54 protein-coding genes (2 of these 54 cut by a window edge) are annotated in these 57,671 nt (G+C 39.5%); 26 read left to right on the plus strand and 28 right to left on the minus strand.

Translation table 11 applies throughout. The features are described from left to right. The 7 genes from ACG9ZL_RS12300 to ACG9ZL_RS12330 form a co-directional block, all read right to left on the minus strand. Positions 1–2,189: the 5' portion of a penicillin acylase family protein gene (locus ACG9ZL_RS12300; RefSeq protein ID WP_419360186.1), read on the minus strand. It extends 301 nt beyond the left edge of the window; 2,189 of the gene's 2,490 nt are visible here — the first part of the coding sequence; it begins with the start codon at positions 2,187–2,189; its stop codon lies beyond the left edge, outside the window. Between the two features lie 274 nt (positions 2,190–2,463). Then, positions 2,464–3,261 (minus strand): 3-oxoadipate enol-lactonase, encoded by a 798-nt coding sequence (pcaD, locus tag ACG9ZL_RS12305; RefSeq protein ID WP_096733775.1) that lies wholly within the window; start codon positions 3,259–3,261, stop codon positions 2,464–2,466. A 10-nt stretch (positions 3,262–3,271) separates the two neighbouring features. Beyond that, positions 3,272–4,486: a 3-oxoadipyl-CoA thiolase gene (pcaF, locus tag ACG9ZL_RS12310; RefSeq protein ID WP_419360189.1), complete on the minus strand. Its 1,215-nt coding sequence runs from the start codon at positions 4,484–4,486 to the stop codon at positions 3,272–3,274. 139 nt (positions 4,487–4,625) lie between these two features. Next, positions 4,626–5,273: a 3-oxoacid CoA-transferase subunit B gene (locus ACG9ZL_RS12315; protein WP_336954095.1), complete on the minus strand. Its 648-nt coding sequence runs from the start codon at positions 5,271–5,273 to the stop codon at positions 4,626–4,628. Between the two features lie 2 nt (positions 5,274–5,275). Then, entirely contained in the window at positions 5,276–5,959 is a 684-nt protein-coding gene (locus tag ACG9ZL_RS12320; protein ID WP_244015616.1) for a 3-oxoacid CoA-transferase subunit A, read from the minus strand. Positions 5,960–6,095: 136 nt separating this feature from the next. Next, positions 6,096–6,386, minus strand: coding sequence for a muconolactone Delta-isomerase (gene catC / locus ACG9ZL_RS12325; RefSeq protein WP_004820442.1), 291 nt, complete (start codon positions 6,384–6,386; stop codon positions 6,096–6,098). A 14-nt stretch (positions 6,387–6,400) separates the two neighbouring features. Then, the gene (locus ACG9ZL_RS12330) at positions 6,401–7,510 is read right to left on the minus strand and encodes a muconate/chloromuconate family cycloisomerase (RefSeq protein WP_419360190.1); all 1,110 of its coding nucleotides are present in this window, start codon (positions 7,508–7,510) and stop codon (positions 6,401–6,403) included. Between the two features lie 118 nt (positions 7,511–7,628). On the opposite strand from ACG9ZL_RS12330, the gene catM reads away from it, so the two are divergent. Continuing rightward, positions 7,629–8,546, plus strand: coding sequence for a cis,cis-muconate-binding transcription regulator CatM (gene catM, locus ACG9ZL_RS12335; protein WP_004721564.1), 918 nt, complete (start codon positions 7,629–7,631; stop codon positions 8,544–8,546). A gap of 167 nt (positions 8,547–8,713) precedes the next feature. Here the strand turns inward: catM and ACG9ZL_RS12340 are convergent, their stop codons facing one another. The 3 genes from ACG9ZL_RS12340 to catA form a co-directional block, all read right to left on the minus strand. Beyond that, entirely contained in the window at positions 8,714–10,276 is a 1,563-nt protein-coding gene (locus ACG9ZL_RS12340) for a dynamin family protein (protein WP_336954090.1), read from the minus strand. Next, on the minus strand, positions 10,276–11,532 hold the full coding sequence (locus ACG9ZL_RS12345; RefSeq protein ID WP_419360193.1) for a GTPase: 1,257 nt from the start codon (positions 11,530–11,532) through the stop codon (positions 10,276–10,278). Before ACG9ZL_RS12345 ends, ACG9ZL_RS12340 begins: the two co-directional genes overlap by 1 nt. A gap of 85 nt (positions 11,533–11,617) precedes the next feature. Beyond that, a complete protein-coding gene (gene catA, locus ACG9ZL_RS12350) occupies positions 11,618–12,562 on the minus strand; it encodes a catechol 1,2-dioxygenase (protein ID WP_336954088.1) in 945 nt (314 codons plus the stop codon). A 550-nt stretch (positions 12,563–13,112) separates the two neighbouring features. On the opposite strand from catA, the gene ACG9ZL_RS12355 reads away from it, so the two are divergent. Next, a complete protein-coding gene (locus ACG9ZL_RS12355) occupies positions 13,113–14,378 on the plus strand; it encodes an OprD family outer membrane porin (protein ID WP_419360195.1) in 1,266 nt (421 codons plus the stop codon). Between the two features lie 586 nt (positions 14,379–14,964). Here ACG9ZL_RS12355 and ACG9ZL_RS12360 read toward each other — a convergent pair. From ACG9ZL_RS12360 to ACG9ZL_RS12370, 3 genes are read right to left on the minus strand one after another with little or no spacing between them, the layout of a single operon-like run. Beyond that, complete coding sequence (locus ACG9ZL_RS12360; protein ID WP_004721553.1) at positions 14,965–15,087, minus strand: DUF2474 family protein; 123 nt, start codon at positions 15,085–15,087, stop codon at positions 14,965–14,967. A 14-nt stretch (positions 15,088–15,101) separates the two neighbouring features. Continuing rightward, entirely contained in the window at positions 15,102–16,106 is a 1,005-nt protein-coding gene (gene cydB, locus ACG9ZL_RS12365) for a cytochrome d ubiquinol oxidase subunit II (RefSeq protein WP_419360196.1), read from the minus strand. Beyond that, the gene (locus tag ACG9ZL_RS12370; protein WP_419360197.1) at positions 16,099–17,556 is read right to left on the minus strand and encodes a cytochrome ubiquinol oxidase subunit I; all 1,458 of its coding nucleotides are present in this window, start codon (positions 17,554–17,556) and stop codon (positions 16,099–16,101) included. Before ACG9ZL_RS12370 ends, cydB begins: the two co-directional genes overlap by 8 nt. Positions 17,557–17,966: 410 nt before the next feature. Between ACG9ZL_RS12370 and ACG9ZL_RS12375 the strand changes: the two genes are divergently transcribed. From ACG9ZL_RS12375 to ACG9ZL_RS12385, 3 genes are all read left to right on the plus strand, one after another. Further along, positions 17,967–18,359 carry a CidA/LrgA family protein gene (locus ACG9ZL_RS12375; RefSeq protein WP_419360282.1) on the plus strand — a complete coding sequence of 131 codons (393 nt, stop codon included), beginning with the start codon at positions 17,967–17,969 and terminating at the stop codon, positions 18,357–18,359. Continuing rightward, complete coding sequence (locus tag ACG9ZL_RS12380) at positions 18,356–19,051, plus strand: LrgB family protein (protein WP_419360198.1); 696 nt, start codon at positions 18,356–18,358, stop codon at positions 19,049–19,051. The genes ACG9ZL_RS12375 and ACG9ZL_RS12380 overlap by 4 nt, the downstream gene beginning before the upstream one ends. Before the next feature lie 255 nt (positions 19,052–19,306). Beyond that, entirely contained in the window at positions 19,307–21,103 is a 1,797-nt protein-coding gene (locus ACG9ZL_RS12385; RefSeq protein WP_419360200.1) for a sigma-54-dependent Fis family transcriptional regulator, read from the plus strand. A 67-nt stretch (positions 21,104–21,170) separates the two neighbouring features. Here ACG9ZL_RS12385 and ACG9ZL_RS12390 read toward each other — a convergent pair whose 3' ends face one another. From ACG9ZL_RS12390 to ACG9ZL_RS12410, 5 genes are all read right to left on the minus strand, one after another. Continuing rightward, positions 21,171–21,524 (minus strand): hypothetical protein, encoded by a 354-nt coding sequence (locus tag ACG9ZL_RS12390; RefSeq protein ID WP_419329211.1) that lies wholly within the window; start codon positions 21,522–21,524, stop codon positions 21,171–21,173. Positions 21,525–21,961: 437 nt separating this feature from the next. After that, entirely contained in the window at positions 21,962–22,306 is a 345-nt protein-coding gene (locus ACG9ZL_RS12395; protein WP_419329210.1) for a hypothetical protein, read from the minus strand. Continuing rightward, positions 22,307–23,056: a hypothetical protein gene (locus tag ACG9ZL_RS12400; RefSeq protein WP_419329209.1), complete on the minus strand. Its 750-nt coding sequence runs from the start codon at positions 23,054–23,056 to the stop codon at positions 22,307–22,309. Further along, a complete protein-coding gene (locus ACG9ZL_RS12405) occupies positions 23,050–23,568 on the minus strand; it encodes a PAAR domain-containing protein (protein ID WP_419360202.1) in 519 nt (172 codons plus the stop codon). Before ACG9ZL_RS12405 ends, ACG9ZL_RS12400 begins: the two co-directional genes overlap by 7 nt. Next, a complete protein-coding gene (locus ACG9ZL_RS12410; RefSeq protein WP_419329207.1) occupies positions 23,561–23,875 on the minus strand; it encodes a hypothetical protein in 315 nt (104 codons plus the stop codon). Before ACG9ZL_RS12410 ends, ACG9ZL_RS12405 begins: the two co-directional genes overlap by 8 nt. Before the next feature lie 640 nt (positions 23,876–24,515). On the opposite strand from ACG9ZL_RS12410, the gene ACG9ZL_RS12415 reads away from it, so the two are divergent. The 3 genes from ACG9ZL_RS12415 to ACG9ZL_RS12425 all read left to right on the plus strand — a co-directional run bounded on the left by ACG9ZL_RS12415 (position 24,516) and on the right by ACG9ZL_RS12425 (position 28,096). Then, a complete protein-coding gene (locus tag ACG9ZL_RS12415) occupies positions 24,516–25,397 on the plus strand; it encodes a transporter (protein ID WP_336954167.1) in 882 nt (293 codons plus the stop codon). A 95-nt stretch (positions 25,398–25,492) separates the two neighbouring features. Next, positions 25,493–26,947, plus strand: a complete 1,455-nt coding sequence (locus tag ACG9ZL_RS12420) for a benzaldehyde dehydrogenase (protein ID WP_336954078.1) — start codon at positions 25,493–25,495, stop codon at positions 26,945–26,947. Positions 26,948–26,980: 33 nt separating this feature from the next. After that, the gene (locus ACG9ZL_RS12425) at positions 26,981–28,096 is read left to right on the plus strand and encodes an NAD(P)-dependent alcohol dehydrogenase (protein WP_419360204.1); all 1,116 of its coding nucleotides are present in this window, start codon (positions 26,981–26,983) and stop codon (positions 28,094–28,096) included. Positions 28,097–28,166: 70 nt separating this feature from the next. On the opposite strand, the gene tatC (ACG9ZL_RS12430) is transcribed toward ACG9ZL_RS12425, so the two are convergent. The 7 genes from tatC (ACG9ZL_RS12430) to ACG9ZL_RS12460 form a co-directional block, all read right to left on the minus strand. Further along, positions 28,167–28,952 (minus strand): twin-arginine translocase subunit TatC, encoded by a 786-nt coding sequence (tatC, locus tag ACG9ZL_RS12430; RefSeq protein ID WP_419360206.1) that lies wholly within the window; start codon positions 28,950–28,952, stop codon positions 28,167–28,169. After that, complete coding sequence (gene tatB, locus ACG9ZL_RS12435) at positions 28,949–29,434, minus strand: Sec-independent protein translocase protein TatB (protein ID WP_419360208.1); 486 nt, start codon at positions 29,432–29,434, stop codon at positions 28,949–28,951. The genes tatC (ACG9ZL_RS12430) and tatB (ACG9ZL_RS12435) overlap by 4 nt, the downstream gene beginning before the upstream one ends. Positions 29,435–29,452: 18 nt before the next feature. Continuing rightward, positions 29,453–29,671, minus strand: coding sequence for a Sec-independent protein translocase subunit TatA (tatA, locus tag ACG9ZL_RS12440; RefSeq protein WP_419360210.1), 219 nt, complete (start codon positions 29,669–29,671; stop codon positions 29,453–29,455). A 353-nt stretch (positions 29,672–30,024) separates the two neighbouring features. After that, positions 30,025–30,150, minus strand: a complete 126-nt coding sequence (locus ACG9ZL_RS12445) for a hypothetical protein (RefSeq protein WP_419360211.1) — start codon at positions 30,148–30,150, stop codon at positions 30,025–30,027. Positions 30,151–30,172: 22 nt separating this feature from the next. Beyond that, positions 30,173–30,934, minus strand: a complete 762-nt coding sequence (locus ACG9ZL_RS12450) for an SDR family NAD(P)-dependent oxidoreductase (RefSeq protein WP_419360213.1) — start codon at positions 30,932–30,934, stop codon at positions 30,173–30,175. Positions 30,935–30,960: 26 nt separating this feature from the next. Then, on the minus strand, positions 30,961–31,914 hold the full coding sequence (locus ACG9ZL_RS12455; protein ID WP_419360215.1) for a C-terminal binding protein: 954 nt from the start codon (positions 31,912–31,914) through the stop codon (positions 30,961–30,963). Further along, a complete protein-coding gene (locus ACG9ZL_RS12460) occupies positions 31,914–33,059 on the minus strand; it encodes a fumarylacetoacetate hydrolase family protein (RefSeq protein ID WP_419360217.1) in 1,146 nt (381 codons plus the stop codon). Before ACG9ZL_RS12460 ends, ACG9ZL_RS12455 begins: the two co-directional genes overlap by 1 nt. Positions 33,060–33,350: 291 nt before the next feature. Between ACG9ZL_RS12460 and ACG9ZL_RS12465 the strand changes: the two genes are divergently transcribed. From ACG9ZL_RS12465 to ACG9ZL_RS12520, 12 genes are all read left to right on the plus strand, one after another. Beyond that, the gene (locus ACG9ZL_RS12465) at positions 33,351–34,835 is read left to right on the plus strand and encodes an aldehyde dehydrogenase family protein (RefSeq protein WP_419360219.1); all 1,485 of its coding nucleotides are present in this window, start codon (positions 33,351–33,353) and stop codon (positions 34,833–34,835) included. Between the two features lie 3 nt (positions 34,836–34,838). Beyond that, positions 34,839–36,356 (plus strand): xylulokinase, encoded by a 1,518-nt coding sequence (gene xylB / locus ACG9ZL_RS12470; protein WP_419360221.1) that lies wholly within the window; start codon positions 34,839–34,841, stop codon positions 36,354–36,356. 16 nt (positions 36,357–36,372) lie between these two features. Continuing rightward, positions 36,373–37,020 (plus strand): HAD family hydrolase, encoded by a 648-nt coding sequence (locus tag ACG9ZL_RS12475; RefSeq protein WP_419360223.1) that lies wholly within the window; start codon positions 36,373–36,375, stop codon positions 37,018–37,020. A 39-nt stretch (positions 37,021–37,059) separates the two neighbouring features. Then, positions 37,060–37,899, plus strand: coding sequence for a MurR/RpiR family transcriptional regulator (locus tag ACG9ZL_RS12480; protein WP_419360225.1), 840 nt, complete (start codon positions 37,060–37,062; stop codon positions 37,897–37,899). A 46-nt stretch (positions 37,900–37,945) separates the two neighbouring features. Then, entirely contained in the window at positions 37,946–38,659 is a 714-nt protein-coding gene (gene rpiA, locus ACG9ZL_RS12485; RefSeq protein ID WP_419360227.1) for a ribose 5-phosphate isomerase A, read from the plus strand. Between the two features lie 241 nt (positions 38,660–38,900). Then, a complete protein-coding gene (locus ACG9ZL_RS12490; RefSeq protein WP_419360229.1) occupies positions 38,901–40,010 on the plus strand; it encodes a sugar ABC transporter substrate-binding protein in 1,110 nt (369 codons plus the stop codon). A gap of 46 nt (positions 40,011–40,056) precedes the next feature. Beyond that, on the plus strand, positions 40,057–41,586 hold the full coding sequence (locus tag ACG9ZL_RS12495) for a sugar ABC transporter ATP-binding protein (protein WP_419360231.1): 1,530 nt from the start codon (positions 40,057–40,059) through the stop codon (positions 41,584–41,586). A gap of 49 nt (positions 41,587–41,635) precedes the next feature. Beyond that, on the plus strand, positions 41,636–42,634 hold the full coding sequence (locus tag ACG9ZL_RS12500) for an ABC transporter permease (RefSeq protein WP_419360233.1): 999 nt from the start codon (positions 41,636–41,638) through the stop codon (positions 42,632–42,634). 31 nt (positions 42,635–42,665) lie between these two features. Next, complete coding sequence (locus ACG9ZL_RS12505; protein WP_419360234.1) at positions 42,666–44,180, plus strand: aldehyde dehydrogenase (NADP(+)); 1,515 nt, start codon at positions 42,666–42,668, stop codon at positions 44,178–44,180. Positions 44,181–44,367: 187 nt separating this feature from the next. Beyond that, a complete protein-coding gene (locus ACG9ZL_RS12510) occupies positions 44,368–45,549 on the plus strand; it encodes a maltoporin (RefSeq protein WP_419360236.1) in 1,182 nt (393 codons plus the stop codon). Between the two features lie 179 nt (positions 45,550–45,728). Further along, entirely contained in the window at positions 45,729–46,769 is a 1,041-nt protein-coding gene (locus ACG9ZL_RS12515) for an NAD(P)-dependent alcohol dehydrogenase (RefSeq protein ID WP_419360237.1), read from the plus strand. 534 nt (positions 46,770–47,303) lie between these two features. Next, complete coding sequence (locus ACG9ZL_RS12520; RefSeq protein WP_419360238.1) at positions 47,304–48,929, plus strand: hypothetical protein; 1,626 nt, start codon at positions 47,304–47,306, stop codon at positions 48,927–48,929. Positions 48,930–49,169: 240 nt separating this feature from the next. Here ACG9ZL_RS12520 and ACG9ZL_RS12525 read toward each other — a convergent pair whose 3' ends face one another. Further along, on the minus strand, positions 49,170–49,298 hold the full coding sequence (locus tag ACG9ZL_RS12525; RefSeq protein WP_419360240.1) for a hypothetical protein: 129 nt from the start codon (positions 49,296–49,298) through the stop codon (positions 49,170–49,172). Positions 49,299–49,930: 632 nt separating this feature from the next. Here ACG9ZL_RS12525 and ACG9ZL_RS12530 point away from each other — a divergent pair. The 5 genes from ACG9ZL_RS12530 to tatC (ACG9ZL_RS12550) all read left to right on the plus strand — a co-directional run bounded on the left by ACG9ZL_RS12530 (position 49,931) and on the right by tatC (ACG9ZL_RS12550) (position 53,872). Beyond that, positions 49,931–50,179, plus strand: a complete 249-nt coding sequence (locus ACG9ZL_RS12530) for a lipase secretion chaperone (protein WP_419360242.1) — start codon at positions 49,931–49,933, stop codon at positions 50,177–50,179. A gap of 106 nt (positions 50,180–50,285) precedes the next feature. Beyond that, entirely contained in the window at positions 50,286–52,049 is a 1,764-nt protein-coding gene (locus tag ACG9ZL_RS12535; RefSeq protein WP_419360244.1) for an alkaline phosphatase D family protein, read from the plus strand. 292 nt (positions 52,050–52,341) lie between these two features. Further along, positions 52,342–52,566, plus strand: coding sequence for a Sec-independent protein translocase subunit TatA (gene tatA / locus ACG9ZL_RS12540; RefSeq protein ID WP_419360246.1), 225 nt, complete (start codon positions 52,342–52,344; stop codon positions 52,564–52,566). A gap of 17 nt (positions 52,567–52,583) precedes the next feature. After that, complete coding sequence (gene tatB, locus ACG9ZL_RS12545; RefSeq protein ID WP_419360247.1) at positions 52,584–53,102, plus strand: Sec-independent protein translocase protein TatB; 519 nt, start codon at positions 52,584–52,586, stop codon at positions 53,100–53,102. Further along, the gene (gene tatC, locus ACG9ZL_RS12550) at positions 53,099–53,872 is read left to right on the plus strand and encodes a twin-arginine translocase subunit TatC (RefSeq protein ID WP_151957909.1); all 774 of its coding nucleotides are present in this window, start codon (positions 53,099–53,101) and stop codon (positions 53,870–53,872) included. The genes tatB (ACG9ZL_RS12545) and tatC (ACG9ZL_RS12550) overlap by 4 nt, the downstream gene beginning before the upstream one ends. Positions 53,873–53,999: 127 nt before the next feature. Here the strand turns inward: tatC (ACG9ZL_RS12550) and ACG9ZL_RS12555 are convergent, their stop codons facing one another. Together ACG9ZL_RS12555 and ACG9ZL_RS12560 are read right to left on the minus strand one after the other, a co-directional pair. Next, positions 54,000–55,004, minus strand: coding sequence for a formylglycine-generating enzyme family protein (locus tag ACG9ZL_RS12555; RefSeq protein WP_419360249.1), 1,005 nt, complete (start codon positions 55,002–55,004; stop codon positions 54,000–54,002). Beyond that, entirely contained in the window at positions 55,001–56,683 is a 1,683-nt protein-coding gene (locus ACG9ZL_RS12560) for an arylsulfatase (RefSeq protein WP_419360251.1), read from the minus strand. Before ACG9ZL_RS12560 ends, ACG9ZL_RS12555 begins: the two co-directional genes overlap by 4 nt. A gap of 684 nt (positions 56,684–57,367) precedes the next feature. Here ACG9ZL_RS12560 and ACG9ZL_RS12565 point away from each other — a divergent pair. After that, positions 57,368–57,671, plus strand: partial view of a hypothetical protein gene (locus ACG9ZL_RS12565; protein ID WP_419360252.1) — the 5' portion only. The gene runs 26 nt beyond the window's last position; only the first 304 of its 330 coding nucleotides appear in the window; the start codon lies at positions 57,368–57,370; its stop codon lies off the right edge, out of view.

Genomic DNA, 57,671 nt, shown 5'->3' on the forward strand with positions numbered 1-57,671 from the left:
ATTGTGGCAACAGGAATTTTCCAATCATTGGGTTGATCTGAATGATATTGTTTTGAAAGCTGAATTAAGGTGTTTTCCAAGGCAGTTAACACCACATCATCTGCTGATTGTCCTTTTAAGAAATCAACGGTTTGAGCAACACTGGCTTGTTTGCCTTGCAGCGCATTCCAGATCAGTTTAGATGCATTCGCAGGTTGTGTACTCCGTGGGTCATTATTTACTGGGTAAAGGGTATCTGTGTAACGTGCATAAATATTTTCAGATAAATTTGGTTTAAGCACCAATTCAATCATTTGATTGAGCCATGTACGCATAATGACAGGTGCTGCGCCTTGATAGAATTTAGCCTCACTGTCAGGACGAAGTTTGAAGTCCCAACTCGCCAATATTGGTGCAACTTTCTTTGCCAGAGGTGATGCGTTCGGGCTTTGCGCAGCTTTGACCATATAGGGAATAAAATAACGCGCATTCAGATCCGACCAAGCGCCTATTTTATTGATATCCCAAATGTCTTGTTGGCTTAATTTTGCTTTACTTTCTAGGGGTTCAATCAGTTCATTGACACGGTCAACATGAGAGAAGTTGGAGGAATCGGAACGTAAATCCGCATAAGCTTTATTGTTCCAACTGCTAATATAGCCTTTTTCAGGGTTATAGGCTTTGGGATTATGTGATAAATCATAGAAACCCTGCCATTCCATTGAGCCATCACCTTGAGCAGGCAGTTGAATATGCTGGTTTTCAGGGCGGATCGGTAAACGACCCAATGCAGCGACACCAATATTATTTTGGGTATCGGCATAAAACCACGTAATCGAAGCCGCGACACGTTTGGCTTGATCTAGGAATTCTTGCCAGTTGCTCGCTTTTGCTGCATTGGCCCAGCCCAGTAATGTTTCAATCTCTACACCTTCCCAGCTACGTTTTTGTGCATAGGCGGTATGATTTTTTTCATCCCATGTGCTGACAAAGCCTTGTTTACTTTGATACACATCTAAAACGTGGTCTGGCTGATTACGGATTTTAATTTTGATCTGTTGATGTTCAAAGGGAATATAACTGCCTTGATAACGATACTGTTTTGGATTGCTCGGATTTAAGCTGAGTTGATAGACGTCATTGGTATCAAGCGAACCGACAGTTGAACCCCAAGCAATTTTTCCATTGGTTCCAAATAGAATTGCAGGTAGACCGACAGGGGTAATCCCTGTGAGATTATAGCCCGCACCATGTAACCCAACCGCATAAGTAATGGCAGGCGTGTACCAGCCTTGTTGAGGGCCATTATATAAAACCGTTTGGCCTTCTACCGTTTTATCTCCTTTGACCACCCAAGCATTACTGGCTGTAGGGACGCCATCAACCACACTTTTACCCAATGCAATACGCGCTTGAGCTAAATAGTTTTTGGCTGCTTGGTCTGAGATAGGGGCTATACCTTTTAACATGTGTTGTTGACGTGCTAAAACTTGTGGTTTTGCTTTAGATTGAATAATTGTAGGAGCACTCGGATCATCTAACCAACGTAATTGCTGATAAACTTTTAATCCTGTTTCTGGACCTTTTTCTTTTTGTAGTTGAGTCAGTAAATCTAAATTTGAGACTTCTGAACTGGCTGAAAAAAAGCGATTGAGAATTAAGCCGACCCAGACCATTGCAATATCTTCTGGCTGCCATGTCGATGGTTTAAAGTCATAATCAATAAATTCTTTAGGCATCAGCGCTGGATTGGCCAAAACCTCTTGGACACGCTTATTAAAACCAGCAGCATAACCATCGAAAATGGCACGATCTTCAGGAGAAAGTCGGGCAATTTGTTGTTTAATCTGTTCAGGATTAAAACGACTATGGGTTGCAATATCATACTGTAGATAGTCAGGGCCGAGCACTTCAGCAACAGTGCCTAAACCTGTACGTTTTGACATTTCCATTTGAAATAAACGATCAGTTGCGACTGCATAGGCATAACCATAAAAAAGACCATAAGTATCCTTGGCATAGACATGCGGTGTGCCAAAATTGTCACGTTGAATCGTGACCTGTTTTTGCACTGGGTTTGATTCTAAACGAGAGGATGAACTACATCCTGCAAGCAATAAACAACTTAAAACACCTAATTTGATTAAGTGGTGTTTATCGCTCAGTTGATTATTTGAGGGGCTTTTTTTCAATTGAAATATCCTTTTCATTATTGTTGAGAAATAGAGTGTTGGGAAATAAATGCTTTTAGATGTTTTCTAAAAACAGTAGATTTATCGATATACAGGTCCTGAATAAATAAAATGATTGTTATTTTTATATGTAATTTTCTATTACTTTGTGGGTATATATTTATACTTTTAAATAAATAGACTTAATTTTATCTCATCATTTTATTTTAAATATACTTTCTCAAGTCTTGATGAAATGCCAAAAAATAAAGGGATATGTTCTATCCCTTTATGCTGCGTCAAAAATTAAGTGTCAAAGCTCAGTCGTAAGAATTTCAGAGAGAAATTTTTCAAGTGCAGCATTGAATGCTTCAGGACATTCAATATTTGAAATATGCGATGCTTGAATTTCCACAAGTTGGGATTGCGGAATGTGCTGTTGCATAAATTGCCCATCTGCAACTGTAGTTACAGGGTCTTGCGTTCCTGCAATGACCAAAACTGGAATCGTGATATCTTTGAGTTGATTGCGGACATCCGCTTTAGCCAAAGCCTCACAACAATTGGCATAACCTATTGCGCTGCCAGCACTTAAGTCGTTACACAGATTATTAACAATTGCAGGATGACTTTGAATAAAGGGATCTGTAAACCAACGTGATGCAGCGGTTGCTGCGATGCTGGTTAAACCTTGTTCTCGGACAAGTTGGGCACGATCTAGCCATGCTTGTTCTTGTCCAATTTTTGCTGCGGTATTACTGATAACAACAGCATTAAATCGTTGTGGATAATGGATGGCTAACCATTGACCTGTTAACCCCCCCATAGAAATGCCACAGAAACTGGCTTTTTCAATATTTAAATGATCCAGTAATCGAATCACATCTTCAGCCAATTGGGGCAAGGTATAAGGACCTTGTGGCGCAGATGAAGAACCATGTCCACGGGTGTCATAGCAAATGACAAAAAAACGTTCTTTAAAATAATTGAACTGCTTTTGCCACATGCCATAGTTGGTCCCTAAGGAATTTGAAAAGACCAGTGCAGGGGAATTAGGGTTTCCAAAACTTTGATAATTAATCTGTGCATCCGCTGATTGAAAAGTTGGCATTGCTCGTTCCTTAATTTTGATCAACACGTTGAATAATGAGTGCAATCCCTTGCCCGACACCGATACACATTGAACATAGGGCATATTTACCTTTGATCTGTTCAAGTTGATTTAAGGCAGTGGTCACCAGTCTGGCACCTGATGCACCCAAAGGATGACCTAAAGCAATCGCGCCACCATTGGGATTGACACGTGCATCATCATCTGCCAAACCTAAATCACGGGTGACAGCCAAAGCTTGGGCAGCAAAGGCTTCATTTAGCTCAATCACATCCATTTGCGCTAAACTAAGATCGGCTTGTTTAAGCAGTTTCTTGATTGCAGGCGCGGGTGCAAAGCCCATAATTCTTGGTTCAACCCCCACAGTGGTTGCTGCAATAATTTTCCCACGTGGTTTTAATTGGTATTTTTCTACAGCTTCATCTGAAGCAATCAATAAGGCCGCTGCACCATCATTAATTCCCGATGCATTACCCGCCGTGACCGTGCCATCAGCTTTTACCACACCTTTAAGTTTTGTCAGTGCGGCTAAAGTCGTTGATGCACGTGGATGTTCATCGGTATCCACAAGCACAGCATCACCTTTACGCTGGGGAATAGTGACGGGCACAATCTCATTTTTGAAAAAACCTTGAGCTTGTGCTGCCGCAGTACGTTGTTGGCTGTTTAGCGCAAACTGATCTTGATCCGCACGGTTAATATTGAATTGCTCTGCCACGTTTTCAGCGGTTTGTGGCATGCTGTCCACACCATACATTTCTTTGAGTTTTGGATTGATAAAGCGCCAGCCCATAGTGGTGTCTTCAATCTTTTGACTACGTCCAAAAGCACTATCCGACTTACCCATCACATAGGGCGCACGGCTCATGCTTTCTACGCCACCGGCAATGATTAAATCAGCTTCATTGGCTTTAATGGCGCGAGCTGCCATGGCAATCGCATCCAGTGATGATCCACATAAACGGTTCACTGTAGTGGCTGGCACTTGATAAGGTAAGCCTGCCAATAATGCTGACATACGCCCGACATTACGGTTGTCTTCACCGGCCTGATTGGCACAGCCATAAATCACATCATCGACTTGTTGCCAATCTACTGTTGGATTACGTTGTATCAATGCTTGAATTGGAATAGCACCGAGATCATCTGCACGTATTGGCGCAAGACCACCGGCATAACGACCAAATGGGGTACGGATGGCATCTATGATGTAAGCGTTTTTCATGTTGTTTATATCCTTAAATAATCTCCCTTGCGCTGCTACTACCGCAGCTCACCTCTTTGTAAAAGAAGAAGTTCCCCCTCTTTCATAAAGAGGGGTTAGGGGAGATTTAATCATTCCGCAAGGGAGGGATTTATTATCCCTATGTCGCATCAATCAATTGAGCACCCGTCAAAGCCTGTAATTCTTCAAAGCTCAGACCTGCAACTTTTTCAAGCACTTTTAAACCCTCTGGGGTCACATCAATCACGCATAAGTCAGTATAGATACGATCAACACAATGCTTACCTGTCACAGGATAGCTCAGTTCTTCAACAATCTTAGGTTCACCTTGCTTGGTTACATGGTCTGTGGTGATAAAGACTTTCTTGGCCCCTACAGCCAAATCCATTGCACCACCCACCGCAGGAATCGCATCCGCCGCACCGGTATGCCAATTGGCAAGGTCGCCATTGGCCGCCACTTGGAATGCACCCAATACAGCAATATCCAAATGTCCACCACGCATCATGGCAAAAGAATCACCGTGATGGAAAAACGAGCCACCCGTTAGCATGGTGACATATTCTTTGCCTGCGTTAATCAGCTCAGGATCTTCTTCACCTTTGGCGGGTGGAGGACCAAAAGCCAATAAACCATTTTCAGAATGCAGGAATACATCTTTGTCTGTTGGCAAGTATTTTGAAATCTTGGTCGGTAAACCAATACCTAAATTGACATATGCACCATCGGGAATATCTTGGGCAACACGTTCAGCAATTTGGTCACGGCTTAGTTTTTGGTAGCTCATTGTTATTCTCCATTACCATTGGCTGCATCAACTGCAACCACATGCTGAACAAAAATTCCTGGGGTAATAATATGCTCAGGATCGAGCTGACCCAGTTCAACCACCTCTGAAACCTGTGCAATGGTGACATCTGCAGCCATCGCCATAATTGGACCAAAGTTACGTGCTGATTTGTTATAAACCAAGTTGCCCCAACGGTCGCCTTGATGTGCTTTAATCAGTGCAAAGTCTGCTTTAATCGGATATTCAAGCACGTAGTCTTTGCCATCGATATGTCGGGTTTCTTTACCATCTGCCAATAATGTACCAAAGCCTGTTGGGGTAAATACGGCACCTAAACCCATCCCTGCGGCTTGAATACGACAGGCGAGATTACCTTGAGGAACCAGTTCCAGTTCGATCTTGCCCGCATGATAGAGTTCATCGAATACCCAAGAGTCAGACTGACGGGGGAAAGAACAGATGATTTTACGGACTGCACCTGATTTAAGCAGTTTCGCCAGACCGTAATCGCCATTGCCTGCATTGTTATTGACAATCACCAGATCTTTAACACCAAGTTCAATCAGCCCATCGATCAGCTCTGCGGGTTGTCCTGCTGTTCCAAAGCCACCAATCATAATGGTTGCACCATCTTTGATTTGGGATAGAACCTCAGTCAACGAGAGCTTACTTTTATCAATCATAAGACGAACCTTTTATCCATGTTTTTAAATTTCTATACATGCCGTATTAGCAAAGATAGACATGTATAGAAACTTAAAAAACTGTGAGAAAGAACTTATCTCACAGTTGTTTGGTCAATGAATTTACACCTGCTGCTTAATGGTCATCTTCTCGAATTGAAGACGGATGACGGTTTAAAGCAGTCACTTCGATATTCATATAAGGATATAAAGGCAATCCCTGTAAAATATTGTGGAGTTCTTCATTACTCTCTACATCAAAAATACTGGTGTTTGAGTATTGGCCTGTAATACGCCAGATATGACGCCATTTCCCTTGACGTTGTAAATCTTGTGAATAAGCCTTTTCAATTGCTTTAATTTCATTGGCTTTTTCGACGGGCATATCGAGGGGGATGTGTACATCCATTCGTACTTGGAAAAGCATGTCAGCTCCTTGAATTATTGACGACGTAGGTTGTCGATTTTGTCTTCATCTAGTTCAATGCCGAGGCCCGGACCAGTTGGAATTTTGAGCTCAAAATTGCCATATTGAAGCGGTGTTTTTAAAATCTCTTCGGTCAGTAGCAGTGGGCCAAATAATTCAGTTCCCGCTGCGAGATTGCTAAATGTAGCGAAGGCATGTGCTGAGGCAATTGTTCCAACAGGACCTTCAAGCATAGTGCCACCATAAAGATCAATACCTGCCAGATTGGCGATTTTGCCAACTTCGCATGCTTCAATCAGACCACCAGATTGCGCAACTTTTACCGCAAAAACTGAGGCTGCATTGTTTTTTGCCAAGTTATAAGCACTTTGTGGACCAGTTAACGACTCATCTGCCATGATCGCGATATCAAACTTACGGCTAAGACGTTGCATAGCATCAATATTATGAATTGCACAAGGCTGTTCAATCAGGTCAACGCCACCATCTTGAAGCATTTGAATCCCTTTAATTGCATTCAGTTCAGACCAAGCACGGTTAACGTCTACACGAATTGAGATGTCTGCACCCAAGGCTTTTTTGATTGCCAATACATGCTCAACATCTTGTTCAACAGGACGTGAACCGATTTTTAACTTAAAGACATTGTGGCGTTTTAACGCAATCATTTTTTCTGCTTCGGCAATGTCTTTTTCGGTATTGCCCGACGCCAAAACCCAAAGCACAGGAATACTGTCACGTAAGCGACCGCCTAGAATCTCACTCAGAGGTTGACCTAAACGTTGCGCTTGAATATCTAATAATGCAGTTTGAACAGCACATTTCGCAAAACGATTACCGTTGATATTACGATGGATCACTTGCATTGTTTGGGCAATATTGGCACCAGACAGTGTTTTTAACAATGGCGCAAAATAGGTTTCAATATTGGTTTTTACACTTTCAGGGCTTTCTTCGCCATAACCTAAACCGCCAATTGTGGTCGCTTCACCCCAGCCAATTAAACCATCTTCAGTCGTGATTTTAATCAGGACCAAGGTTTGGGTTTGCATTGTCGCAACGGCCATCTTGTGAGGACGTATCGTTGGAATTTCGATTAACAGCGTTTCTATGGACTTGTACATCGTAGTTATTTCTTAAGTATCAATCTATTTATATACCCTAATTTAATGTAATATCTTTAACTAGGCCGATTTTGGTATTTTTAGATACTTAAAAGGTATATAAAAGGGATTTATAGAGATGGAATTAAGATATCTTCGTTATTTCGTTACGGTGGTCGAAGAGCAGAGTATTACCAAAGCTGCAGAGAAACTATGTATTGCTCAACCGCCATTGAGCCGTCAGATTCAAAAGTTAGAAGAAGAACTCGGTATTCTTTTATTTGAGCGTGGCACACGTCCAGTAAGAACAACAGAAGCAGGGCAATTCTTTTACCAACATGCGGTACAAATTTTGACTCATACTGCGCAAGCTACCTCTATGGCGAAGCGTATTAGTTCAATGAATACAATTGTCCGTATTGGTTATGTCAGTTCATTGCTGTATGCGTTATTGCCTCAGGTAATTTATTTATTTCGTCAAAATAACCCTGATATTCAGGTTGAGCTGATTGAACACAGTACCAAGGATCAAATCGAAGCACTCAAACTCGGTAAAATAGATTTAGGCTTTGGTCGTTTAAGAATTAGTGATCCATCGATTAAGCGCATTTTATTATACAAAGAGAAATTAAAATTAGCCGCGCATAAAAATCATCATTTAACCAGTTATATTGATAAGGGTATTTATTTATCGCAAATTATCAATGAACCTATTTTTTCTTATCCAGCCACACAAAAACCTAATTTTTCAACCTTGATTCAATCCATTTTTACCGAATTAGGCTTGGTACCGAAAGATATGGTTGAAGTTCGAGAAATCCATATGGCTTTGGGCTTGGTTTCATCTGGGGAGGGGATATGCATTATTCCTGAAAGTGCCAGTGAAATAGGCATGAAAAATCTGGTCTATATTCCGATTTTGGATATAGAGGCCTATAGTCCTATTTCATTAGCTGTGAGAAATATGGATCAAAGCCCTTATTTACCCAAGATTTTAGAGTGTATTCGACAGGTCTTTGAAGAAGAAGGGATTCCACTTCAACTGGATGGGGATTAATCGAGTATATGTTTGAACTGAGATCAATATAAAATCCCTTCATCCTCGCCTTCTCCCAACGGGAGAAGGGACTTTCAATATCAATATAATTCACTCAACATGATCATTTTTTTGATTTATGAATGAGATCTATTGAGTTAATGATTTTAAAATGACATTTTCGGTGTTTATCCTTGCATTCTTAATGAATTCGCAATGTATTGCAGTTCCTGTTCGTCATTGATTAAGCCTTGCTGGATGGTGGCAATTTGCTCTTGAAGATTGCTTAGCAGTTCTTGGCATTGTGCGATAACTTCATCGCTATATAGATCAAGCTTTTGCCACAAACTATGTGAGATCTCGCTATATAAACGGTCATGGCCAATGGCTAAGATCTCGGTTGCATCATCGGCATAAATCACTTCATAAGCCAGATGCTCAGCAAACTGTAACGGACTGAGAGGGGGATATTGCAGTTGATAATCCGATAAAGTATTAGCAATATGTTGTGATAGAAGCTGTTGAGCCTGTTGGGTCAGTTCACTATACAATTCATCCAATGCTTGCTGTTCGGAATGTTGCTCTAATAAGCTTGGCAGAGATGCAATCATACTGCGCCATGTTTGCGTAATGATTTGTTGTTTATGTTGTGCTAAAGCGCTCACGGCATTGCTTAGCTGCTGTTGTAATTGATGTAGTTGTGGCACAACCTCAAGTTGTAAGGGGGCTAGAATTTGCTCTTGTAAATGATGTAACAAGGCTTCCGCTGGTTTACGCTGTTTATAAGCCAGAGCAGGTTGGATTAAATGTAGAAGTGCGTCAAATAAACGATTAAAACCTGCATTTTGCATGGCCTGATCATTGAAATCCGCATTTTTCAACATCTGAGAGGAGGTTGAAATTGGTGATTGTAACAGTACAGGATCAACTTGCATTGCGATCAGTTGGTCAATAGCACGAGTATAAACATCGGTTTCTTGCAGATAACGTTGGTCAGACGTTTTATTGCATAGAATCTGGCAAATATTACCATCGACTTCATCTTCTTCAAAATAATCACTGCGTGTAAGCACTGGCAATAACGGTTTATGTCTACGTAATTCCTGCCCCAAAGCCGCTAACTCTTTGACCTGACCGGGTGAGGAGGAACTACTGAGCCAAAGGACACCATCTGCACTATCCATAAAGCGTTGAGTTAATGCGGCATTTTCAGGCGTAACTGAATGGAGTCCTGGAGTATCCAGCAAAATGAGATTGTCCGCTAAGCAAACACCTTGTAAGCGTGTGGTGGTTTCTGTGGCACCTTCTTTAAAACGCTCCTGACTTTTAATAATTTCACCTGAGTCGAAATAAAAATATTCAATGCTTTCCTGACGCCTATGAAAACACTCTGCCAATACGTTGCAGAATGAACTTTTACCAGCATTGAATTTTCCGAAAATCAGCAAAATAATCTTGTCGTCAAAATGATCTGCGATGGATTGGGCGGCATGTAGTGTCTCTAATTGTGTTTCCCAATGGCTGAGATAACTTTCAAGCTGCGAATTGAGTGTTGCAATGTCTTGGGCAATCTGACTATGTGATGTCAGTCCAATCGGATTGATACGTTGTTTATTGAGATTGATTGCCAGTTGCTGATGCCAAGTGTGCATCTTATTTAAATGTAGCATGATGTCGGATTCCTGCTGATCAAAAGCTTGGGTGCTCGCAATCAGTGTCTGAATCGAATCATGGGAATCATGGACGGTCATTATACCAGCTCCAAAGTGGTTGATGCCTGCTGGGCTTGTATGATGAGCTGCTGTTGCTGCTGAAAGTTAAGTAATTGTTGTTGCAACTCCATTCGATCAGAAGACAATTCAAAATAATGGGCAAATTCACTACGTAAACGTTCACGACCTGATTCTTCGACAAAAATAAGATTGAGATCTTTACGCAGTTTGACCGAGACCCCCATCACCGCAACCATGACCGTATCTAGACTACGGACATTACTTTTTTGCGTATCTGGTAAACCAATCACACCATAGCGCACCAAATGGCTATTGATCTCGATACAGGCACGAGAATAAGCCACTTGAATACGGTTACGATCACGTTTGCCTGCGGTCACTTTATACATATTGGCAAAAGAATCTGGTTCTAGCGAATTATCCTGCCCAGAGATCTGTAAGACCGGCTGTAAATCTTGACGCACTTTATCTAATATTTGATTGAGATCACGCTCAAAATTTTGGCGTTGTTGCTGTAAGCTTGCTGTCAGTTGCTGAATGTTACTTTGAATGTTTTCTAGCTGCTGGGATAAGCGCATTTTTAGATCAACAATGATCTGCTTTTTTTCAAATTGACGTATTGCGGGGACTTGCTCAAGCATCTGATGAAGTATGTGTTGTAGTTCGGGGATACCACTGCGTTGTACCAGTATAGGTTTGGAATTTTCGATCCCTTGACGGTGCCGTGTAGCTGATACAGGTAGTACAGTTGCAGTTGGTGCTTGATTTTGAATGCTATCGATAATCTGCGCTAAAACGGTTTGATCTGGAATTTGGTCAATTTGGGTAAGCAACAGTAAGCTTTGACGTTGAGTTTGCTTTGCATCTTGCTCGAATTGCTGGAATAAATGTAATTCATAAGGATCAAACTCACCCTCACGTACTGAATGGACCATTAGGCGAATATCGGCTTTATTCCACATTGCATCTTGAGCAAGTTGATCATCGATTGTAGCCACATCAGCATCTAAACCTGGTGCATCTAACCAACGGATATGATGTTGCAGATGTTCGGAGAGAGCTACCGTTTCTCGTTTATCCACTACTGAGAAAATATCTTGACCAATAAGCTCATTTAACAGTCGGCTTTTACCATGATTATATTTACCAATCACTGTCACTGTCGGAAATTGGCCTGCCTGTAGAATGGCTCGTAGCCGAGCCAATGGTATCGTGTATTCAGGAAGTGCGGCTAAAACATGATTAGTCGCTGCATCAAAAGTATGAATATCCATTTAAATATCTTTTCCATAAAGTAAAACAGGCTAAACCGTTACAGCTAGCCTGATTTCAAGATTCACAATATGACTTTTAGCTGTATTAAGCTTGTAGGCGAGGGCGGTCAACCACATTGTTATCAACACCATCTACGAGGTGACTGAGTTTGAGGTCAAATACCATTTCAGCAAATGGGCCTTCAACGCCGTTGGCTTGAATCGTTGCTGCATCAGTATGTTCGATTGCGTCAATCACAAGACCTTCACGTGTTGCATAGGCGAAGTCATCATAAGTGTATGGGTCACCAGCTACGTTAATTTGCGTAGTTAATTTGCGATGGCCTTCTGCTGTTACAAAGAAATGAATATGTGCAGGGCGATTACCATGGCGGCCTAACTGATTCAATAATTGTTGAGTTGGGCCATCTGGTGGACAGCCATAACCTGCAGGCAGAATGGTTTGTACACGATATTGACCTTGAGCATCTGTCATAATGGTGCGACGCATGTTAAAAGGCTGTTGTTCGCCAGTTGGATCAAAGTGGGAATAGAAACCTTTGGTATTGGCATGCCAGATCTCTACTTGTGCATTTGGCAGTGGTTGGCCATCTGCCGCGTAAATCGTACCGTGTAAAATCAGGGTATGACCATTTGGATCACTGCCATCATCCATACGGGCAAAACCTTGGGCAACAGGGGCACCTGCGACATAAAGTGGGCCTTCAATGGTACGCGGGGTTGGGTTCTCAATACCCAAAGCAGCATCAATTGCATCCATACGCATATCAAGGAAGTGGTCAAAGCCTAAACCAGGAGAAAGTAAGCCTGCTTCATGGCTGGTGCCTAATTGGTTTAAATATGCAACTGCAGCCCAATATTCATCAGAAGAAATTTCTAAATCTTCAATGGTCTTAAATAAGTCAGAAACCACCCGATGAACGATTTGCTTAGTGCGAGGATTTCCACCTTCTTGCTCAAGTCCGCTGAGTAGATTAATGAAATTCTGTACTTCTTCCGTCTCGAAAATTCTAATATTATTGGCTGTCATGGCTATCTCCTTAATCTTGCCATAATGCTGGATCACGTTATCACTTTTAAGAGATGTTATGAGTTGAGCCAGCATCACTCCTGATATTGCTTCGTTGATGAATCCTTCTATATACCTTAATTGAATGTTATAGCCTTATCTAGACTGAATTCGGTATCTTTAAATACTTAAAAGGTATATTTATCTCAGCAAAGGGGAAAATTGTTATGATGAAATTACCTGTTGATAATGGTAATCTCAATACGCAGTTGATTAATTAATAAATTATTATAATTCAATTTCTTAATAGATGTTTACTACGTGGAAATCATTAATCTATTTTAAAATATCATTGCTATGATGTAAAAGGTATAAATATATACCGCTTTGTACATGGAAAATTACATTAATAATTCCGATAATTGATCGTGGTGATGAATTCCCTTAACCATATCGGTTTGAATTTATTTGTATTTTAAGGGAGTACAAAAGTCTTTGTCTTGAGGATAAGACAAAGATCACCTTAGAACTTACACAACAAGAATTTCAAATATTCAGGAAAGGATTTCCCATGTTAAAGCCAGATTTGCTTTATAGAACTCAACGAGTTGCACTTTATACATTGTTTGGATGTTTGAGTATAGATACTGCTTATGCTGAGTTTTTAGAAGAGAGTAAAACCAGTATTTATTTACGTAATTTCTATATTGAGCGCGACTTCGAAGATACCACGAATGATCTGGGGAGTTGGTCGCAGGCTGCATCTGGACGTTTTGAGTCGGGTTATAGCGACACACCCTTGCAAGTGGGTTTAGATTTTGGTTTCCAATATGCATTACGTTTAAATGACCGTTATGATGAGCGCTTAGATACCGTTTTTAAATATGATCAAGACGAAGCTCAACAGGCACGAGATTATTTAAAATTAGGTGCAACCTTAAAAGTTAAATACCAAAATACAGAACTTAAAGTCGGTGAGCTTTTCCCAAAAACACCGGTTTTATTTATTGATGATTCTCGGCAATTGGTGACGACTTATGCAGGAGCAATGTTAGACAGTCAAGACATTCAAAATTTAAAACTTTCCGCAGGCCGTTTTACCCATGTGAATGCCCGAGATGATGATGAATATAGAAAGTTCACTTTAGGTAACTCAACAGATCCCAATAAAAGAAGTGATGGTTTAAATTTTATAGGCTTAGACTATAAATTTACGCCGAGCTTGTCGGGTTCATATTGGTTTGGTCAGTTGGAAGATATTTATCAACAACACTATTTCAACGCGGTTTATACAGAAAAAGTCAATGAGACCAAGCTAAAAGTAGATGCGCGCTATTTTAATTATAAAGAGGATGGTGATGCTTATTTTGGAAACATCGATGTTCAATCTCTAGGATTACAAGCGAGTGTGCAACATGGCCCAAATACATTTTTAGCTGGTATACAAAAACAAATGGGTGAGGACAATATTCCTCTTTTAAATGGTTATGTTCCGCAAGGATATTTACAGACTTGGTCTGCAATTGCTTTTTATAAAGCAAAAGAGTTCACTTGGCATGCCTTATATAGTTATGACTTTAAAGATCATGGTCTACCGGGCTTAAAGTTAACTTTGCGTTATTTAAATGGTAGTGACATTTATCGGGCTGGTTTTAAGGATAATAAAGAAACCGAGAAAAATTTGATTGTAAACTATACTGTTCCAGAAGGATGGTTAAAAGGTCTTGGGGTAGAGTGGCGCTATATTGATGCTGATATTAAATATGGTGTTGGAAATATGCCAGGCAAGGATTTTGTGGAAAATCGTTTTATCACAACCTATACCTTTAAATTCTAATTTTTGCTTAATCCGATAAATCGAGTGATGCCCCTATTAAAAATAAGGGACATCATCTTTAGCAGTCAGGATATTTAAGAGTCCAAGTATAGTTAACCTGTAAAAACTGAGACACAAGAATATAATTTCTCTTAATTAATATTTTTAATTAAATCAATTATATGGAGAAAATAAGTTGTTTGATTCTAAAAAGCTTGCAATGCCACACCTTACATTCAAAGTTTAAATATCTTTGCGTAGGCGATGCCTCTCTTTTTAGAGATAAAAAGGGACAAAAATCTTCCGTTTAACAGGGCTCTTGCGCTGCAAACAAAGCAGTGCTTTATTTTTGCTCATATACCCCCGCTCAACTGCGACATCCTTGTCGCCCCACGGTAGGATAAGTATCTATGCTTCAAAAGCACAAAAAGTGAATTGATAACCAGCAGTTTCTAAAAGTTTATACAAATACTTAAGTTTCATTTCTGATCAATGACTTGATGCAAATCAGTTGTATAAATATTTAGGTGGTTTGACTATAAATAAGGATAAGCATAGTTAAATGCTTATCTTTTCTTCGCTAGTCAGATCATCAATAGGTATATGCCTAATAGGCAAAACTAAGCATTAATCTAAACAAACCCGCAATTAAAGCCAATGCTGCAAAACCGAAACACCACAACAAAATAAACCATGTTGCTGGGTTGAGTTGTTTGATGTATTTGTTCATCTAAAACTCCTTGATCAATGATAGCCTTCATCACCAATACGGACTTTGTCTCGGAAAACCCAATAAGACAAGAAGGTATAAGCGATAATAATTGGGATCAGAATTGCCGCACCGACCAAGGTAAATTTAAGACTTGATTCTGGTGCAGCGGCTTGCCAAATTGAAACTGAAGGTGGAATGATGTTTGGCCATAAACTAATTACAAATCCAGTAAATGCCAGAAAAACCAATGCCAGCGTATAAACAAAAGGTTTGATCTCATGTCGTTGCTTACAGGCATGTAAAATTAAACCAGAAAAGAGTACAACTAAAATAGGCACAGGGCTGAAATAGATAAGGTTTGGTGATGCAAACCAGCGCTGGGCAATTTCAGGATGTGTGATCGGGGTATAGATACTGACGGCAGCAAAAATAATCATTAACGTGATTAACAGCTTTGGCATTAGCGTATACATGATGTCTTGTAAACGCGCTTCCGTTTTTAAAATCAACCAGCCACAACCTAAAGTGGCATACATGACCACAACACCTAAACCAGTGAAAAGTGAAAAAGGGGTAAACCAATCCCATACACCGCCACTATAAATACCCGCAGTGGTTTGAATACCTTGGATATATGCACCAAGGATAACCCCTTGGAAAAAGCTAGATAAGATTGATCCCCAAATAAAGGCTTGATCCCATAAGTATTTGGTTCGAGTTGCTTTAAAGCGGAACTCGAAGGCAACACCACGGAAAATCAATGCGACCACCATAAAGATAATGGGAAGGTATAACGCAGAGAGTACTGTAGAATAGACCAGTGGAAAGGCTGCAAACAATCCCGCACCACCAAGTACCATCCATGTTTCGTTACCATCCCAGACAGGGGCGACCGTATTCATCATGACATCACGTTCTTGCGGGTCTGGAATAAATGGAAAGAGAATTCCAATGCCTAAATCAAAGCCATCCATCACCACATAAATCAGTACGCCTAAACCAATAATGCCGACCCATATTAAAGCGAGATCAATCATGATGTTTCTCCTTATTTTGATCTAGCGGCGCTTGTTGTCCATCTATTGGATCATCCACAGCACTGAGTGGTCGTAATGGGGTTTTAAAATGCCCTAAACCGGTTATTTCAGGATCTAAACGCGTTAAAAACTCGGGTCCAGATTTCATGAGTCTGAACATATAATAAATCCCTGCACCAAATACCACGGTATAGACCAGTACAAAAATGATCAGGCTCAGCCCCACTTGGTCAGCTGTTACAGTATGTGATAAAGCATCTTTGGTACGTAATACGCCATAAACCACCCAGGGCTGTCTTCCCACTTCCGTAGTAACCCAACCTGCGAGTAAAGCGATATAACCCGTTGGACCCATCACAATGGCGAATTTATGAAACCATGTAGACTCGTATAGCCGATTCTTTTTGCGTAGCCATAAGGCTGTTAAGGATAGCAATACCATTAACATGCCAAGACCTACCATGACACGGAAACTCCAAAATACGATAGCTACATTTGGGCGATCTTCAGCTGAAAAATCCTTTAATCCAGTAACTTCGCCATCTAATGAGTGGGTTAGAATCAAACTGCCTAAATAGGGAATACCAAATTCAGTCGTATTTTTTTCTTGTTGCATGTCTGGTGTTGCAAACAGCAGAAGTGGCATCGCGTGATCACGGTTGGTTTCCCAGTGTCCTTCAATTGCTGCCAATTTCGCAGGTTGGTGTTTTAAGGTGTTTAAACCATGGTTGTCGCCAATAACCACTTGTAAACAAGAGGTTACCAGCACCATCCATAAACCCATAGAAAATGATTTTTTAATTAATTCATCACGGCGTCCTTTAAGCAGATGCCAGCCAGCTGTGCCTACAACCAATAATGAGGAAACTAAAAATGCAGCAGTTGCCATATGTGCAAAGCGATAGGGGAACGATGGGTTAAATACAATTGCCCACCAGTCCGTCGGGACAATGATGCCATTTTCAATTGCAAAACCTTGTGGTGTTTGCATCCAACTGTTGGAGGATAAAATCCAGAACATTGAAATACAGGTTCCAATAGCGACCATGAGTGTGGCAAAAAAATGTGCTTTTGCGGTGACTCGGCCCCAACCAAAAAGCATAATTCCTAAGAAGCCAGCTTCTAAGAAAAATGCGCTTAAAACCTCATAGGTGAGTAATGGCCCCGTCACACTCCCTGAGATACGCGAGAACTCACTCCAGTTGGTACCAAACTGGTAGGCCATGACAATGCCTGAAACAACACCCATAGCAAATGCAACAGCAAAAATCTTAATCCAGTATTTGAATAGGTCTTTGTAAACAGGGTTTTGTGTACGCAACCATTTCCATTCCAGCAGTGCAAGGAAACAGGCTAAACCAATAGAGGTTGCAGGGAAAATAATGTGAAAAGACACAGTGAAAGCAAACTGAATTCTTGCCAGTTCTAGTGCAGTTAATCCGAGACTCATTGCATGCCCCATCGTTGCTTGAGGCATTGGATCGCTATAGACCCATGACCGTCATGATTAAGTTTGGAAAAAACAATAGATCGTTCCATAAAAACTACCTACTTAGAAATAATGGTTAGGGTTTGTTGATATTTCATAAATGGCATGCGTTGTCGCAATTATCGCCGACCTTTCAACAGACCCTATGATCTTGCACCATAATTTAGATTGGCTGTAGGTACAGAAAATGAGGAGAAAAAATATAACAGATTTTTAAAAAATGGCTAAACTGTTATATTTTTATCGGCTGCTTTTGTAGCTATTTTTTTTCTTTAATGCACTGCAAACTACGGATATATCCCTCAATTTTAAGTTGAAAAAGGTATGTACCGTTAAATTTACCTTGAGTCATGATGAATATACGGATGTAAATAACAGTGTTTTATACAATATCTGAGTTAACCACCATCAAGCGCGCGAGCTACCAAATCAGCTTGATTATAGCGATTTGGGGTTTTGCATATATGTTGCAAAAACTGTTGAATTTACCCATTGCATCAGCTGTTTTAGGTTTTTTTATATTGCTGATTTTATTGCAAATGCAATGGCTCAACTTGGAAAAGGTGAGTCAAGGTGCAGATATTCTGTTGGGGGAGCTGTTGCTGTTTTTTATTCCGCCAGTGGTCGGTGTGATTCAGTATCAGCAATTGCTTTTGATCAGTGGTTGGAAAATATTTGTGGTGATTTTACTCAGTACCGCTTTGGTGATGGCAAGCTCTGTGTTGATGGTGAAAATATTCTTGCAACAGGATGATGTGGAATGACGGAGTTGTGGGGGATTTTTTACTTGCTGTGGACGGTACTGTGTTACTTCGTGGCAAAGCACTTATTTGTTTTTACCCAGAAAATATATTTTTCTCCGATTATTGTGGTACCGAGTCTCAGTATTATTTTGATCTTTATATTTCAGCATCGCTTTCAAGACTATTACCTATACACCCAATATTTGGTTGCCATGTTAGGACCAATTACAGTGGCATTTGCGATTCCTGTATTTCGTTATAGAGCGATCGTCAAACAGTATTTTTTCGTTTTAATCGTCAGTTCTAGTGTGTCTATGCTGGTGGGGATCTTAAGTAGCTGGCTATTGGCAAGTATATTCAATTTTGACGAAATTTTGAAAAATAGTCTTTTGGCACGTTCGATTTCTATTCCATTTGCTTTGGAGTTGACTGAAAAGATTGGCGGCTCAATCAGTTTAATTCCCTTGTTTACGGTCATAACAGGCTTAGTGGGGATGTTATTTGGTGATTTTTTACTGTTATGGATGCGCTATAAAAACCGTATTGCTCAAGGCGCTGCTCTAGGAAATGCCGCTCATGCGATGGGGATTGCGCGAGCAAGACAACGTCATGAGTTGGAAGGGGTGATTGCCAGTCTATCCATGATTATTTCCGGGGTTATCATGGTGTTATTTGCGCCATTTATGATTTCATTGATTAAACATATTGTTTGATTTCATTTTATTTAGATTGAAAAATAACATTTAAGAATGAAGTCTAGACTGCATTTAAAGACAGTATGCAATGTGTAACGTAAGTGATTTACATCAATATTTATTTTAAACCTCAGTGTGGGATTTTGTGATGGTGCAGATTTTGCGCTACATATTTAATTGTATTTAGCCCTTGTCATATTCTAGAGAGGGTGATTTTATATTAGGATCATCAAAGGGATGATCGAAAGCAACTGCTGGATTTGGAATAGGCTTATGGATGGGTTATCTGAATTTTCTTGGCAAAATATTAAATATAACTTTTACAATACTGGAGAACTGCCAGAGATTGTGCAACGAGATTCACCCATCTTACAGCTTTGGGAAAGTGCGAAAAATTCAGGCTTAAGTCCTTTCTCCAAAATCACTGACTTAGACGAGTTTCCTGTCGCTGACCTTTCACAGGGTGATATAAAATTAGCTGCATTGGCTGAAGGTGTATTAAATGATGTCTGGCGCTTATTTGGGCAACAGGATGTTATCGTTTTCTTAATTAATCATCAGCTTAAAATTATTGCTGAACGTCACAATCCTGATTTAGATGACCAATATCATTATTTATGCACGGGTCGTATTATTGAGCCCTCTGTGTTTGGTGCGATTGCACCGACATGTAGTGTGATGTCTAAACAGCCTATGATCATGACAGGGCATCAACATTATCTAGATGAGTTTTCAAATTATTCTTGTGCATCGGTTCCGATATTCAATGGCTGTGGTGATGTACTCGGTGCTTTAGATATCACTTCACCACAAGGGCTTTTGGCGAGCAATTGGTTGCGTCACTTACTTTACCAAAGTTATATTTTGGAAAATAAGATTATTCAGGCAGCACTACAACCTGATCAACGGGTCCTTTATTTTCAACATTCTAAAGATTTGTTGGACAATGCCTATACGGGCATGATCGTACTGGATCAATCAGGAAAAATCCTCAAAGCCAACCAAATGGCGTTGAAACTGCTGAATTGTTCTATTGAGCAATTGTTGCAGCAACCAATGGATCATTTTTTACTCACTGAGCATTTGAATCCATTAAATTCGAGTGATTGTTTTTTAATTCAGAGTTTTGACCATGCATTTTTTTATGCCCAGCTACGTAGTGTGAATGGGCAGTTGCAGAATAAAACAAGCAAAATCACGACACAGCATTTGCTTGATCAGGCGCTGAAAGCATTAAAAGCCGATATTCCTGTATTGATTACCGGAGAAACCGGCACAGGTAAGGATCATTTTGCTCAGCAGTTACATCAGAAGCTCGATGTAGATTTACCTTTTATTTCGATTAATTGCGGTGCAATACCAGATCATTTGCTTGAAGCAGAATTATTTGGTTATGAAGGCGGCGCTTTTACAGGTGCTAAACGGCAAGGCGAAAAAGGCTTAATTGAACTGGCAGATCAAGGCATACTCTTTCTCGATGAGATTGGTGATTTGCCTTTACATTTACAAGTGAAAATTTTAAGAGTGTTACAAGATCAGCAGTTCTATCGGGTTGGAGGACGTAAACCGATCAAGTCAGCATTTAAACTGTTATGTGCAACACATCAGGATTTAAAAAATAAAATACAACAGCAGTCATTCCGCCGTGATTTATATTATCGTATTTGCGGTTTTCAGGTACATTTACAACCCTTACGCTTACGTCAAGATAAACAGGTCATTTTACATCATGTTCTGGATCAATTCGGCATAGCGCAATGGTCGAGCCATGTAGAACAACAATTTAATAGGCACACATGGGAAGGAAATATTCGTGAATTAATTCATGTGGTGAAGCTATCCGCAGCGTTTAAAGACAGTGAAATTTTAAATCATTTATATTTACCTGAAGCTGATTTAGCGATTAATGAACAAAGTGAGCAACTGATATTAGATGAAAATAAAAACTTAAATAGCTTGACCAAGCAAATGATTGTGCAGGTGTTACAAGAAGAAAATGGCAATATCGCAAGGACAGCGAAACGCTTAAACATTTCAAGAACAACGATATATAAATATATTGGCAATTAATTGTAATTTTTTATTCAGTCCTCTAGTGCATTTTTTATAGATTCAGCTGAAATACAGCCTGAAAAATTCAAGATGCTCTATCCTTTACTTGTCGATGTGCGTTTTTTCTATTAATTAATAGTCTTATAATTAAAAGAATGAAAAGGACTAAAGTTATTAATAGGTATATATTTCCATGAAAGATGTGAGCCCTATAGCCTTCAAAAATGAATTTAAAAGGCAATTCTTGTTGAGTGTAACCAATAAATGCTTTTCCAAAAAAGTAGCTTAAAATTAAAGAATATAGACCTGTAAATACAAAAAAAGAGAGAACTTTATTAATTTTATCTTTTATAAAAAAAATAGAATTTAAGCTTAAAGATATAATTAATATTGAAAAAACAGCAGAATAAACGTTAATCCAGTATTCATAATTTTCCACGACTTCACCATACTAAAGCTTTTTTTATAAATTCAGTTGAAAGAGAGCCTGAAAAATTCAAGATGATCAATCCTTTACTTGTCCATGTGGGTTTTTCTATTAATTAATAGTCTTATAATTAATAGAATGAAAAGGACTAAAGTTATTAATAAATATGTATTCCCCTGGAATATATGAGAATTATATCCTTTATAAATAAACGTTGGTAAAAGTTCTTGTTGTGTATAACCAATTGAAGATTTTTCAAAAAAGTAACTTAAAATTAAAGAATATACACCTGTAAAGACAAAAAAAGAGAGTACTTTATTAATTTTATCTTTTATAAAGAAAATAGAGTTAAGACTTAATGAAGCGATGAATAATGTGAGAATTACAGAATAAACAGTAATATAATAATCGTAACTTTCCATTTAGCCTCCCTATTGTTTTTTGTTAGGTTAAATATTCTTTCTTCTGTTATAGATTAATCGTCCAATTAAGATGATTAAGGCAATTAAAGAGATACCAAATGGAATCATTCCAGAAAAAATATTTTTATCTGTTCCTTTGAAAATAAAAGTCAATAATGGCTCTTGTTCCATCAAACCTATATAGGAAATAGCAAAGACTCTATTTATGATACGAGTGATAATTGCAGTACAGATCAAGATTGAGAGGAATCTATTGATTTTATCGTTAATAAAAAAGGTAAAATTAATTGACAGAGATATAACTAATATAGAAAAAATAATGCCATAAACATTAATCCAATATTGAGCTTCTGATAGTTCTAAACCTAACATTTATCCACCTAGTGCTTCCTTTATAGTATTTGCGGTGATACGCCCCGAATTTGTTACAGTTTTAACTGCTTTACCTCTGTAATAGATAATTCGAGTACCATGTCGATAATCTTGCTCTGAGGCTGTAGTTGTGCCATCAATATTTGGATTAGCCGATGTAGCATGTGCTATAACAACACCTTGTTTTTTCCCAGCCTTATATAACTGGGATGATAGCTCAGAAGCAAAGCAATCGTCGCCACGACCTGTATTACAGCCATGAATTTCAATTTTAGACTGCTCTGTAAATACGCTAAGTTTTAGGCTCGAAATAGCAGCTTGATTTTTAATTCGATTACCATCAAAGTCATAGCCTCGCCAAATAGCCATCATTACAGTTTTATAAATATTGGCCGCTAACTTCCCCTTGAATACCCCTTCGCGAGTTATTGTCTTATCTAAAGATGCGCCTAGAATATAGTAAAGTCCATCAGAATCGCCATGACAAAACAGATCAAGAGATTGAACAGTATTATTTTCTTGAGTTTCTAATGCACTAATCACCGACCTAGAACCATTATTTATAAAAAAGCTTTTGACAGGTAAATCATTTTTATAATCTTTAATTACGTTTTTAGATGCATGTAAAAATGCTGAATTATCACTTGATTTCCTTGATCCACCATAAATAATAAGGCGGATAGGTGATTTTAATTTTACAATTTCTACTTTTGCAATTTTGGTTGTTGTAGTCTGATATCGATCTACCATGAATCAGCCTCAAAAAGTTTAATTTCAATATCTTCTGCTTTTTCTGTAAGTTCTAGTTTTTTTGTCATGCCATTTTCATCAGTGACACCTTCAATAGTATGACCATCAGCATAGATAACAATGTATTTTACATTGCTATAAGGTTGATTATTTGAATTATTTACTAACTGATATTGACCTGAATATAGAGTTAAGCCTTGAGCTAAAAAGCTTGATGAATTTGTATTCTTACTATAGTTTTCCCCTTGACTTATTCCAACAACATGATCTTGTTTAGGTAAAATTTTAGCTCCACAAGTCAATAAGTCATCAACATAAGCAACAGCTTTGCCATCCATAATAATATGATCATGGCTTTTAACAATTTCAGACCAACATTTGCACTTAGGGCAAAAGTGACCATCTCCAGCACGTAGAAATAGGTTTCCCATTTGGGATGTTCGTTGTTGTGTTGCTTGGATGATTCCTCCATGATTTGTCATAGAGTTATGAATTGCAAAACCTTTAGCCATGATTAACACCTTCTTGGTACAAAAAGCCTTCTGGGGCCTTATTACCGATAAAGATATTTATAGCTACAGAGTTGTTAGGGCTATGGATAATCTCATCACCATTCTCTAAGAAGCTTCCTACCAATGCACTCGCTTTAACTAATCCACCATTTTTGCTTTTAGCTCCATTTACCGCAAGGTAATAGATCTTTTTAGGCCTATGCCGAAAATAAAGCTGTTCTGCTTTTATTGTTTGCTTTATGTCTTGTTGAGACATCTGTTTTAACTGTTCAATTGGTAATTCATGTAAAAATTTAGGTTTCGTCATACTGAGTCCAATTATTGTTATTGAATGAAGAACATAGAGATTAAAACATAAAACCTTATATTAAGACAAATTTAATTGAATTTTTAATTATATTTAATAATTTGGATTTATTTACTCAAATTCATGGCAGTTTTCGTTATAGCTTTCATGTTCTGATCTTACGATTTATTAAAATAGTAAATTTAAGGATTAGTCATATATTATGTTTTTAATAACTTATATTTTAATTTTTGTCTTATTAACATAATTTCGCTTTATCGTTCACGGCCAGTTCAACAAACGCCATATTTAATTGTTTAGAGAATATTTCATCTACTTGTCAACATCGCTAACCCTCATCCTTGTTTTAGGCTTCCAGTGATTGTCCATTGATTGGACAGTGTATTCTCAATGCTGTCCATTTATTGGACATTGGAAAGGTAACATTATTTTAAGTATATGATTATTAATCATAAAAATATTGGCACGCTAACTGCAAATATTCTATGGCTCATATTTGATTAAAACAAATCTATCAATCGATTTATTAAGTGTAGTAGATGGTCGATTCGTCATGGATAAATCGATTGATTTTTGATTCAAAATTTAAACAAGTGCAATGAGTAGTGAAAAGGATGCTTGAAACTAAAGGGAACAGATGATGTGTTTTAGCAATAAAAATAGCCTGCTTCTTATGTTGAGTGGCATGTTTGTACAGTATAGCCATGCGATTGACGTAAACGTGGGGGATTATACCGCGTTGCCAAAAGGCACTAATGCAGGTGTGTTCTATTATCAACATAGTCAAATGGAGGGTTATTACCAAAATGGTGAAAAAACCAGAGCTGAATCTAAATCGGATATCGGTATCGCGCGCTTAATTCATTACACCGACATCGCTGGTTTACGTGCAACGCCTCAAATAATTTTACCGTTTGGAACAGTACGGCATACGCAAATTGGCGATACTGATTTAAACAATGCCTCAGGTTTTGCAGATCCAGTAATTGCTTCTGCTTTTTGGTTGATTAATCAACCTGAACAAGGTTCATCGGGTCGTTATCTGGCATTTACCCCATTTATTTATCTGCCAGTTGGGCAATATGATCGAAATGATGCGGTGAATTTAGGCGAAAATCGATTTAAGTATGATCTTCAACTGGCATGGGTACAGCCACTATATGGCAAGCTTGCTTTTGAACTTTATCAAGATGTGATTTGGTATGGAGACAACGATGAAGCGGGAAAGGGCGATCAAACACTTTCACAAGCGACCAGCTATCAAACTCAATTTAACTTACGTTATGACTTGAATTCTAAACAGAGAATCGCCCTCGGTTATGCCGCAAATTATGGGGGTGAACAACAATTGGATGGAATCAAACTGGATCAGAACATGGAAAAGCAACAAGTGCGATTGGAGTTTCAGCAAATGCTGAATGCAAAAACTCAATTAAGTGCGCAGTTGCTTTCAGACACACGAACGGAAAGCGGATTTAGGAAGGATTACGGTCTGAATTTTCGTGTTTTTTACATTTTTTAATTTAAAGCAGGTGTAACACATTGATTGCGTCATTTTTACAAGGATGCAGTTAGAACAGTAAAGCAATTGTCTAAATAAATTTTGAAGAGGTCATCATGTCTATATTCACAAAACAGCTTTGGGATAAAAAATTATTTAACGGTTCATGGCAGTCTGCCCAAGATAGCTACAGTGTGATTGAGGTTGCAACAGGTCAAGTGCTTGGTGAAATCGGTTATGCGACTGCCGCTGATGTGGTGAGTGCTGCACAACAAGCCAAAGCCGCCCAACAACAATGGTGGGCTTTAAACTATCAAGAGCGTCAGGCAGTGTTTGAGCGAGCTACTGTTTTACTGACAGAAAATCAAGCGGAAGTGATTGAGTGGCTGGTTAAGGAAAGTGGCTCTTTACAACTGAAAGCGGGCTTTGAAGTAAGCATAGCGATTCAAGTGCTTAAGCATTGTATCGCGTCACCTGCAACTGAACAGGGCACATTATTACCTACGCAAAATGGCAAATTAAGTATAGCGAAACGCTTGCCCTTAGGTGTTGTTGGGGTCATTTCTCCATTTAACTTTCCACTGTACTTAGCTTTACGTGCTGTGGCTCCTGCTTTGGCCTTTGGTAATGCGGTGGTGTTAAAACCTGATGAGCGTACAGCAGTGTGCAGTGGCTATGTGATTGCACGGATTTTTGAACTTGCAGGATTGCCCAAGGGACTACTACATGTATTGCCAGGTGGGGCAGAAGTTGGTGAAGCACTGACTTTGGATAAAAATATTGCCAGTATTCAATTTACAGGATCAACTCAAGTTGGACGGATTGTAGGGGCGAATGCGGCAAAGACCTTAAAGAAAGTTTCCCTAGAACTGGGTGGCAAGAACTCATTGATTATTTTGGATGATGCGGATATTGAGTTGGCTGCAGAAAATATTGCATGGGGTGCATTTTTACATTCGGGGCAAATTTGTATGACCTCAGGTAAGATTTTGATTCACCAAAAAATTTATCAACAGGTCAAACAGCGTGTAATTGAAAAAGTGCAGAATTTTGTGGTGGGGAATCCTTGTGACAAGAATGTCACCATTGGGCCATTGATCAATGCCAAACAAGCACAACGTGTAGAACAATTGGTCAGTGCTGCGGTTAATGAAGGCGCAACATTGGAAATCGGTGGACATGCCGATGGGGTATTTTTTCAACCGACTGTACTGACCGATGTGACTGCAAATAATCCGATTTTTAGTGAGGAGATTTTTGGTCCTGTTGCGGTGTTGATCCCGTTTAGCTCAGATGAACAGGTCATTGAATTAGCCAATGATGGCGATTATGGGCTTTCAGCAGGCATTATTACCTCCAATGTAGGACGTGGTATGCAACTCGGAGCGAAGCTTAAAGTGGGCTTGCTACATATCAACGATCAAACCGTAAATGATGAAACGGTCAATCCATTTGGTGGTTTTGGTTCATCAGGTAATGGTACGCGTATTGGCGGCCCTGCCAATGCCGATGAATTTACCCAGTGGCAATGGATTACTGTACAGGCTCAAGCGCCACATTATCCTTTTTAAACAATTAAATAAATTATTACAGGACGTTAAACCATGAGTGAATTAAAAGATATTATTGCCGCAGTGACCCCATGTAAAGGTGCTGACTTTGAGCTGCAAACTTTAAAAATACGTCAGCCTCAAGATGATGAAGTATTGGTAAAAGTAGTTGCTACAGGAATGTGTCACACCGATTTGATTGTACGTGATCAATATTACCCGGTTCCGCTGCCTGCTGTTCTTGGACATGAAGGGTCAGGAATTATCGAGGCGATCGGTCCTAATGTAACCGAGCTTCAAGTGGGCGATCATGTGGTTTTAAGTTACGGGTATTGTGGAAAATGTAGCCAATGTAATACTGGAAATCCTGCCTATTGTTCAGAGTTTTTTGGACGAAATTTTAGTGGGGCAGATTCAGAAGGGAATCATGCACTTTGTACCCATGATCATGGCGTGGTTAATGATCATTTTTTTGCCCAATCCTCCTTTGCAACCTATGCTTTAAGCCGTGAAAATAACACGGTTAAAGTGACCAAAGATGTACCAATCGAACTATTAGGACCATTAGGTTGTGGCATTCAAACAGGTGCGGGTGCATGTATAAATGCTTTAAAAGTGACACCAGCCAGTAGTTTTGTGACTTGGGGTGCTGGCGCTGTTGGTCTGAGTGCTTTGCTTGCGGCAAAAGTGTGTGGTGCTTCGATCATTATCGCTGTTGATATTGTTGAATCTCGTTTGGAGCTGGCAAAAAAATTGGGTGTAACTCATGTGATCAATAGTAAAACTCAAGATCCTGTGGCGGTGATTAAAGAGATTACCGATGGTGGAGCCAACTTTGCATTGGAATCTACTGGGCGACCTGAGATATTAAAACAAGGTGTTGATGCGCTGGGGATTTTAGGTAAAATCGCCGTAGTAGGTGCACCTCAATTAGGCACAACTGCACAATTTGATGTAAATGATCTGTTATTGGGTGGGAAAACTATTTTAGGTGTCGTTGAGGGGAGTGGTTCGCCCAAGAAATTTATCCCTGAGTTAGTCCGTCTATATCAACAAGGGAAATTTCCATTTGACCAACTTGTAAAATTCTATGCATTTGATGAAATCAATCAAGCTGCGATAGATAGTCATAAGGGTATTACACTCAAACCGATTATTAAAATTGCATAATGTTGCATGGCATACTCATTGATGAGCATGCCATTTCTTTGATTTTAACTTTTTGGTGCTCTAAATTATTTTAGATCTTTCTTCGCTTTTCCAATAATTTTCCAAATAACAAACCAAGCTCAAATAATAACCACATTGGGATCGCGAGCATAATCATGGAAATGGCATCGGGTGGTGTTACAAACATGGCAATAAAGAAGCAGCCCACCACAATAAAGCGGCGTTTTTCAATTAAACTTTGAGTGCTAACCACACCAATCAAAATCAATAAAAGTGTGATCATTGGAATTTCAAAAGTCACCCCAAACACCAAAAATAACTTTAAACAAAAGCTGAGATAACTATTGATATCGGTCATGGGTGCGACGGTTTCGGGTGAGACACTGATGAAAAAATGCAGAATAGAAGGAAGTACAATAAAATAAGCGAAGGCAATCCCAGCGTAAAATAATAGGATGCTACCTAACAACAAGGGAAGTGCCAGTGATCTTTCTTTTTCATAAAGTGCGGGTTTTATAAAACTCCAAAGCTGGTAAATAATAAAAGGCATTGCCAGCATAATCGCCACAAAAAAATTAAGTTTAAAGGGCGCCATAAATGTTGCAGTGACATCTGTAGCGATCATGGAGGAATTCGCTGGGAGCTGTGCTCTTAAAGGCTCTGATAGGAGTTGATAGGTTCGATTGGCAAAGGGCAATAAACAGAAAAATAGTATTAATAAAACCCCTATAGTTTTAAACAAGTGTTGACGAAGTGCTACCAAATGTTCAGTCAGAGGCATTTCCGGTAATTCTTCAGATGCTATTTCTTTCGAAATCACTGGTGGGTGCGAGGAGTGAGGGAGCTGTGTATTCATGCGATCACCTTTAATTCTACAGGAGACGAGGCTTTTGGCACGGCTTTATGATCATCAGATGGTTTTTGTTGATACTGTAAATAGTTTTCCAAATAGCGAGGTGTATATACGAAGTAATACGCTTTTTCATTCAACAAGTCATGGTAAATCAAGTTCTTTAACTTTGATGCTTTTTCAGTAGTGCTGGTATAGGTCTGATCTTTTGCTTCGCTTTCTACCGTTTGCTGTTGTAGTTCGAAAAGCTGAGATTGCATTTTTTGTTCAAGCTCAGCTATACGCTGCATTTCTTGTTGGACCTGCTCACGTAATTCAGATAACCGCAGTTCACGGTCAATATCCTGTTGGGCATTGTTCACAAAATGCATGAGTTTGGCATACCATTTCCCCGCAAAACGAGCGGCTTCTGGTAGTTTTTCTGGCCCAAGTACTAAAAGGGCGACAATCCCAAACACAAAAAGTTCAGACATTCCAACATTGAACATCTATATCATCCCTAAAACTTAGCTATTAATGGTTGAATCTGATGGTTTCTTAGTCTCCTCATGCTCAAGCGTTTTTGAATCTTTTAATGCCGTTGTTTCTTCATCATGCATTGATTTTTTAAAGTCTTTGACTGCTCCACCAACATCTTTGCCAATATTTTTGAGTTTAGATGTACCGAATAATAAAATAACTACAATTGCAAAAATGAGTACATGCCAAATTGATAAACCAGCCATAGCTTTCTCCTTTTTAATTCCTGTCCATGAGAATTAATTTTTACTGTATTGATAACAAATATCTATTTATTCATGTCATTGCTTAAAATATCCTAATCATTTAGGACGTTACAGTTAAAACGAGTGTATTTAAAACTAATACGTTAAGTTGAGTTTTTAAAAGAGGAAATTCCAATAAATTTACAAGAAAATTTTCTCTTTATGGTCAATTAAATTTCGTTCAGTCCCTTGTCTATTCTTGTTTAAATGGTCTTTTAATATCGAAATAGTATCGAAAATAATCATTGCTATGTTTCAGTTGTTGTCTAAGTAATACCTCTTGTAATTAGTGTATTCATATGGTTGAACATGAATCACGGGCAAACCTCTTTATGGGATTTCTGATCAAGTACATTTCTAACATACTCCATAATTTGATTCTGTTCCAATACTTCAATCAGCTGATAGCCCTTTAAGGGTTGGTCAGGTCCAACATTCATGAATAGACCTGAACCAGATAACTTAAATACAGGTATAACCAGCATCCGCCGTAATGATTGAACCTGTGATTAGGCTTGAGGCATCGGAAGCAAGAAACTGGACGATAGATGCAATTTCATGAGGTTGCCCCATACGCTTAGCGGGTGTCATATTCAGCCATTGATTCATTAAATTATCTTGGCTTTCAAGATTTTTTAATAATGGTGTCTCAATATATGTGGGTGCAACAGCATTCACACGGATATTACGTTGGGCCCATTCAACCGCAAGAGATTTAGTTAAATGATGGACACCTGCTTTTGATGCATTGTAGTGACATTGCGGTTGTGGCACGTTGACAATCTGTCCTGACATTGAACCAATATTGATGATTGATCCTCCTCCAGCATCTAGCATTTGACGGGCAAAGCCACGACAAGTCTTAAAGATGCCAGTCAAGTTGATGTTGATGACATTATCCCAGTCTTCATCTGTCATGTGCTCAGCCGGAGTATTGGTTACAATGCCCGCATTACATACCAATATATCTAGTGCTGGTAAAGCTTGAGCAAGCGCGTTAATCGCTGCACTATTCGTGACATCTAATCTTTCCGCACGTGCAAGATAGCCCTTGGCCTTTAACGCTTGTACAGTTGTTGTTGCACGATCCATAACAAGGTCAGTACAGATAACTTCAGCGCCTGTAGCTGCAAGAGCTTCAGCGATTGCTGCGCCTATGCCTTGACCTGCACCAGTGACCAGAGCAAGTTTATTACTTAAGTCCATTTTCTTGCGATAATCCATATCTTTTCTCTTTGTCTTTTCTGATTTTATGTGATGAGTGAGCATCGTAACGGTTCACCACGTAAACTGCGTAATGCTTCTTCAGCGGCTAAGCGTTGTAAGGTATCCACTGATGTATCTGAAAAAAAAGCTGCGTGTGGTGACATGATTAAATTAGGCGCAGTTCGCAAAGGGGAGTCTATTGGTAGGGGTTCTTGGGCAAACACATCAAGTCCTGCTCCTGAGATTTGTCCATTGACTAAGGCTGCTGCCAATGCTGTTTCATCAATCAATCCACCTCTTGAACAATTGATGATGATTGCACCCTGAGGCATTTTTGTCATCGCCTCAGCATCAATTAAATGACGAGTTTCAGGGGTCAGTGGAACATGCAGTGATAAAACATGGGCCGAAGAAATCACTTGATCTTGTGACATCAAGCGAACACCTGCCGTTTTTGCTTGTGCTTCGGTGACATAAGGATCAAAGCCAATAATATGACAACCAAAGGCTGCTAGGCGTGAGGCATAAGCTTTCGCAATTCGCCCCAGTCCGATGAGACCTACTGTGGTATTGCGCAATGAACGAACGCCAGTAACCATTTGATCGATCTTCCATTCACCCGCATGTATACCTTTATCATACTGGTTGAGTTTACGTGCCATCATCAAAGTCATGGCAGCAGCATGGTCTGCCACTTCTTCAATACCATAATCAGGTACATTACAGACATGTATGCCCAGTTGTTTCGCTGCAGCGAGGTCAACATTATCGACACCAACACCATAGCGTACAATGGTTGCACCAGCTGCCATGGCCTGCATCACACGATGGGTCATTGGTGCAAAGTTGTTGAGTACTACATTTGCTCCTGCAACGGCTTGTACTGTTTCTGCTTCACTACGGCATTGAAATGCTGCAAAACTTGCCCCAGCAACTTGCGCGGCTGCTTGCTCATGTCGTGTATTGCCAAAGGCTTGATCAGTGACCACTAATTTCATTAGAGCACTCCTCGTCTTACTAAATTACGCATCAGTGCACGGGTTCCATAAGTCCATGGTTGTGCTTGATCAGCATAAACAACAGTATTACGTAATGTACCTAAAAGCGGAGTTGAGATTTCGACCACGTCACCAGGTTTATGGGTAAAGCCAGAACCTTGACCTTCTCGATCTTGTGTTGGTGCAAACATGGTGCCTAAAAATAACATAAAGCCATCTGGGTACTGATGCGAGTCATTGTAGGTTTGTGCAACTAGATTTGCTGGTTTACGACTGATTTCCGCCATATTGGAGTGTCCCGACATGCTGAAACCATCTTCTGCACCAGTTACAGACATGTGAAGAGTGGCATTCTCAATATCGCTAAGGGTGAAATCTGAGTCAAATAGACGGATAAATGGGCCAATTGAACATGATGCGTTATTGTCTTTTGCTTTGCCGAGTAAGAGCGCTGAACGGCCTTCAACATCGCGTAGATTGACATCATTGCCCAGCGTTGCACCACGAATATTGCCTTGGCTATCCACCGCCAACACTATTTCTGGCTCAGGGTTGTTCCATGCTGAAATCCGATTAATCCCCACTTGTGCGCCATAACCTACAGCCGACATGGGTTGTGACTTGGTGAAAACTTCTGCATCTGGTCCAATACCCACTTCGAGATATTGTGACCATAAACCTTCAGCAATCAAGGTTGCTTTAACTTCGGCTGCTTGTTCAGAACCCGCTTGAATATTCGACAAACTCCCACCGATCAGTGTACCTATACGTTGACGTAATGCTTCGGCACGAGCAGGATCACCAGAGGTTCGTTCATCGATGACGCGTTCAACCATACTTTTGGCAAAAGTAACGCCACACGCCTTTAAGGATTGAAAGTCACAAGGTGCAAGTAAGCAAGGATGATCAGCATGGTAGCCTATTTCCGCTGGTTCAAGCACAAAATCATCAACTTTACCAAGCACTTCACCTTTGATTTTGTCGAAACGACCAGCAGGATCATTATCAAGAAAGTCAGCCATTGAGATGACTGACTCAGTGACATCAATCAGTATATTGTCACGTAAGATGACAACGGAGGGGCCTTTATGAGGAAGCCAAACACGTCCAACCAATTTGGCGCTGTTGAGTGATGTGGGTAACATGGAGAATCCTTCCTTTGTTTATCATTTCTTCTATCTAGTAATACTACTTTTTAATTTTAGCTTTGGTCAAGTAGTGTATTGAGTATATGCAGATATTATTCGTTTATATCTATGGGTTTTGTGTGTATACAATTGTTTTTTATTTATAAATTATTTTATTTTTATTATTGATTTTGATATTTTCCCAAAGGATATTCAGATAATTTATAAATTATTCTTGCATAAAAATAGTATTACTATATATTTTAACAATGAATAACAAGATTACTCGCATAGGAAGGCGTGAAGTAAATGATGAAAAATAATGCTTTAGCTGAATCAATCGCTGTATTCGACGGTACTTTATATGTCGATGGAAAATTTTCTAAAGGTAAAGGACCTCGCTTGCCTGTGCTAAACCCTGCAACGGGTGAGGTGATTGGTCATATTGCTGCAGCAACAACTGATGAGATTGATGCGGCTGTTTCTGCTGCACGTCATGCATTTGCTTCATGGTCTAAGCTTGTGCCAAAAACTCGTGCAATAGCTTTGCATCGTTTAGGTGATGTTATTGCTGCTGATGCCTTGAATATGGCGATGATTATGACGGCTGAACAAGGTAAACCTGTCAATGAAGCGAAAGGTGAGATTTTGAAACTTGCTGAAGCTTGCCATTTTTATGCTGAAGAAACCACACGTGTACATGGTGAAATTATTCCAAATGACCAATCCGGATTCCAAAGTTTAGTTGTACGTGAACCTATTGGTGTAGTTGCTGCAATTACACCATGGAACTATCCAGCTGAATTGGTTGGATGGAAATTATGTGCCAGTCTTGCCGCTGGGTGTAGCATTGTAATTAAACCCGCTGAATTGACCCCATTTACCGCTTTAGCAATTGCACAAAAATGCCATGAAGCAGGTATTCCAGCAGGTGTTGTCAATGTGTTGACGGGGAAAGGCTCACAAGTGGGCCAAGCACTGGTAGAGCATCCGCAAGTGGATAAAATTGCGTTTACTGGGTCAAGCGCAGTTGGCTTGCATATACAGCAAAGCTGCCCTCAAGTGAAACGTATGACTTTAGAATTGGGTGGTAATTGTCCTTTGATCGTGACTGCGAGTGCAGATATTGATGCAGCTGTAAAAGGTGCAGTACGTCGAAGTTTTCGAAATTGTGGGCAAATCTGTATTGCCATCAATCGTATCTATGTTCATCGCTCAGTATATGAGGAATTTGTCTCTAAACTTGCTGTGGCCGCGGATGCATTGAGTGTTGATAATGGCTTGGAAAATCCATCTGCTGATTTAGGCGCAATGGCATCTGTCGAGCCTTTGGATAAAACGCGTTCACATCTTCAGGATGCTTTGCTTAAAGGCGCACGATTAGTGGCTGGCGGTAAGGTTCCTGAAGGGACTCAATATACAAAAGGACATTTTTTCCGCCCAACTGTGATCGTGGATTGTAACCATAGTATGCAAGTCATGACAGAAGAAACCTTTGGCCCTTTGGTTGGGGTCGCACCTTTTGATCATTTGGATGACGCAATCACCTTTGCAAATGATACCCCTTATGGTTTGGCGGCTTATTGTTATGCACAAAATTTGAAAGAAATTCATAAAGTTTCAGCGGGTCTTGATTATGGGAATGTCGCGATTAATAACGTTGATGCTGGAATTATGAATGCTGCTTATGGGGGGCGTAAGCAGAGTGGTGTTGGCTACGAGCATGGTCGTGAAGGATTGCTTGAATATTTTAATTTCAAACATGTTCGTTTACACCATGGTGTGGAGAATTGATTTATGCAAGTACTTCTAGGGATAGATATAGGAACTTCAGGATGTAAGGCTTTATTGATTGATATTGATGGGAAGGTTGTTTCAGCAGATATCGCAACTTATCCATTGTCCAGACCTCGACCAGGTTGGACAGAGCAAGATCCTGAACTTTGGGTGGAAGGTGCGCGTCAGGCTGTGGCTGGAGCCTTGGAAAAAGCGCCACCCGTTCAAATATTGTGTATTGGATTGTCTGGACAAATGCATGGCTTGGTTCCACTCGATGCTTCACAGCAAGTCTTACGCCCAGCCATTCTATGGAATGATCAACGTAATCAAACTGAATGCGATGATATTGCTGTGGCGGCTGGTGGATTGAATGGACTGCTTGCTGCTACCAATAACCGAATGTTAGTCGGGTATACAGGTGGCAAAATTCTTTGGATGCAACGTCATGAGCCTGAATTGTTTGCACGTCTGCGAACCATATTGAACCCGAAAGACTATTTACGTTTACGTCTGACTGGTGTGATTGCTACTGAAGTTTCTGATGCTTCTGGTACAGGTTTATTTGATGTGCGTTTACGACAATGGGCAACGGGTTTAATCGAAAAGATCGGTATTGATCCAGAGATGCTTCCACCGGTATTTGAATCGCAAGTGATTTCAGGACGAGTCTCAGCAGTAGGTGCAGCATTATTTGGCCTTCCAGAAGGGGTGCCTGTAGCTGGTGGTGGTGGTGATTCCGTGATTCAAACTTTTGGTTCAGGTGTTATTGAGCCTGGTGAGTTGCAAACTACACTTGGTACAGGGGGGATTCTCGCTGCTGCATTAAATTCGCCACAAGATAACCCTGAAGGAGGTTTGCAGGTTTTCTGTAATGTGGCTGCTGATAAATGGCATTGTATGGGCGTGTCTCTCAATGCTGGCAGTGCAATGACTTGGTTTCGTGAGAATTTTTGTTATGCCAATGGGGGGCAGCATCTTTCATTTGATCAAATTGTTGAAAAGGCCACAGCGAGTACGGCTGGTGCGAAGGGTTTACTGTTTCTACCTTATCTTTACGGTGAGCGTTGTCCTCATGCTGCCCCTAAAGCGCGTGGCGCACTGATTGGTTTAACTGCACGACATGACTGTGGTGATATTGCCCGCTCCGTCATGGAAGGCACCGTTCATGCTTTGGCTGATATGTATTCTTTGATGAAGCCATTGGGCATTGAAAAACATGTGATCAAAGCTTCTGGTGGGGGTGCTAAGTCTTCACTTTGGCGACAAATTCAAGCAGATTTATTCGGTTGTGATGTCGTGACAACAGATGGCGCCGCTGAGGGTGCAGCCTTTGGCGCAGCATTGGTTGCGGGTTTGGCAATTGGGGTTTGGCCGAATGCATCGAATGCAATTAAAAACTTTCGTGCAATCTCGCGAGAGCAACCCAATGTTGTTGTTGCTGATGTGTATGCACAAGCGCATGAGTTGTATCGCAGTCTCTATCCCATATTGGGGAAAACGCTCACTGCGCTTAGTTCTCCAATTTTTGACCAATAATTCTCAGGAGCTTTTTATGACGGTTTATTCTGCATTTATCTTTGATTTAGATGGCACGCTGATTGATAGTGCACCCGATATTGCGGAGGCTTTAAATATTGGCTTTGCTCAAAATGGCTGGCCAAAGCTTGAAGCAACTTTTGTTGAGAAATTTCTTGGTAATGGCCCACGTCGGCTGATTATCGATATTTTAGATGAGTTGGCTGTTGTATATGACGAAGCGACATTACAGCAAACTTTAGAATGTTATCAGCAAGCATATATGGCAAACCCAGCTGGTCATACCCGAATCTTCCCACACGTTCGGGAAGATCTTGAGGCATTAAAATCGGCAGGTATAAAATTGGGTATTTGTACCAACAAAACACATGCGATCACTGCTAAAGTGTTGCAGCAGTTGGGCTTATCTGAATTATTCGATGTTGCATTAGGTGCAGATGCTGTGCCTGCCTGCAAACCAGATCCGAAACATTTACTCGCTGTGGCAGAAGCGATGAATTTAGTTTCTGGTGGCTGGGCTTATGTTGGTGATACACCCATTGATCAACAAGCCGCAGTGAGTGCAGAGGTGCCTTTTTTTGTTGTACCTTGGGGCGGTGGCCCAGAAGTGAAAATTTCCGCCAAACAACGTTTAAGTCGTTTGGCGGATTTATTGCAAGTTTGATTTGATGTGCTGTCAAGTGGCGGCTAGGAGTGTGGTGGTATGACCGTCAGTTTGTTACAGCGGATTCTTCAAGAAAGTGAAAATATGCATCGTGCTGAACGACGTGTGGCTGATTTTGTGGTGACATCGCCATCTGAAGTGATTCAGATGAGTATGGCGAGTCTGTCAGAAGTCTGTTCTGTGAGTGATCCAACCATTATGCGCTTTTGTCGCCGTTTTGGTTTTGAGGGCTATCAGGATTTAAAACTTCATTTGGCGCAGAGCTTAGTGCCATCTGCACCATTTGCTTATGAGCAAATTATTCCGAATGACAGTATTGAAAATATTGTGCGGAAAACATGCCGTAATTCACTGAATGCAATTCAGCGCTTGGCCGAAGATTTAGTGCCAGAGCAAATCACGGCGGGAGCAGGTTGCCTACAAGCAGCAAATTGGGTTGGCATTTATGCTACAGGAATGTCTGAAATCAATGCTGTGGATGCAGAACATAAATTTCAACGACTGGGTATCCGCTGTCAGGCCTTGCTTGGTACAAAGCACCAACGTATTCATGCCGATAGCGCCAAACCTGAAGAAGTTATTTTGATTTATTCGCAGTCTGGACATACGCGGAAAATGGTTGAGATTGCCAACATTGCCCGTAAACGTGGTGCAAAAGTGGTTTCGATTACGGCACATGATAGTCCATTGGCGCAGATTTCAGATGTGCTGATTGCCGTGCAGCCTTATGAGCATACTGAGCTTATGACGCCGTTGGCTTCACGTCTGAACCATCATCTGGTGACCAATATGTTAGTCACTGCGATTGCAATCGCAAGTGGTAGTCAATTTCCTGATCAATTGCCGGCGCTTGATTTATGGCACACGCATAAGATTTGATCGATTAAAAACAGCAGTGAAGCTGCGTAAGTAACAGGAGTACTGAATGAGTAATCAACAGGATGAAGCAAAAAAAGTAGCAGGACGCCGAGTAATTCAGGATTTTATCCATGATGGGATGAAATTGGGCTTAGGTTCTGGAACGACGTCGCATTTTTTTGTTCGAGAGTTGGGTGCACACATCCGAGAACATGGATTAACCCTGACGTGTACCACCACTTCTCGTTCAACCATTGAGGTGGCACAGCAAGTGGGGATTGAAATCACGGATCCCAATGAGATCGGTGAAATTGATCTGACCATTGATGGTCCAGATGAAGTTGATCACCAGTTTAATATGATCAAAGGCGGTGGTGCGTGTTTGCTTTGGGAGAAGATCATTGCACATGCTTCTAAACAAATGATCTGTATTTGTGATGAAACCAAGATTGTCGATTGTTTGGGTGGCTTTCCGCTTCCAGTTGAGGTGGTGCAATTTGCATGGAAGCAAACCTTACCCATGGTTGAACGTGTACTTGCAGAACATGGTATTGACAATATACGGATTGAACGTCGAATGCGTGATGGGCAACCCGTCGTGACAGACAGTGGTCATTTTATTCTAGACTGCCATTGTGGGCCAATAATCAAAGATCCATCACCATTAGAGATTGAGCTCAATCGAATTCCGGGTGTGGTCGAAAATGGTCTGTTTACCCGTGAAGCGGTGGGGATGGTGGTGGCGTGTTTTGATGGGACCTCTTACGTCAAAATGCGATAATATAGTAAAACTATATTTTATTGTTATAAAACTAAAATCGATTTACCAGAATAAAATGGTTGATATTTCTCTTAAATATCCGTGTTTATTATATATTTAAGCTTTTATTGTTTAATTTTAAGTATCTATTTATTGTATCTAAAGATTATTTTTAAATATTCTGTATGGGATGTTATTGACAGTTTAATTAAAAATGTAGTATTACTAGATTTAATAGATAAGGAATAAAGGAGATATTCCAATGACAAAATCAAATCAGGGCGGAATAACCCGCCGTAATCTATTTAAAAGCGCAGTTGCAGCAGGTATAGGACTGAGTTTGGGGGGAGGGCTTATAGGATGTAGTCGTTCTACATCAACTGCAACTCGTCTTTCAATTCCATATTCCAATAAAAGTCTTGATTACTACTTTTTTGTGATTCAAGAAGAAGCAGTCAAACGAGCAGTGAAAGCAAACTCAGGTGATTTTCAGGCCACCAATGCAAACTTTGACAGTACCCGTCAGCTTGAGCAGTGGCAGAGCTTACTGCTGTCAAAACCATCTGCCATTATTTCAGATTCAATCGATAGTCAGGCGATAGTTTCTGCAATCCAGCGCTATAACCAGCAAAAGATTCCAGTCGGTATCATCGATACGCCAGCCGATGGCGGTGATGTCGCAATTACTGTGAGCTTTGATAACTTTCAAGGCGGTGTCATTGCCGCAGAGGAAATTGTGAGCCGCCTGGTCAAAAAGTATGGAAAACCAAAAGGTAAAGTCTTGAACTGTTTTGGTGCTTTAGCTTCCGTTGCATGGCGTTTACGTAAAGAAGGGATGGATTCAGTTTTTGCAAAATACCCAGAAATTACTTACTTGTCTCGGCCTAGTGAAGGGCAACTTGAAAAAATGCTTGCGGTGACACTGTCAACCTTATCTGAGCATCCGGATCTTGATGCAGTACATGCCCCCTCAGACTCTCCTGCGCGCGGAATTGCAACTGCATTGCAACAAAGAAATCGCTGGAAGAAGGTCGGTGAGGAAGGCCATGTTATTTTTGTGACGATTGATGGTGAGCCAATTGCTTTGAAATGGATTCAAGACGGCTATATGGATGCTTGTGTATCACAAGATCCAATTGCTTATAGCGAGATTGCTGTTGAGATGTTAACTAAACATTCATTGAAGAATGAAGCAGTTCCTTTGGGTCAATATCAAAACAAAAAATACTTTTGGGAAAGGGGTGAAATTGTAAAGGGTAAGACAGGACCAACACTGATTATTCCTGCTTTTGTCATCAATAAGGAAAATGCGAGTGATACAAGACATTGGGGGACTGTGGCCGAGAAGGATTGGGGCATTCCATATGCTTAATTAGTATTTAGGGTGAAAGACTTGTTCCAATGGTGACAAATAAGGAATGTTGAGAGAAAAAATGGGATTACATGAATGGAATATAGAAAAGGCAATTGATGAGAAGATTCTAAGAATTGAAAATGTGACTAAAAGCTATGGTGTGGTTCAAGCTTTGCGCGGAGTGACAGTTGAAATTCGAAAAGGTTCTATTCATGGACTGCTTGGTGAAAACGGTGCGGGTAAATCCACACTGGTTGGCATCATTTCGGGACAAGTCACTCCAACATCTGGGCAGATTATTTTAAATGATCAAATACTTGCGCATGTTGATGTGAAGACAATGGAGGCTGCGGGTGTTTTTTTAGTGACACAAGAGCCGATGATCATCGATAACATGACAGCAGAAGAAAATCTGATGTTGGGTATTTGGCCGAATAGAAAGGGTTTTATCAATTGGAAAACTTTATGTCGTAATGCAAGTCGCATGCTTGAAGGAACGAATATTGATGCCAAAGCGTTAGCAGGTCATTTAAATGCGGTGGCGCGACGTAAGTTGAATATTTTACGGGCGATGTTCTCTGGTGGCCGTGTGATTATTTTGGATGAGCCAACAGCTGCGTTAACAGTCGCTGATCGCCGTCAATTATTTGATTTTATGCATAAATTAAAAGCAACGGGTGTGACGTTCATCTTTATTTCACATTATAACGATGAAATTCTTGAAATTTGTGATGCAGTGACCGTATTACGTGATGGCCGTTTGGCAGGCGGTTCTGAAAACGTGAGTAACATGACATCTGAACAACTGACTGAATTGGTGATTGGGAGAGACCTTGCACTTTTTCAACGGGAGCGATGTGATTACACCGGTCAAACGCCAGCAGTTTCTTTAAAAAATATATATGGGAAAGATTTGGCATTGGATCAACTGACGATTGGTCCAGGCGAAGTGATTGGATTTACAGGTCTACCTGGCGCAGGTGCAAAAGAAATTGCTCGAGCAATTTTTGGATTACATCCTGCAAAAGGCTTGATCTCAATGCGTGGAGAAGACGCTCGGCCTTTAGCAACATCCCCTCACGAAGCCTTTGATATGGGAATTGCTTATCTTTCAGATGATCGTCGTCATGATGGTGCAGTTGGACAAATGTCCATTGGTTCTAATATCGCACTTTCCTCTTTATCACTTCGATCTAAGTCAGGTTTTATCGATGGAAAGGCAGAAGCTTTAGTGATCACGCATTATTTTAACGCAATGGGGGTGAAAGCTCCCAATGCTGAATATGCAGTGGATACATTGAGCGGTGGTAATCAGCAGAAAGTTTGCCTAGGACGAGTACTGGCAGCAAAACCACGGTTGCTGATGGTGGATGAACCGACACGTGGAATTGATATTGGGGTGAAGCAAGATGTATTGCGCATTATTGATGAGCTGAGTCGTGCTGGTGTTGCTGTCATCATTGTTTCAACAGATATGGATGAATTGGTACGTGTGGTTGATCGAGTCTGTATTTTTGATGAAGGGACTGTAAAAGAAACATTGACGGGTAAGGATATTACTGTCAACCGTCTACGTGCATCTGTTCAAGCATGATGTCACTAGACCATGAGAAGGATAGACGGAATGAGTAAGGAGAGATGCAATGCGTAATGAACTAGCAGTAGATAATAAGATCCCAACGGCTACACCAAAGAAAAATACACGAGAAATTTTAGGATGGGTACTCCACAATGTTGTTTGGATTTGGTTGATTGCTTTGGTCATCATCTTTGGTGCATTTAATGAATATTTTCTCACCATTTTTAATTTACAAAATATCATGGTACAGGCAACAGTTTTAGGTCTTTTGGGCTTGGCTGTAGCATTACCTCTATTGATTGCTGAAATCGATCTTTCAATTCCAGCAAATGCGGGTTTTTCCGCAGCTGTTGGTGCGCTTGCTTATTCTGATTGGGGATTGCCATGGTTTGCGGCGATTTTACTGGGTTTATTGGTCGGGACTTTTATTGGGTTCTTTAACGGTTGGTGTATCACCCAATTAAAAATGGTTGCACTCATCCAAACCTTAGCAATGATGATTATTCTTCAGGGTGCGCTTTTGGCCTTAACACAAGGAAAAACTCTCAATAATTTTGCGGAAGGTTATACCTGGATTGGGCAAGCAACTTTAGGTACTTGGCCAATAATGCCTGTGGTGTTTCTGATCATGTTGTTGATTATTGGCGTGATGCTCAAGCATACCGTTTTAGGTCGCTCTATCTATGCTGTAGGCGGAAATCCTGCTGCCTCACTCTCTGCTGGGATTCGAGTTAAGCGTATCAAGATCATGACTTATACCATTTCAGGATTTCTTGCTGCACTTGCAGGGTTTTTACTGGCTTCATGGCAAATGGCGATTACATCAAATCAGGGATCAAGTTATCTACTCTATGCGATTGCGGCACCAATTATTGGTGGTGTCAGTGTGTTTGGTGGGCGTGGCAATGTGAAAGGTGTGCTAGGTGGTGTATTACTACTTACGATCATTCAAGTTGGACTTGCGATTATTAACGTTCCATCTTTTTATGTCGGAATGATTGGTGGAATCATGATTTTCATTGCTGTACTGATTGATGCTTTCCGCGTCCGTTATTTTGGTTAATTTACTCAACTTGGTATAGGAAAATAGCACAATGTCTTTTAAACCACATGGTAAGCACTTAATCGCAGGGAACTGGGTTGCTACTGATCAGACCTTTAGCAATGAACCTACCGAAGGTTCAAAATTTAATTTTTCTATTGGTCATGGTGAACTTATTAATGAAGCTTGCCAGGCTGCTGAAGATGCATTTTGGTCTTATGGCTATTCAGCGCTTGAGGAGCGAGCTAGTTTTTTAAATATTATTGCTGATGAAATCGAAGTAAGGGCCGATGCGATTACCCAGATTGCAACCCTAGAAACAGGTTTACCGAAGGCGCGGCTGGAAGGAGAGCGTGGACGTACTGTGGGGCAACTTCGACTATTTGCTGCTCATATATTGAAAGGTGAATTTTTGGATCGTCGTCATGACGTTGCACTTACGGATCGAAAGCCATTGCCACGTCCAGACATTCGTTTGATACAACGTCCAATTGGACCTGTTGCAGTGTTTGGTGCGTCAAATTTCCCACTGGCATTTTCAACAGCAGGTGGTGATACAGCATCTGCATTGGCTGCGGGGTGTCCAGTTGTGGTTAAAGGACATGAGGCTCATCCGGGTACAGCGGAAATCGTTGCTGAAGCAATTCATGCTGCAATTAAAAAATGTGGTCTGCATGCTGGCGTATTTAGTCTGTTACATGGTGGAACATTAGATGTCGGTCAAACCTTGGTACAACACCCATTGATCAAAGCTGTTGGATTTACAGGTTCGTTGCATGGTGGGCGTGCTTTATACGACCTTTGTGTGACGCGCCCAGAACCGATCCCGTTCTTTGGTGAACTGGGTTCTGTCAATCCAATGTTTATTTTGCCAAATGCGATTGCAAAGCATGGCGCTGAAATTGCAAAAGGATGGGCTGAATCATTGACATTAGGTGCTGGTCAGTTCTGTACTAATCCTGGGGTTGCAGTATTGATTGAAGGTTCAGAAGCAGATGCATTTATTCAAACTACCGTGGAAACACTTGAGTCTATTCCAGCACAGGTCATGTTAACCCATGCTATTGCTAAGGCTTATCGTGAGGGGCAACAACGTTTGGCAAACACAGCAGGTGTAGACGAAGTCTTCACTTCAAACTGTGAGTTGCGCAATGCAAGTCCATATTTGTTTGTCACAACAGGAAAAGTCTGGTTGGAAAATAAGACCTTAGAGCAAGAAGTATTTGGACCACTCGGTTTAGTGGTTATTGTTAAGGATATGGGTGAATTGATGCAAGTGGCCAAGTCCCTTGAGGGGCAGATTACCTGTACGCTTCATCTTGATCAAGCAGATCATCATGTTGCAAATCAATTACTGCCTGTGCTGGAACGTAAAGCAGGTCGTGTTCTTGCAAATAGTTTCCCAACTGGGGTTGAGGTATGTGATGCCATGGTTCATGGTGGACCCTATCCAGCTTCAACAAACTTTGGCGCAACCTCTGTAGGCACGCTGGCGATTCGTCGCTTTATGCGTCCTGTGTGTTATCAAAATATTGCGGAAGACTTACTTCCTGTGGATTTACGTTAAGTAAAAATCAAGTGCAATGTGCTTGAAAATAAAGGCAATGAGATGAATTAAAGGAGATGGTTTTATCTCATCATTAAAATCTAGGCTCAAATGAAATAAATAAAATTCTAACGAGTGATGTTCTTATTCTATCCAACTGAGTATATCAGGGGATAAGGCAAACTCATGCTTAAAAAAGGAATTTAAAATGAAAACAAACTTATGGATTGTTGGAACAACGGTTTTTTTATTGTCTCAGATTGCATCTGCTATTGAATTTGGTGGCTATTTCCGTACTGGAATAGGGGCAACTGAAAATGGAAAAACGCAAGAATGTTTTCAACTCACTGGTGCTCCTACCAAGTATCGTCTTGGAAATGAATGTGAACAATATGGAGAATTATTTGCAAAACAGAACCTTATAAAACTCAAAGATAATTCCGAGATTAACATCAACGGAATGCTTCAGTTTTATAACCAATATGGGCAAACATTAAGTTTTAATGACAATAATGGTTTTACCCGAATGAACCAGATTTATTTGGATTGGAGGAATATTTCCTATCTGAATGGGGCAAATGTCTGGGCGGGCAGGAGATTTTATCAACGTAATGACATTCACATGTCTGATTTCTTTTATTGGAATCAGAGTGCTACTGGCTTCGGTATTGATGATTATAAAATCAATGATTTGTCCTTAAGTTATGTGTTTTCCCGAAAAGATAATGTATTTCAGGAAAAATATATTAATCGACATGATGTGACAGTGAAAGGGATTCCAATTGGTTCTAAAAATAAAATCAATACTGGTTTGTCATTGATTGATGCAGATGACATGGGCTGGGCTCTGACTGTGCAAAATGTCACGGCTGAGGTATTGAATGGTAAAAATACCGTGGCGCTACAATACGGTCAAGGCGCTGGGATCGGGTTGAGTTATACCGGAAACCCTGAACTGGATCGTGATACTTCTTCACTGCGCTTTCTTGAAATATTGGATTGGACTTCAGACAGTAAGAAATTCAATGGGCAAGCTCAATTTATTTATCAAAAAGATCAACTAAAGAATCAAGAAGATCGTGATTGGATTTCAGTGGGCTCTCGGGTGGCATATGTGGTTCAAGATCATTTTAAAATTTCAACTGAAATTGGCTATGACCAAATTAAAGCAAATGACCAGACTCGCAATCTGACCAAACTCACGCTTGCACCAACGTGGTCTATGAGAGGTACGGGTTATTATGATCGTCCAGAACTTCGCCTCTATTACACCTATGCATTTTGGAATGATAATGAACAAAAAATGAGGGATTTGGCTATGCCGAATAACAATTTTCAGAATGTTAGCCATGGTTCAAATTTTGGTGCTCAATTGGAATATTGGTGGTAATGCTTTGATTGATTATTAAAAAAGAGTGGTCTTTTAAGATCGCTCGTTTTTAACAATGTGATTCAATTAAAAATGGCATCAACCATTGCAATACAACCACAGTGGAATACGTCAGCAACAGAAGAAAGTCAAAACAAAAAAAGCAACAATGCAAAACAACACCCAAGGAAGCAATCACAATGAAAGCATTGGTACTGGAAGAAAAAGATAAACTGCAAATTCGTGATATTGAGATCAATGAATATCTAAGCGCAACTGATGTCCGCATCAATATTGCTAAAGTGGGCATTTGTGGGAGTGATGTTCACTACTATAAGCATGGACGGATTGGTGATTTTATTGTCAATGCTCCGATGATCCTTGGTCATGAAGCGAGTGGGGTGATCATTGAAGTGGGTTCGGCAGTTAAGCATTTAAGTATTGGTGATCGTGTATGTATGGAGCCAGGGGTTTTTGAGCCAAATTCTCAAGAAGCGATGCAAGGTCGGTATCATCTTGATCCAAATATTCAGTTTTGGGCTACACCACCTGTGCATGGTGTGTTACGAGAGTCTGTGGTTCATCCTGCAAATTTAACTTTTAAGTTGCCAGACCATATCAGCCTCGAAGAAGCAGTGCTGGTTGAACCTTTGGCCTCAGGTGTACATGTGGCTCGCAAAGTGGGTATTTCACCTGGTGATACTGCTGTGGTTGCTGGTGCTGGGACGATTGGTGCTTTAATGGCATTAGCATTACTCGCATCAGGCTGTAGTCAAGTTATCATCACGGATATAAAACAACAGAAGTTGGATTTTTTAGTGCAGCATTATGGCGGGCGTTTAATTGCGTGTAATGTCGCACAGGAGGATTTAAAGTGCTTTGTGCAGCGACACTTTGCTGGTGGTGCAGATATATTTGTCGATTGTAGTGGTCATGCAAGTGCAATTGCAGCAGCGCCAGATTGTCTAAAACCTGCAGGCAAACTGGTTTTTGTTGGGATGCCCCAACAACCCGTACCAATGGATATTGTTGCCATGCAGATCAAAGAGATTGAGACAATTTCAATTTTCCGTTATGCAAATGATTATGAACGTTCTATCGCTCTACTTGCTTCTGGTCAAATTAATGTGAAGCCTCTAATTTCAAAAAATTTTCATTTTAATCAAAGTATTGAGGCATTTAAGTTGGCAGCATCGGCACCTGCAGATGTGATTAAAATTATTATTGATTTTGAGCGGTAATTTATTAATTATTAGTCACTTAGATATGTGAGGTGGGATATTTATATTTAAAAATGAAGTGTTTAGAAATATTCAATAAATTGAATCTTAAAGTGGTTCTATATTTATGTGTATGAGATCAGATATTAATCAATAAAGGTAACTTTCTTATATTGTATACTCACAATCTAAAACTCAAAAACAGAGAGGATTTATTTAATTCAACAGAAGAACTTTAACACCTATTCAAAGCTTATAAATAAAAATATCACATGATATATCTTTAAATAACACAAATAGATCTAGACGAGTGACTCATATTTTATAATACTAAAAAGCGACCAAGCTAAGATGTGATATACAACACACTATGTAAAACAGAAGCAAGACAGTATATCTATTTGGATTAAAAGAAGATTGTTTAAATTTAAACTGACCGTATAAGTCAAATATTGATGTTGGTTGGACTAGGTTTAAATGAATATTATGAGTTATATAAAATTTTGATATATAAAGAATTTTATTTGGATATAAAAAATAATCAGGATTGGTATTATGCGTAAAATAACCGCTAGCCCTAAAAAAGATGATTTAGTTGCAAATTGTATAAGAAAATTTAGTGTACATTTTAGACGACCATATGAAATTGGTCAGACTACACAAGAATATAAAGGTGAATTTGGCTTTGATTGGGTACGTGATGAATATATTTATCCAATACTTGCAATAAATGGTACTAAGGATTGCGTTATTTATGCATATAGTCAGCCTTCTTTGCGCATTCTATATGAAAACTTTTATCAAGATGTAAATGAATTCATTGAAAAAGAAGGCTATTTACCATCATGGTTGTCAATTTTTGCAACTGACTGTAAAGGGACTTTGGGCAGTGAGAAAATAAATGAGCAAGGTGTTAGTCTAGATTTAGAAATACACCAGAGTTCCATAGATGCTTGTAGTCAGCAAGAATTAACCAGTAATGGTACTGTTTTAACGTTTAGAGCATCGAATGATTTGATAAAGATTTCAACTTTTAATAATAACCAACAGACATGCTATATAGAAGAACCACTAAGCAAATTTATTGATTCAAAACGTTTAGAAGTAAACTTAGGTACAGAAAAAAGATATTTATATAAAAAAAATAAGGCCATTACGATTCGTTGTTCTGGAGGTGTTTTAACAAAAAACGAAAGTATTAAAGTCACGGCTAAACGAGGTGAAACTGAATATGATGTTGGAATTATTTATATTGCTAAAAATGATAAAGTTGCTGTAGCAAGTTTGGTTATTATTGATGTTAAGGTCAATGGAAAAGTACTAAAAAGATCCAATAATTATGAATGGGAATTGAAAAATAGAATATTTAATCAATGTCTAATGATCGTTGAAGTTGTAAAGACCGAGATCTTTGATTTAGACCTATTGTCAAAAAATGACCCTGAAGTTCGTGATTTTGTTAAAAAATGGTGGACCGATAAAATAAAAATAGCAGCTGGAGAAAAATATTTAGAGATTCAAACTAGTCAAAAGGAGCAGGAGAAGGAAAATTTACGAATAAGAAAGACAAATCAAATGGAAGAAGATATTTCGAATGAATTTGAAAGAGAGTTAAGAGATCTGTATGAGCGAAAAAGACAAATTCAGGACAGACTAATATCTATACACGATGATATTGAAAAACGGACTTATGTTTTTTTTGCGCCTATAGCCCTGAGAGAACCACCCATCTGCAATGATCCTGCTACTGGAAAAAAACTTGCTTATCCGATATGGTCTAAGGTTTTTGGAACGGCGAGTTACAAACCAAAACCTAAATTTATGGGACCGAGGATAAAAAAATATGAAGATATGAATAATGAAGAAAAGCGCAATGAATTAAAATGGGGAAACATCGTCACAATCTTTAGTGATGCCATGAATGCTAAAGAGGATTTTGTTAAAACATTTTCACATGAGCTTTCTCATAGTTTTGGCTTACTACATTCATTTGATTCTATTGAAAAGAAGATACAGTATTATCAAGGTTTTACAGACAATATAATGGATTACCCTATGACAGATAGTCAGCAATCCTCTAAGTTTTCTCAATGGCAATTCGCATTTAGGAAGGATCAAGCTGATAAAATTCGTCAAGATAATAATGTGGATAATGGCACTTTGACTACACATATCCATTAATGCTTTTTGAAACTTTAAACCAGCATAAATTCCTCCTTATCCTAGGCTTATTTTATAGGTAGGAGGAAATTTTAATAGCAATATAATTCACTGCATGTGATCATTTTTTATTTAAAATAAAGGATCTATAATCAACTTGTCAAAAAACTCATACACAAGAATATAATTTTTTATTTAATATTCTGAATTAAATCAATTGCATGGAAAAATAAATTATTTGCTTATAAAAAGCTTCCAAAGCTACACCTTATGTTCAAAGTTTAAATCACTTTTCGTAGGGGTTGCCATACCTTGCGCTGCAAACAAAGCAGTGCTTTGTTTTTGCTCATGGGCGAGGGGTATGTCCTGTGCCCATACCAACAGCGACATCCATGTCGCCCTATGGTAGGACAACCATCTATGATTCAAAGTGCAAAAAACGGATTAATAACCAATAGTTTCTAAAAGTTTATACAAAAATATATGCTTTATTTATGATCAATGACTAGATGTAAATCACTTGTATGAATAATGAGTTGGTTTGATTATATTTATGATATTAATCAAATGAAAATTAAATAATAACCTTGGATGATAAAATTTTAATTTTTTTATTTATAGCCTGACTTTTTTGATCATTATACATAATAATTAAGCATTTAATATAATAAGATTTTTATTATTAAAGTGATTTTTATTTGTATGCTTAATTCAATTGAATTTACTAAAATCCTAAAAGAAAATATTTTATATACATCGATCTTTATATTTGTCGCAATTTGTCAACGAATTCGTGGTGAAATGTCAATACGCATATTTCTAAATTTTATACTTTAACATTGTGTTGTGAATATTTATGAATAAAATTCCACAACTTTTATAACTTTAAGACATGATTTAAATCAATATCAATCGATAAGACAGCACGAAGGATTTGTGGATCTTGGTATATATTTTAGTTTGAAACGACGATATAGACCATGACAAGAAAATTTTTATAAATACGCTAGGAGCGGTTAAAAGTGTTTGGTCCTGAAGTGACCGAGCGGATGGAATCTGTTGATAAATCAAGAGCGCAATTTAAAAACCAAGCAGAAATATATACGCAAAAGCGAGGTGAAATTTTGCGGCGTGATTTGAATATGCTTGATCAGGAAAAATCAATTGAAGCACTTAGAAAAGAAATTTTTAGTGACAGATATGATAAGCGGAGAATTATCAGTTTGGAAAAAATTTATGATACGGAAAAATCGTTAGATATTCTCAATTAATGTAAGTGTATTCAATGAATCAATCTAGTTAATGAGACCGTAGAGAATAAATAAATTTAGGTCTTATTTAGTATTTGTAATGTAGCCATAGTTTAAGGAGTAAAATATGACAGCCAAAATTACACGACGGGAACTTATTCAAAAAAGTCTATTCGGTTTCGGAGCACTGTCTTTATCTGCGGGTTTTACAGGATGTAATGACAGTTCAGATCGTGAGTCAACAACACTACAAGTAAATTTTGAACATGGGGTGGCCAGTGGAGACCCTTTGCAAGATCGCGTGATCTTATGGACACGTTTGACGCCGAATGATACCAGCGCACGTTTGCAAGTGACTTGGGAAATTGCTTTGGATGATCAATTTAAGCAAATCATTAAAACAGACAAAGTCACCACTGCAAAAGCACAAGATTTTACCGTAAAAGTTGATGTAATAAATTTAAAACCAGATCAACGCTATTTCTATCGTTTTAGCTTTGGCAATAAAGTTTCACCAGTTGGACAAACCAAAACGCTACCAATCAACCCCAGCAAAGTCAGTTTTGCTGTATGTTCTTGCGCGAATTATCCAGCAGGTTACTTCTATGTTTACCGTGAAATGGCTAAACAAGACGTGGATGTGGTGATTCATTTGGGTGACTATATTTATGAATATGGTCAAGATGGATATGCAACCGAAGATGCAGTGAAGTTAGGGCGTACTTTGCCTACGGACAATAATAAAGAAATTATTAAATTAGATGATTATCGCAAACGCTATGCGTTATATCGTAAAGACAAAGATTTACAAACACTGCATCACCGTCATCCATTTATTGTGATTTGGGATGATCACGAGTTGGCAAATGATACATGGCGAGAAGGTGCTGAAAATCACCAAGCCAGTGAAGGGGCTTTCCTTGACCGTAAACTTGCAGCATTACAAGCATACTTTGAGTGGATGCCGATTCGTCCTATTTCCGCAAATGATCATCTCAATATTTATCGCCAGTTTGACTTTGGTTCACTGGTGCAATTGACCATGTTAGATACCCGTATCCTTGCCAGAGATAAGCAACTGGAATATACCGATTATATCACCGCTTCTGGTATGGATTTTCAACGTTTTCAGACTGACTTAACCAATCAGAATCGAACCTTGATGGGGTATACCCAACGTGAATGGTTACAGCAAAAGTTGGCTCAATCCAAGGCAACTTGGAATGTATTGGGTCAGCAAGTGTTGATGGGTAAGATATTAATCCCTGCTGAATTATTGGTACCGTTGAGCGCTGTTCTAAGTGGAAATGCAACTCAAGAGGTTTTAAATCAAATCAATACGATGATTATGGAGTTAGTGCAACTGAAAATGCGTGTTCTACAGGGCGATCCAACATTGACAGCAATTGAAAAGGCACGTTTAACCACTGTTGCACCTTATAATTTAGATGCTTGGGATGGTTATTATGTTGAACGAGAAATTCTATATAACACTTTAAAAGCATTGAACAAGAAGGTCGTAGTGCTGGCAGGTGATACCCATAATGCATGGTCATCAGAGTTGTATAGTCAGGCGGGTGATTTTGTCGGTGTCGAGCTGGCGACAAGTTCAGTGTCATCGCCGGGAATTGAAAAGTATCTCAATATTCCAGTGGAACAGTTACAGCAGTTTGAAATGGCGTTTACCACACTGATTGATGAATTGGATTATACCAATCTAAATCAACGTGGTTATCTGAATGTCAGCTTTACTGCAACGCAGGTTCAAGCTGACTGGATCTATGTCGATACCATTAAAGAGTCGCAATATACTGTGGATACAAAACGTGGGCATCAAGTGGTGTTGAATAATCAATTGGTCAATACCCGTTCGATTAAGAAAATTGCTTAATAAAAGACTATTTAATTTTATATCGCCTGACTACTGAAGAAGATTTAGATGTGATTGCTATCGGGTAATTTCTTCAGTAGTCCCTCGCTGTGCCTTGCGCTGCAAACAAAGCAATGCTTTGTTCTTGCTCAGGGGTGTGGCTAAAATTATCTCAGCCTACGTTATGAAACTGGAAAATAGTCTCGCTATTCTCATTTATGTTTTACGACGTATACGTCTCATGATCAATTTTAGCCTACAACGCAAGCCATTTATGAAATATCAACAGACCCTAATATTAGGAGTAAAAACCATGGCTGGATTATCGATTTGGCACGTACTTATTTTTGCAATTGTGGTGATCTTACTTTTTGGCACATCTAAATTAAAAAATTTAGGTAAAGATGTCGGCGGTGCGGTGAAGGATTTTAAAAAATCAATTCAAGATGATGAAACGACCACTGCTGCACTGAATGAACCAAGAATACAGGAACATCAAAATAGCAATGCTGATGTGAACTCTACGGTAAAGCACTAAAACTGGAGAATTAACATATGCTTGATGTCGGATTTTCTGAATTATTGGTTTTTGGGATTATTGCGCTGCTGGTGTTAGGACCAGATAAACTCCCTGAAGCTGCGCGTTTTGTTGCGAAATGGTACAGTAAATTGAAACGTCTCATCAGCAATGTTCAGAACGACATTGACCGAGAATTACGCTTATCTGAATTGCGCGAACAGATGCAGAATGAGATGCAGCGCATTCAAGAATTAGAGCAAAAAATGCAGGCGCAGATGCATGAGCTACAGCAATTATCGGCTATGTCTGGAGATGCTATACAGCCAGAACAAGCGCCAGCATCATTAGAGAAACAGCAATTAGAACAACCGCAATTAAAAGAACAGCAAATAGCCCAGCTGAGGGTGAAGCAGATTCATCGACCTGTCTCATGTGATATTCCTAAAGGCTATTTGCCAAGTATCTGGCTAAAACAAGCTAAATCTAATGATGAAAAACTTAGCATTGATCTTGTTCAGTCCAAGTCAATATCGCAATTGAAGGTGGCTGTATGACGTCAATGATACCACAGCTGCAAGAGCAAGTTTCCGAAGAAGCGACTCAGCTTGAAGCAATGCCGATCACCCGACATTTGATGCTGTTGCGTCAGCATCTGTTTAAAATTATCGGGGTATTGATTGTGCTTTTTTTCTGTTTGTTGCCATTTGCAAACAGAACTTATTCAATGTTATCTGAACCACTACGTGCCCAATTACCTGCCAGTTCGACTATGATTGCTACAGATGTAACTGCAACATTTATGGCACCTTTTAAACTGAATTTCTTTATTGCGCTGATGCTGGCGATGCCTTTTATTATTTATCAGATTTGGGCATTCATTAAACCTGCGTTGTATGAAAAAGAAAAGAGTCTGGCATTCCCATTGTTATTGAGCAGTATTTGCTTGTTTTATTCAGGGATTGCCTTTGCCTATTTTATTGCCTTGCCTTCGATTCTGCATTTTTTTATCAGTGTTTCACCTGATACCGTTGCGCCAATGACGGACATTAACAGTTACTTAAGTTTTTGTTTAAAACTCTTTTTGGTGTTTGGGGTCACTTTTGAAATTCCAATTATTACACTGGTACTGATTTTAATCGGTTTGGTCAGCACGCAAACATTGGTGGAAAAAAGACGCTTTATTATTGTGGGCTGTTTTTTTATTGCGATGTTTGTCACACCACCAGATGCTATTTCGATGATCATGTTGGCAATTCCAATGTGGATGTTGTTTGAATTGGGATTGGTATTTGGCAAGATGATTGAAAAACGTAAACGTGTATAAGTGCTGATTTGTAGCGAAAGTGGTTAAGTGTTGCTTTGTTCTATTCAACCCTTCTTTTTTAAAGCAGGCGAATTCATATTTAAGTGTATAAATTCGCCAGATCTCTAGATTTTAACCCATCCTTGTCTCATGGGTGAGTTCGTAATACTGTTCTAAACCCCACATGCGTTGCAGCCAAATCAAACTCTTGCGGATATCGACTACTATTTCGATAACGAGAGCAATAACTCGAAGCGCATAAGAAAGAACCACCTTTAATCACATATTGGGTTGCTGCAATGCTTTGCTGACGCAGATCAGTATAATTTCCCATATGTTGATCATGCGCGCCTTGATATACAGAAGAGGTCCACTCCCAGACATTCCCAATCATATCGAACAATTGGAACGCATTGGCAGGGTAGCAGCCGACAGGTGCCACACCTGCAAAATGGTCTTCAACAGAATTATGCAGTGGAAATTCACCTTGCCAATAATTGGCTTGTGGATGTTGATGGGCATCCTGAGGCGCTTGATGCAGTGGCGTATCGGTTTTTGAGCCCGCCTTTGCAGCATATTCCCATTCTTGTTCGGTAGGTAAATCTCGTCCTAACCAAACTGCGTAATGTTCAGCATCATTTTTGGTCACATAGCGAACAGGTTCAGCAGGGCGTGGAGCTTGACCCGAAGCGCCATTGGGCGTTTTCCAAGTGTAATCAGACTTGAGTTGCCACCACTGATTAGGCTTATTGGCATCTGGTGAAAATACAGCTGCCTGTTTCTGTTGCTCTGCGTCGGTTACATAGCCGGTTGCTTTTACAAAACTACTAAACTGCGCCACAGTCACTTCGGTTTGATCGATCCAGAAACCCTCAACTTGGCGTTGTTTTTGCCCAAAATTAATTTCATCGGGATAGGCTTTATCGGAGCCGAGCTGAAATGAGCCTTTGGCAATCCAAACCATCCCCGCTGTTGGCTTTTTTTGCCATGCATTAGGTAAACCTGAATAGTGTTCGCATTGCTGCAATGAACCAAGCTGTGCAGAAACTTTGCTGGTTTGTTTGGGAGAATGATGCGAGTCGGGCGTAACCTTATTGCAGCCTGTTACAAGGAACAGGCTGCACAGTGAAATTAAAAGGGGGTTAAACTTCATTGAATGTTGTATTCCTTGACTCCATTTTTTTGGGTATATTTGTTATACACATCAAGCAGTTCTTGTAGTTTTGCTGGGTTATTTTCTGCAATGTTTTGGGTTTCACCACGGTCATTTTTTAAGTTATATAATTCCCAAGTTCCCGTTCCAAGCTCTGCTTTACCTTGCAAAGCAATTTTCCAATCGCCTTGACGCGCATATTTACTGCCATGCAATTCATCAGCAAAACTAAAGTTTACAGGGCGAATCGTCTGCGCTTTATTTTCAAGCACTGATCTCCAAGAGTAACCACTTGGAGTATTAATCTGACGGCCTTTATATTGACCTTGTGGGACGGCAATATTGGCATAATCTAAAACAGTTGGAAAAACATCGAGCACTGAAGCAAAACCATGATAGGTTGCTTGCGCTTTGTTTTGATGAGGAAGTTTAACAATGGCTGGTGCTGTGGTTGCACCTTCACCTGCAGTATCTTTCCATAAGTGGAAAGGCGCAGCACTGACTTCAGCCCAACGCGGACCGACATAATGATAAGAACTGGATGTACCGACATTATTCACCCGATTATCAAAACCTGATTCAGCTCCATAACTACCGCGAATAAAGCCTTCAGCCCCATTATCTGAAACAAAGAAAATTAAAGTATTTTCGTATAAATTATTGCGTTTTAAATACTCAATCACCCGTCCAATATTAGCATCAAGGTTTTCGACCATACCTGCATAGATTTCCATTCTACGTGCTTCTAAGGCTTTTTGCTCAGTGGATAGCTCATTCCATTTGCCATATTTTTGGGGTGCATTTTGTGTTGCAATCGGTTCGGCTGCAGTAAAGTTGGCTGGAATCAGACCAAGTTGTTTTTGACGGGCAATACGACCATTGCGGATCACATCATAACCAGCATCGTAAACGCCACGATAACGGTCACGATATTCAGTTGGGGCTTGTAAGGGCCAATGGGGAGCTGTGTAAGCAGCATAGGCAAAGAATGGTTTGCCTGAATTTTTTCCTGACTCTAAATAGCTAATTAATTTATCGGTGAAATAATTGGTTGAGAAGAAATCATCAGGTAATGCTGAAATTGGAACAACTTTACCATCCTCCGTATAGGTGGCATTCCGTTTGTAGGCACTAGGCGCTTGTTTAAAGTGTAAATCTAGACCTTGTAATAGCGTAAATGAATGATCGAAGCCTTTTACATGTGCGTTGGTTTCAGCGGTTAAACCGAGGTGCCATTTTCCGCTGATATAGGTTCGGTAGCCATTATCTTTGAGCACTTCTGCAATTGAGAGTGAGCGCTCATTTAAGTAGCCCTCATAACCCGGCTGGCCTTTTAAGTGAGCAGGGGTGAGCTCAGCCATAGCCCCAATGCCCGCTAAGTGATGGTCTGTCCCCGAAATTAATTGTGAACGCGTTGGTGAGCAGGTCGGGGCAGTATGGTAGTCCGTTAAAATCCGACCTTCTTTGGTGAGTGCATCAATATTTGGGGTTCGAATTTCACCACCAAATGCTCCCAAGTCTGAATAACCTAAATCATCTGCCATAATAAATAAAATATTTGGTTGTTTTTTGGTTTCAACTACCGTATTTGAGTGATCTGAATCATTATTATTACATGCAGAAATTGAAAGACTGAATAATGCAATAGAAAGTGTTGTGAAAAGGTTTTTATGAGACATACGTGTCGACTGAGTTTTCTAAAAAATTAGGTTAAGTTTAGAGTGTTAATTTTTAAGCTAAAAATAATTAAAATTTGATTGTTAATCTTAAAAAAAGCAAAGCCTCAAACATTCACCCAAATGAATGTGGAAATTATTTGAAAGAAGATATTTAGTCAGTGGATAATTAAAATAAAAAATAATTTAAAAATTTAAAAGGATGATAATTATCACGTTATACCATGGCGTTAAAAATACTTATATTATGGATGGGAGGACAACGGCTTGTAAACATGTCTTAACTGCGCTTGCTTATTCGTATTGGTGTTAGATATTTATTACACATGTCGACTCAATTTTGAGGGAAAATAGCTTGAATTGTGAGTGCTTAATAATTGATCAAAAGAATACAGAACTGTCTGTTTTTTTGTTGATGGTGTATTGATTAAATGAATATTAATGTGATAAATTCTACAGAATTAGAGGGGGATCTTTTTTAAGATTCTTGATGCCTTGATCCTATTTCCCTTCCCCAAGGGAAATAGGGGTTTTTAAGATTAGCTAAAAGCAACAGATAAATACGTTTATAAAAGACTGAAAAGTGCTCATCTCAATATGAGCACATATAAATTTTAAGAAATAGTACATATGTATGAATTCTACTTTTTAAGAATCATAAGATGAATCTATAGGTAATTATCTACGATGAAAATTTATGAAATGATATTTCATAAAGGCACTTATGAAAAAACACGCTTATTTTATGCTGAAAATAATAAAGCTTCACGTCAGCATTTCATTGAAAATATGCGTTTAGAACTTGATCGAGAACTTAATGATTTCATTGTAAATTGTAAATCGAGTTACAAGCATGATTTGTTTGACTTATACAAAAAAGTTCAAAAAGAAAGCCATTTACATTTAGATGTTATGGAAGATGAGTTTATACAGAATTCAAAAGCAACCTTTGACCAATGTATTTGTTTAAGTGTTAAAAGTCATGAGGTGT

Origin of the sequence: Acinetobacter legionensis, assembly GCF_048551735.1 — a bacterium.
Lineage (GTDB): Bacteria > Pseudomonadota > Gammaproteobacteria > Pseudomonadales > Moraxellaceae > Acinetobacter.

Excerpts from the sequence above, each read along its gene's own strand:
- pcaD (WP_096733775.1), bottom strand. The coding sequence starts at position 3,261 with ATGCCAACTTTTCAATCAGCGGATGCACAGATTAATTATCAAAGTTTT.
- pcaF (WP_419360189.1), bottom strand. The coding sequence starts at position 4,486 with ATGAAAAACGCTTACATCATAGATGCCATCCGTACCCCATTTGGTCGT.
- ACG9ZL_RS12315 (WP_336954095.1), bottom strand. The coding sequence starts at position 5,273 with ATGAGCTACCAAAAACTAAGCCGTGACCAAATTGCTGAACGTGTTGCC.
- ACG9ZL_RS12320 (WP_244015616.1), bottom strand. The coding sequence starts at position 5,959 with ATGATTGATAAAAGTAAGCTCTCGTTGACTGAGGTTCTATCCCAAATC.
- catC (WP_004820442.1), bottom strand. The coding sequence starts at position 6,386 with ATGCTTTTCCAAGTACGAATGGATGTACACATCCCCCTCGATATGCCC.
- ACG9ZL_RS12330 (WP_419360190.1), bottom strand. The coding sequence starts at position 7,510 with ATGTACAAGTCCATAGAAACGCTGTTAATCGAAATTCCAACGATACGT.
- catM (WP_004721564.1), top strand. The coding sequence starts at position 7,629 with ATGGAATTAAGATATCTTCGTTATTTCGTTACGGTGGTCGAAGAGCAG.
- ACG9ZL_RS12340 (WP_336954090.1), bottom strand. The coding sequence starts at position 10,276 with ATGACCGTCCATGATTCCCATGATTCGATTCAGACACTGATTGCGAGC.
- ACG9ZL_RS12345 (WP_419360193.1), bottom strand. The coding sequence starts at position 11,532 with ATGGATATTCATACTTTTGATGCAGCGACTAATCATGTTTTAGCCGCA.
- catA (WP_336954088.1), bottom strand. The coding sequence starts at position 12,562 with ATGACAGCCAATAATATTAGAATTTTCGAGACGGAAGAAGTACAGAAT.
- ACG9ZL_RS12355 (WP_419360195.1), top strand. The coding sequence starts at position 13,113 with ATGTTAAAGCCAGATTTGCTTTATAGAACTCAACGAGTTGCACTTTAT.
- ACG9ZL_RS12360 (WP_004721553.1), bottom strand. The coding sequence starts at position 15,087 with ATGAACAAATACATCAAACAACTCAACCCAGCAACATGGTTTATTTTG.
- cydB (WP_419360196.1), bottom strand. The coding sequence starts at position 16,106 with ATGATTGATCTCGCTTTAATATGGGTCGGCATTATTGGTTTAGGCGTA.
- ACG9ZL_RS12370 (WP_419360197.1), bottom strand. The coding sequence starts at position 17,556 with ATGAGTCTCGGATTAACTGCACTAGAACTGGCAAGAATTCAGTTTGCT.
- ACG9ZL_RS12380 (WP_419360198.1), top strand. The coding sequence starts at position 18,356 with ATGACGGAGTTGTGGGGGATTTTTTACTTGCTGTGGACGGTACTGTGT.
- ACG9ZL_RS12385 (WP_419360200.1), top strand. The coding sequence starts at position 19,307 with ATGGATGGGTTATCTGAATTTTCTTGGCAAAATATTAAATATAACTTT.
- ACG9ZL_RS12395 (WP_419329210.1), bottom strand. The coding sequence starts at position 22,306 with ATGTTAGGTTTAGAACTATCAGAAGCTCAATATTGGATTAATGTTTAT.
- ACG9ZL_RS12400 (WP_419329209.1), bottom strand. The coding sequence starts at position 23,056 with ATGGTAGATCGATATCAGACTACAACAACCAAAATTGCAAAAGTAGAA.
- ACG9ZL_RS12405 (WP_419360202.1), bottom strand. The coding sequence starts at position 23,568 with ATGGCTAAAGGTTTTGCAATTCATAACTCTATGACAAATCATGGAGGA.
- ACG9ZL_RS12410 (WP_419329207.1), bottom strand. The coding sequence starts at position 23,875 with ATGACGAAACCTAAATTTTTACATGAATTACCAATTGAACAGTTAAAA.
- ACG9ZL_RS12415 (WP_336954167.1), top strand. The coding sequence starts at position 24,516 with ATGTGTTTTAGCAATAAAAATAGCCTGCTTCTTATGTTGAGTGGCATG.
- ACG9ZL_RS12420 (WP_336954078.1), top strand. The coding sequence starts at position 25,493 with ATGTCTATATTCACAAAACAGCTTTGGGATAAAAAATTATTTAACGGT.
- ACG9ZL_RS12425 (WP_419360204.1), top strand. The coding sequence starts at position 26,981 with ATGAGTGAATTAAAAGATATTATTGCCGCAGTGACCCCATGTAAAGGT.
- tatC (WP_419360206.1), bottom strand. The coding sequence starts at position 28,952 with ATGAATACACAGCTCCCTCACTCCTCGCACCCACCAGTGATTTCGAAA.
- tatB (WP_419360208.1), bottom strand. The coding sequence starts at position 29,434 with ATGTTCAATGTTGGAATGTCTGAACTTTTTGTGTTTGGGATTGTCGCC.
- tatA (WP_419360210.1), bottom strand. The coding sequence starts at position 29,671 with ATGGCTGGTTTATCAATTTGGCATGTACTCATTTTTGCAATTGTAGTT.
- ACG9ZL_RS12445 (WP_419360211.1), bottom strand. The coding sequence starts at position 30,150 with ATGAATGTTGGACCTGACCAACCCTTAAAGGGCTATCAGCTGATTGAA.
- ACG9ZL_RS12450 (WP_419360213.1), bottom strand. The coding sequence starts at position 30,934 with ATGGATTATCGCAAGAAAATGGACTTAAGTAATAAACTTGCTCTGGTC.
- ACG9ZL_RS12455 (WP_419360215.1), bottom strand. The coding sequence starts at position 31,914 with ATGAAATTAGTGGTCACTGATCAAGCCTTTGGCAATACACGACATGAG.
- ACG9ZL_RS12460 (WP_419360217.1), bottom strand. The coding sequence starts at position 33,059 with ATGTTACCCACATCACTCAACAGCGCCAAATTGGTTGGACGTGTTTGG.
- ACG9ZL_RS12465 (WP_419360219.1), top strand. The coding sequence starts at position 33,351 with ATGATGAAAAATAATGCTTTAGCTGAATCAATCGCTGTATTCGACGGT.
- xylB (WP_419360221.1), top strand. The coding sequence starts at position 34,839 with ATGCAAGTACTTCTAGGGATAGATATAGGAACTTCAGGATGTAAGGCT.
- ACG9ZL_RS12475 (WP_419360223.1), top strand. The coding sequence starts at position 36,373 with ATGACGGTTTATTCTGCATTTATCTTTGATTTAGATGGCACGCTGATT.
- ACG9ZL_RS12480 (WP_419360225.1), top strand. The coding sequence starts at position 37,060 with ATGACCGTCAGTTTGTTACAGCGGATTCTTCAAGAAAGTGAAAATATG.
- rpiA (WP_419360227.1), top strand. The coding sequence starts at position 37,946 with ATGAGTAATCAACAGGATGAAGCAAAAAAAGTAGCAGGACGCCGAGTA.
- ACG9ZL_RS12490 (WP_419360229.1), top strand. The coding sequence starts at position 38,901 with ATGACAAAATCAAATCAGGGCGGAATAACCCGCCGTAATCTATTTAAA.
- ACG9ZL_RS12495 (WP_419360231.1), top strand. The coding sequence starts at position 40,057 with ATGTTGAGAGAAAAAATGGGATTACATGAATGGAATATAGAAAAGGCA.
- ACG9ZL_RS12500 (WP_419360233.1), top strand. The coding sequence starts at position 41,636 with ATGCGTAATGAACTAGCAGTAGATAATAAGATCCCAACGGCTACACCA.
- ACG9ZL_RS12505 (WP_419360234.1), top strand. The coding sequence starts at position 42,666 with ATGTCTTTTAAACCACATGGTAAGCACTTAATCGCAGGGAACTGGGTT.
- ACG9ZL_RS12510 (WP_419360236.1), top strand. The coding sequence starts at position 44,368 with ATGAAAACAAACTTATGGATTGTTGGAACAACGGTTTTTTTATTGTCT.
- ACG9ZL_RS12515 (WP_419360237.1), top strand. The coding sequence starts at position 45,729 with ATGAAAGCATTGGTACTGGAAGAAAAAGATAAACTGCAAATTCGTGAT.
- ACG9ZL_RS12520 (WP_419360238.1), top strand. The coding sequence starts at position 47,304 with ATGCGTAAAATAACCGCTAGCCCTAAAAAAGATGATTTAGTTGCAAAT.
- ACG9ZL_RS12525 (WP_419360240.1), bottom strand. The coding sequence starts at position 49,298 with ATGTCGCTGTTGGTATGGGCACAGGACATACCCCTCGCCCATGAGCAA.
- ACG9ZL_RS12535 (WP_419360244.1), top strand. The coding sequence starts at position 50,286 with ATGACAGCCAAAATTACACGACGGGAACTTATTCAAAAAAGTCTATTC.
- tatA (WP_419360246.1), top strand. The coding sequence starts at position 52,342 with ATGGCTGGATTATCGATTTGGCACGTACTTATTTTTGCAATTGTGGTG.
- tatB (WP_419360247.1), top strand. The coding sequence starts at position 52,584 with ATGCTTGATGTCGGATTTTCTGAATTATTGGTTTTTGGGATTATTGCG.
- tatC (WP_151957909.1), top strand. The coding sequence starts at position 53,099 with ATGACGTCAATGATACCACAGCTGCAAGAGCAAGTTTCCGAAGAAGCG.
- ACG9ZL_RS12555 (WP_419360249.1), bottom strand. The coding sequence starts at position 55,004 with ATGAAGTTTAACCCCCTTTTAATTTCACTGTGCAGCCTGTTCCTTGTA.
- ACG9ZL_RS12560 (WP_419360251.1), bottom strand. The coding sequence starts at position 56,683 with ATGTCTCATAAAAACCTTTTCACAACACTTTCTATTGCATTATTCAGT.